Annotated in this window: 50 protein-coding genes (1 of these 50 running past the window's edge); 40 read left to right on the forward strand and 10 right to left on the reverse strand. The window is 54.3% G+C overall.

What is annotated here, in order from left to right:
- Nucleotides 1–138 precede the first annotated feature (138 nt).
- Together J2I46_RS28270 and J2I46_RS28275 are read right to left on the reverse strand one after the other, a co-directional pair.
- Complete coding sequence (locus tag J2I46_RS28270) at nucleotides 139–1,353, reverse strand: DUF5009 domain-containing protein (RefSeq protein ID WP_207332467.1); 1,215 nt, start codon at nucleotides 1,351–1,353, stop codon at nucleotides 139–141.
- A 242-nt stretch (nucleotides 1,354–1,595) separates the two neighbouring features.
- Nucleotides 1,596–2,849 carry an alpha/beta hydrolase family protein gene (locus J2I46_RS28275; RefSeq protein WP_207332468.1) on the reverse strand — a complete coding sequence of 418 codons (1,254 nt, stop codon included), beginning with the start codon at nucleotides 2,847–2,849 and terminating at the stop codon, nucleotides 1,596–1,598.
- A gap of 738 nt (nucleotides 2,850–3,587) precedes the next feature.
- Between J2I46_RS28275 and J2I46_RS28280 the strand changes: the two genes are divergently transcribed.
- From J2I46_RS28280 to J2I46_RS28320, 9 genes are all read left to right on the forward strand, one after another.
- Complete coding sequence (locus tag J2I46_RS28280; RefSeq protein ID WP_207332469.1) at nucleotides 3,588–4,145, forward strand: hypothetical protein; 558 nt, start codon at nucleotides 3,588–3,590, stop codon at nucleotides 4,143–4,145.
- A gap of 30 nt (nucleotides 4,146–4,175) precedes the next feature.
- Nucleotides 4,176–4,835, forward strand: a complete 660-nt coding sequence (locus J2I46_RS28285) for an FISUMP domain-containing protein (protein ID WP_207332470.1) — start codon at nucleotides 4,176–4,178, stop codon at nucleotides 4,833–4,835.
- A 27-nt stretch (nucleotides 4,836–4,862) separates the two neighbouring features.
- On the forward strand, nucleotides 4,863–6,224 hold the full coding sequence (locus J2I46_RS28290; protein ID WP_207332471.1) for a hypothetical protein: 1,362 nt from the start codon (nucleotides 4,863–4,865) through the stop codon (nucleotides 6,222–6,224).
- Nucleotides 6,225–6,426: 202 nt separating this feature from the next.
- A complete protein-coding gene (locus J2I46_RS28295; protein WP_207332472.1) occupies nucleotides 6,427–6,837 on the forward strand; it encodes a DUF4345 domain-containing protein in 411 nt (136 codons plus the stop codon).
- A 290-nt stretch (nucleotides 6,838–7,127) separates the two neighbouring features.
- Entirely contained in the window at nucleotides 7,128–8,267 is a 1,140-nt protein-coding gene (locus J2I46_RS28300; RefSeq protein ID WP_229379997.1) for a sensor histidine kinase, read from the forward strand.
- A 201-nt stretch (nucleotides 8,268–8,468) separates the two neighbouring features.
- Nucleotides 8,469–9,557, forward strand: a complete 1,089-nt coding sequence (locus tag J2I46_RS28305) for a sensor histidine kinase (RefSeq protein ID WP_207332473.1) — start codon at nucleotides 8,469–8,471, stop codon at nucleotides 9,555–9,557.
- A gap of 62 nt (nucleotides 9,558–9,619) precedes the next feature.
- A complete protein-coding gene (locus J2I46_RS28310) occupies nucleotides 9,620–10,729 on the forward strand; it encodes a sensor histidine kinase (protein ID WP_207332474.1) in 1,110 nt (369 codons plus the stop codon).
- Nucleotides 10,726–11,508 carry a LytR/AlgR family response regulator transcription factor gene (locus J2I46_RS28315; RefSeq protein WP_207332475.1) on the forward strand — a complete coding sequence of 261 codons (783 nt, stop codon included), beginning with the start codon at nucleotides 10,726–10,728 and terminating at the stop codon, nucleotides 11,506–11,508. The genes J2I46_RS28310 and J2I46_RS28315 overlap by 4 nt, the downstream gene beginning before the upstream one ends.
- 219 nt (nucleotides 11,509–11,727) lie before the next feature.
- Nucleotides 11,728–12,018 (forward strand): hypothetical protein, encoded by a 291-nt coding sequence (locus J2I46_RS28320; RefSeq protein ID WP_207332476.1) that lies wholly within the window; start codon nucleotides 11,728–11,730, stop codon nucleotides 12,016–12,018.
- Here J2I46_RS28320 and J2I46_RS28325 read toward each other — a convergent pair.
- The 3 genes from J2I46_RS28325 to J2I46_RS28335 form a co-directional block, all read right to left on the reverse strand.
- Entirely contained in the window at nucleotides 11,975–12,349 is a 375-nt protein-coding gene (locus J2I46_RS28325) for a hypothetical protein (RefSeq protein ID WP_207332477.1), read from the reverse strand. The genes J2I46_RS28320 and J2I46_RS28325 overlap by 44 nt on opposite strands.
- A 430-nt stretch (nucleotides 12,350–12,779) precedes the next feature.
- Nucleotides 12,780–14,087, reverse strand: coding sequence for a hypothetical protein (locus tag J2I46_RS28330; protein WP_207332478.1), 1,308 nt, complete (start codon nucleotides 14,085–14,087; stop codon nucleotides 12,780–12,782).
- Nucleotides 14,088–14,159: 72 nt separating this feature from the next.
- Nucleotides 14,160–14,609: a lipoprotein gene (locus J2I46_RS28335; RefSeq protein ID WP_207332479.1), complete on the reverse strand. Its 450-nt coding sequence runs from the start codon at nucleotides 14,607–14,609 to the stop codon at nucleotides 14,160–14,162.
- A 130-nt stretch (nucleotides 14,610–14,739) separates the two neighbouring features.
- Between J2I46_RS28335 and J2I46_RS28340 the strand changes: the two genes are divergently transcribed.
- The 11 genes from J2I46_RS28340 (at nucleotide 14,740) to J2I46_RS28390 (ending at nucleotide 27,892) form a co-directional block, all read left to right on the forward strand.
- A complete protein-coding gene (locus J2I46_RS28340) occupies nucleotides 14,740–14,967 on the forward strand; it encodes an RES family NAD+ phosphorylase (protein WP_207332480.1) in 228 nt (75 codons plus the stop codon).
- A 236-nt stretch (nucleotides 14,968–15,203) separates the two neighbouring features.
- Entirely contained in the window at nucleotides 15,204–15,581 is a 378-nt protein-coding gene (locus J2I46_RS28345; protein ID WP_207332481.1) for a LytR/AlgR family response regulator transcription factor, read from the forward strand.
- A 148-nt stretch (nucleotides 15,582–15,729) separates the two neighbouring features.
- Nucleotides 15,730–15,870 (forward strand): hypothetical protein, encoded by a 141-nt coding sequence (locus tag J2I46_RS28350; RefSeq protein ID WP_207332482.1) that lies wholly within the window; start codon nucleotides 15,730–15,732, stop codon nucleotides 15,868–15,870.
- A 533-nt stretch (nucleotides 15,871–16,403) separates the two neighbouring features.
- Nucleotides 16,404–17,507: a glycosyltransferase gene (locus J2I46_RS28355; protein WP_207332483.1), complete on the forward strand. Its 1,104-nt coding sequence runs from the start codon at nucleotides 16,404–16,406 to the stop codon at nucleotides 17,505–17,507.
- 9 nt (nucleotides 17,508–17,516) lie between these two features.
- Complete coding sequence (locus J2I46_RS28360) at nucleotides 17,517–18,539, forward strand: glycosyltransferase (RefSeq protein WP_207332484.1); 1,023 nt, start codon at nucleotides 17,517–17,519, stop codon at nucleotides 18,537–18,539.
- A complete protein-coding gene (locus tag J2I46_RS28365; protein WP_207332485.1) occupies nucleotides 18,536–19,597 on the forward strand; it encodes a glycosyltransferase in 1,062 nt (353 codons plus the stop codon). The genes J2I46_RS28360 and J2I46_RS28365 overlap by 4 nt, the downstream gene beginning before the upstream one ends.
- A gap of 134 nt (nucleotides 19,598–19,731) precedes the next feature.
- Nucleotides 19,732–20,622, forward strand: coding sequence for a glycosyltransferase (locus tag J2I46_RS28370; protein WP_207332486.1), 891 nt, complete (start codon nucleotides 19,732–19,734; stop codon nucleotides 20,620–20,622).
- On the forward strand, nucleotides 20,615–21,448 hold the full coding sequence (locus tag J2I46_RS28375) for a glycosyltransferase family 2 protein (protein ID WP_207332487.1): 834 nt from the start codon (nucleotides 20,615–20,617) through the stop codon (nucleotides 21,446–21,448). Before J2I46_RS28370 ends, J2I46_RS28375 begins: the two co-directional genes overlap by 8 nt.
- Before the next feature lie 317 nt (nucleotides 21,449–21,765).
- Entirely contained in the window at nucleotides 21,766–25,053 is a 3,288-nt protein-coding gene (locus J2I46_RS28380) for a SusC/RagA family TonB-linked outer membrane protein (RefSeq protein ID WP_207332488.1), read from the forward strand.
- Between the two features lie 62 nt (nucleotides 25,054–25,115).
- Nucleotides 25,116–26,546, forward strand: a complete 1,431-nt coding sequence (locus tag J2I46_RS28385; RefSeq protein ID WP_207332489.1) for a SusD/RagB family nutrient-binding outer membrane lipoprotein — start codon at nucleotides 25,116–25,118, stop codon at nucleotides 26,544–26,546.
- Between the two features lie 5 nt (nucleotides 26,547–26,551).
- Nucleotides 26,552–27,892 carry an MFS transporter gene (locus tag J2I46_RS28390; protein WP_207332490.1) on the forward strand — a complete coding sequence of 447 codons (1,341 nt, stop codon included), beginning with the start codon at nucleotides 26,552–26,554 and terminating at the stop codon, nucleotides 27,890–27,892.
- Between the two features lie 154 nt (nucleotides 27,893–28,046).
- Here J2I46_RS28390 and J2I46_RS28395 read toward each other — a convergent pair whose 3' ends face one another.
- Nucleotides 28,047–28,631 carry a hypothetical protein gene (locus J2I46_RS28395; protein ID WP_207332491.1) on the reverse strand — a complete coding sequence of 195 codons (585 nt, stop codon included), beginning with the start codon at nucleotides 28,629–28,631 and terminating at the stop codon, nucleotides 28,047–28,049.
- Between the two features lie 906 nt (nucleotides 28,632–29,537).
- On the opposite strand from J2I46_RS28395, the gene J2I46_RS28400 reads away from it, so the two are divergent.
- The 5 genes from J2I46_RS28400 to J2I46_RS28420 all read left to right on the forward strand — a co-directional run bounded on the left by J2I46_RS28400 (nucleotide 29,538) and on the right by J2I46_RS28420 (nucleotide 33,108).
- On the forward strand, nucleotides 29,538–30,290 hold the full coding sequence (locus tag J2I46_RS28400; RefSeq protein WP_207332492.1) for a tellurite resistance TerB family protein: 753 nt from the start codon (nucleotides 29,538–29,540) through the stop codon (nucleotides 30,288–30,290).
- Nucleotides 30,291–30,491: 201 nt separating this feature from the next.
- Nucleotides 30,492–30,884, forward strand: coding sequence for a barstar family protein (locus J2I46_RS28405; RefSeq protein WP_207332493.1), 393 nt, complete (start codon nucleotides 30,492–30,494; stop codon nucleotides 30,882–30,884).
- A gap of 321 nt (nucleotides 30,885–31,205) precedes the next feature.
- Nucleotides 31,206–31,655 (forward strand): DinB family protein, encoded by a 450-nt coding sequence (locus tag J2I46_RS28410; RefSeq protein ID WP_207332494.1) that lies wholly within the window; start codon nucleotides 31,206–31,208, stop codon nucleotides 31,653–31,655.
- Between the two features lie 269 nt (nucleotides 31,656–31,924).
- On the forward strand, nucleotides 31,925–32,419 hold the full coding sequence (locus J2I46_RS28415; RefSeq protein WP_207332495.1) for a hypothetical protein: 495 nt from the start codon (nucleotides 31,925–31,927) through the stop codon (nucleotides 32,417–32,419).
- Entirely contained in the window at nucleotides 32,416–33,108 is a 693-nt protein-coding gene (locus tag J2I46_RS28420; protein ID WP_207332496.1) for a carboxylesterase family protein, read from the forward strand. The genes J2I46_RS28415 and J2I46_RS28420 overlap by 4 nt, the downstream gene beginning before the upstream one ends.
- A 65-nt stretch (nucleotides 33,109–33,173) precedes the next feature.
- Here the strand turns inward: J2I46_RS28420 and J2I46_RS32985 are convergent, their stop codons facing one another.
- The 4 genes from J2I46_RS32985 to J2I46_RS28440 form a co-directional block, all read right to left on the reverse strand.
- The gene (locus J2I46_RS32985) at nucleotides 33,174–33,374 is read right to left on the reverse strand and encodes an integrase core domain-containing protein (RefSeq protein WP_229379998.1); all 201 of its coding nucleotides are present in this window, start codon (nucleotides 33,372–33,374) and stop codon (nucleotides 33,174–33,176) included.
- 701 nt (nucleotides 33,375–34,075) lie between these two features.
- The gene (locus J2I46_RS28430; protein ID WP_207332497.1) at nucleotides 34,076–34,243 is read right to left on the reverse strand and encodes a hypothetical protein; all 168 of its coding nucleotides are present in this window, start codon (nucleotides 34,241–34,243) and stop codon (nucleotides 34,076–34,078) included.
- Nucleotides 34,244–34,832: 589 nt separating this feature from the next.
- A complete protein-coding gene (locus J2I46_RS28435; protein ID WP_207332498.1) occupies nucleotides 34,833–37,556 on the reverse strand; it encodes a S8 family peptidase in 2,724 nt (907 codons plus the stop codon).
- Between the two features lie 289 nt (nucleotides 37,557–37,845).
- Entirely contained in the window at nucleotides 37,846–38,244 is a 399-nt protein-coding gene (locus tag J2I46_RS28440) for a DUF4932 domain-containing protein (RefSeq protein WP_207332499.1), read from the reverse strand.
- Nucleotides 38,245–39,156: 912 nt separating this feature from the next.
- On the opposite strand from J2I46_RS28440, the gene J2I46_RS28445 reads away from it, so the two are divergent.
- The 15 genes from J2I46_RS28445 to J2I46_RS28505 all read left to right on the forward strand — a co-directional run.
- A complete protein-coding gene (locus tag J2I46_RS28445) occupies nucleotides 39,157–39,534 on the forward strand; it encodes a MerC domain-containing protein (protein ID WP_207332500.1) in 378 nt (125 codons plus the stop codon).
- Between the two features lie 13 nt (nucleotides 39,535–39,547).
- Nucleotides 39,548–40,768, forward strand: coding sequence for a GTP-binding protein (locus J2I46_RS28450; protein WP_207332501.1), 1,221 nt, complete (start codon nucleotides 39,548–39,550; stop codon nucleotides 40,766–40,768).
- Nucleotides 40,769–40,787: 19 nt separating this feature from the next.
- Nucleotides 40,788–41,723 carry an NAD(P)/FAD-dependent oxidoreductase gene (locus tag J2I46_RS28455; RefSeq protein ID WP_207332502.1) on the forward strand — a complete coding sequence of 312 codons (936 nt, stop codon included), beginning with the start codon at nucleotides 40,788–40,790 and terminating at the stop codon, nucleotides 41,721–41,723.
- Nucleotides 41,724–41,849: 126 nt separating this feature from the next.
- On the forward strand, nucleotides 41,850–42,305 hold the full coding sequence (locus tag J2I46_RS28460; protein ID WP_229379999.1) for a hypothetical protein: 456 nt from the start codon (nucleotides 41,850–41,852) through the stop codon (nucleotides 42,303–42,305).
- 89 nt (nucleotides 42,306–42,394) lie between these two features.
- Nucleotides 42,395–44,863, forward strand: a complete 2,469-nt coding sequence (locus tag J2I46_RS28465) for a TonB-dependent receptor (protein WP_207332503.1) — start codon at nucleotides 42,395–42,397, stop codon at nucleotides 44,861–44,863.
- 6 nt (nucleotides 44,864–44,869) lie between these two features.
- Nucleotides 44,870–46,315 carry an ABC transporter permease gene (locus J2I46_RS28470; protein ID WP_207332504.1) on the forward strand — a complete coding sequence of 482 codons (1,446 nt, stop codon included), beginning with the start codon at nucleotides 44,870–44,872 and terminating at the stop codon, nucleotides 46,313–46,315.
- Nucleotide 46,316: 1 nt separating this feature from the next.
- Nucleotides 46,317–47,669: a DUF3526 domain-containing protein gene (locus J2I46_RS28475; protein WP_207332505.1), complete on the forward strand. Its 1,353-nt coding sequence runs from the start codon at nucleotides 46,317–46,319 to the stop codon at nucleotides 47,667–47,669.
- Nucleotides 47,670–47,684: 15 nt separating this feature from the next.
- Entirely contained in the window at nucleotides 47,685–48,386 is a 702-nt protein-coding gene (locus J2I46_RS28480; RefSeq protein WP_207332506.1) for an ABC transporter ATP-binding protein, read from the forward strand.
- Nucleotides 48,387–49,334: 948 nt separating this feature from the next.
- Nucleotides 49,335–49,466, forward strand: a complete 132-nt coding sequence (locus tag J2I46_RS33585; RefSeq protein ID WP_374758108.1) for a PIN domain-containing protein — start codon at nucleotides 49,335–49,337, stop codon at nucleotides 49,464–49,466.
- Nucleotides 49,467–49,705: 239 nt separating this feature from the next.
- Entirely contained in the window at nucleotides 49,706–51,460 is a 1,755-nt protein-coding gene (locus J2I46_RS28485) for an arylsulfatase (protein ID WP_207332507.1), read from the forward strand.
- An 18-nt stretch (nucleotides 51,461–51,478) separates the two neighbouring features.
- On the forward strand, nucleotides 51,479–51,931 hold the full coding sequence (locus tag J2I46_RS33590; protein WP_374758109.1) for a transposase: 453 nt from the start codon (nucleotides 51,479–51,481) through the stop codon (nucleotides 51,929–51,931).
- Nucleotides 51,916–52,113, forward strand: coding sequence for an IS3 family transposase (locus tag J2I46_RS33595; protein ID WP_374758110.1), 198 nt, complete (start codon nucleotides 51,916–51,918; stop codon nucleotides 52,111–52,113). The genes J2I46_RS33590 and J2I46_RS33595 overlap by 16 nt, the downstream gene beginning before the upstream one ends.
- 608 nt (nucleotides 52,114–52,721) lie before the next feature.
- Nucleotides 52,722–53,267: a hypothetical protein gene (locus J2I46_RS28495; RefSeq protein ID WP_207332509.1), complete on the forward strand. Its 546-nt coding sequence runs from the start codon at nucleotides 52,722–52,724 to the stop codon at nucleotides 53,265–53,267.
- A gap of 112 nt (nucleotides 53,268–53,379) precedes the next feature.
- Complete coding sequence (locus J2I46_RS28500; protein ID WP_207332510.1) at nucleotides 53,380–56,553, forward strand: SusC/RagA family TonB-linked outer membrane protein; 3,174 nt, start codon at nucleotides 53,380–53,382, stop codon at nucleotides 56,551–56,553.
- 24 nt (nucleotides 56,554–56,577) lie between these two features.
- Nucleotides 56,578–57,671, forward strand: partial view of a RagB/SusD family nutrient uptake outer membrane protein gene (locus J2I46_RS28505; RefSeq protein WP_207332511.1) — the 5' portion only. 355 nt of this gene lie beyond the right edge of the window; the window shows 1,094 of its 1,449 coding nt (coding positions 1–1,094); its start codon is at nucleotides 56,578–56,580; its stop codon lies off the right edge, out of view.

A 57,671-nucleotide genomic window follows, 5' to 3' on the forward strand; every position in this document is an offset into this window, starting at 1 on the left:
CCTGGTCCGCGATCGGTAGTGGCCAGGGGTTATTAGCCCTGCTTTGAGGGGGTAAGGGGGAGGACAGGCTACTATAAGCGGTGGCTCATTCTCCCCCCCCCCCTTACCTGTCGAGCCCGAACCCATACTGGCCGGGGGTTATAGCTTCAGGCGCACACCCGCCCTATTCAGCCAGCCCGTGATCCAGGCACACCCGAGTGCAAACAGAAATGATTTGAGCAGGCCAAGGCTTCCCCTCAGCAGGACCGCTGGCAGGGAGAAAGGTAGCAGCGTTACCAGGGCATAGGCCAGGTAGGGCAGCAAATAACACAGCAGCGTATCGGTCCCGGCGGGCTTGATGAGCGAAAACCAGTTGGCCCTGCCGCCCACGTCGCCCAGCCAGTAGAGGCCCGTAAAGGCCAGTAGCGTCAGGGCGCTGCAAAGAAATGACCAGGCGGGCGTAGCTTCCAGTTTGCTCAGTCCACCCAGGGGTCTGGTAAAGATCGATAAGCCGATCAGTCCGGCGGCAATCAGTCCAAAGACCAGGGTCATCCTGGCCGCATCTCCCCTTTGGGCGTAAACCTGAAACAGCCTGGCGATCACCACGCCGCCCACGGCCAGTCCCGCCAGGGTGCCCCCGCCAATGGCGCTGGGCAGCCACCGGATCGCCCCGGGCAGTAAATCAGCCTGATGGGCCAGGCTAATGAGTACAAACCCCAGCCAGCTCAGCACCAGGACGGACAATCGGTTCCTGGCCAGCACCGTCACTAATCCCGCTGCCAGGTACGACCAGCCAATCAGGCCCAAAATGCCCCACCACTGGGGAGCAAACAGGCCCAGTGGTTGCTCGCCGCCCCGGTAAAATAGGGCCAATAACAGCAATACAAGCACGCCCACCGCTTTGGAAGCGCGGGCAAGCCAGGGAGATAACGTTTTAGGGTATGTTGTCCAGATCAGGATAAACGACAGGCAACAAAGTGTATTCCAGCCGCCCCGGGACAAACCCGTTGCCGCCGGGTTGATCGACTCGCCGTTGACCAGAAAAACGCCCATGATCAGCAGGGCCACCGACCGGCTGATGACATGCGCCAGCAGGGCCACCAGCGTAGCGCCCCGCTGGCGGCGGGCGTCCAGGGCGTAAGGCAGCGACAGGCCTACAATGAAGAGGAAAGCCGGAAAGATGGTGTCCGCCAGGCCAATGCCGTCCACGCCCGGCGGCACATGTTCCAGCCAGGCAGGGATGGCTGTTAGGGACCACAGGTCGTTGACAAAAATCATCAGCACCATTGTCAGGCCCCGCAGTAGATCAATGGCCCTTACCCGCCGGGGCACCTCAGTCAGGGGGGTAGGCAAAGCAGGTGAACGGGTTGGCATAGGCAGAAACGTCAGCAAAACGGAAGCCCCTGGCGCTGAGGGCAAACCCGGGGCTTCTCTCGTACTGGTAAGGTCTCGCTCGGTCTTACCTACTGAGACTGGAGCAAAAAGGGCTAATCCGCCTTAATAGCGGGCTAACTACGCGCGGCCGGGGGCCTGGCCTGATGGTGAGCCGGTTTGCAAACGGGTGATTGGACCCTGATCGGTCCCTGTAGGGGGGCGTAGGCTGGCCTTACGCCCCCCTACAGTTTTTTGGCCGTTGCCGAGCCGCCATTGCCAAAGCGTACCTCGACGGCCAGGACTTTACCGGCCGCGTCTTTCCTGAATACCAGGTGAGCGGGCTGGCCAACCACCTCAAATTCTGCTTCACGAACGGGTTTTAAGTCAACCTTTGTGGTTTCACCAGGCGGCGTGATCGCCAGTTTACCGTTTGCAAAGCTCACGCTCAGTTGTTGACCGGGCGCTATCTCGTAGGTGCCCACGTAGGTGGCCAGAGCCTGTGCTGTTACCTCTAAGTTGGATATGGCTGACGAGCTTGCTGGCGGGGTGGTCAACTGAACACTAAAATCGGGACCTGGTTGGTCTTCGGGTCCGGGCGGGGTCGTCCCTACCGTAGCGTGTAGCCAGGTAAGCTGGTCAACGTAGGCCTGGGCATTGAGCTGGTGAGTGGCTTGGTACCACTTTACGGTTGCACTCGCCGGTGCCGCCCGCTGGAACTCTCTGGCGGAGGCTACCGGTACGGCTTCGTCCTGGTAGGCCGATTGCAGCAGCAGCGAGGCCGGGGCCGACCGGCCTACGTAACGAATGGGCTCGATGGGCTGCATGGCGGCCAGCCAGCGGGCCCGTTGCTGGCCTGTGATCGGTAACTGATCACCTGGTTCGCCGTTGCCCGAACTGTAATGAGCCACCAGGCCCCCGTCAGCCACCACCAAAATATAGGTTTTCAGTCGGCGCTCAATGCCCGCCAGCAAGCCGCCTATAGCCCCGCCGTGACTGCGCCCCACGTACCCCAACCGGGTCGAATCGACCTCAGGCAGAGCCCGTAACACGTCAACGGCCCGTTGCAGGTTGATAACGTAATGAACCTGTTCGATACTGTCGGCGGGCGTCAGCTGGATGGGATTCCCACTGCGCAAGGTAAACGGCGCATTGATGGAGAGGACAACCGCGCCATGCCGGGCCAGGTACAGGGCGCGCGGCAGCTGAGCCAGGGCCTTGCCCGGCATGCCGGGCTGTAACAGGAGACCGGCGAAAGGGCCCTTCCCCGGGGGAACCAGCAGCATACCGGTGACCCGCCCCCCTGCGGGGCTATCGTAACTGAGTTGATGAATACGAATGCCCTGCTGGGTCCCGATGAGGGAATCCGTGTAGGATAGAGCTGCCGCCCGGTCGTAGGCAAACAGCTGTAATGGGAGCCGGGTAGATTGAGCCAGCGTAGTCAGGTGAATCCCTACTGCCAGTAGAGACGCCATCAGGAGGCGGTGGTTGCGATGCATGGGCTTACGGGAAGGGTTACGCTCGATTTACTACTGACCAATTCCACGGCGCGCTACTGCCTGAGCAGCTTCGCCGAGTTGCCTGGTTTTATAGCGATTTAGTTGATTAGCCCTCAAAGTTGATCGGCCTGATAGCCCATGGCAAACAAACCGATGATGAGCTGCTGCTTTGGCTACCTGAACTGCTTGGTTACGGCCCTGAAGTGGAAGCCTTACGCCGGTCTGCCAGCGATTTCCCCCATCTTGATCAGCTACCTGAATCGATAGTTGACCCGTCCCCTTCCGCTTAGGCGTCTGTATAGTCCTTGCGATTAACCTGCTTCGAACCAATCCCGGCCAAAGGCTATTCCCCGTCCGGTCGCTGGCATTAGTGCCGCCATCTACCGAATCTGACCGGCCGCGTACCCCACTTGTTGCAGCAAAGTAGTGCCTATCCAAAGGCATTTCGGCAGTGTCCTTCGACCTAGAAGGCCACCCTCATCAATCTCTTTTCAGGGTGCCCAATTGCCAGCGGCAGTATTTCGACCGGGTAGGTGTCAATTGAGTCGACTGGCCAATCAATACGGGTAGTGATTGGCGCAATCCAGTAGGAATAATGCGCAATTGAGGACAAATCAGCTATGCCTGACTAGCCCACTGGCCCAATTTTGAGTCGTCAGAACCAAAAAATCAGGTCTATAAACGCCTGACTTGTCTTGGCCCTGTGTCCCCTTTTCAATCACCTTATACTGTATTCCAATGGCAACGAATCAAGCACGTACTTCCTCTCTTCTCACCCGCACGCTGCGGCACGCGGCCGGATTGCTGACCATCGGCCTGGTGGCCTGTTCCTCGCCCCAGACTACGCCCGCGCCGGGCGGTGGCAACTACGTCAAAGTGACCCTCAACGGCCAGACCAAAACCTACACCAACGTCAAGCTCGATGAGGAGGGCGTCGTCGGTTCGATCCGGCTCTGGACCATTCAGGCCACCGCCAGCGAGGATGACTTTTTATCCGTGTCTATGTGGGGAAGCGGAACGGGAGCCTACCCCTATAAACCGACCGTTACTTCCTTCAATCAGGTCAGCCAGCTTGAATACCGCACCAAAAACGGGATGCTGGCCAGTTACGCCGCCCTGGTGTGCCCCGACAACGCGGGATACTATGCCCCTCAGGGTAGGGTCACCGTCACTCAGTACAGCAACGGCAAAGCCGCCAAAGGTACCTTCAGCGGTGCTCTAATGAGCGATCAGGATGCCGACAATTGCAACAAACAGGGCACGCCCTTCAGCGGTGAATTCTCCATCAGTCAATAAGGCATGAGCCACACCCAATCCTTTCTGACCATGCATACAACTCTGCTCGGCTTTGGCCAGAAAAGCGCCCTGCGTTACCTGCTGCTAGGTGTGATGACCAGTATTAGCCTGTCCTGCACCAGGTCGGCCGGTAGCACTGATCCCAAGCCAGCGCCGCCCCTATCGCCTGATTCGGTTCGCATCAATGGCCATACTTACCCGACCCGGCTTATCGGCTCTCAGCGATGGACAACGATCAACTACCGGGGATCGGGCGGTATGGCCTACGGCACGGGCACGGAGAAGCCCATCTACGGCCGCTATTACACCTACGCCGAAATCAACGCGATTACGTTGCCTGTGGGCTGGCGCTTACCCACGGAGGCCGACTGGGTAACGCTGGTGCAGAGCCAGGGCGTTGTGCTGGAGCAGAACACGGCCAGAAAGCAGGAAGCGGTCAAAAAACTCTTGTCGACCACCAACTGGCGCAGTTTGCCGGGCACCAACGCCTCGGGTTTCGACGCCCACCCGGCGGGCTATAGTACCAATAATTCGCCTCCGCAGGATGGCGATATCGCCGAGTTCTGGGCAACTGGTGGCGTGTCGATGAGTATTCAGGAAAGTAGCCAAAGCAATCACCTGCTACGCTTTTACAGCAACGACAATGATCCATCGGTTCGCTACACGGTCCGCTTTGTCAGTAGCCAGTAAGATCGTTGCTTAACATTATCTCTTTCAATGTCTATTTCATTTATGTTTCTCTCCATCCTACGTAAAACGGGCTACGCCCTGAGCCTGCTGGGCCTGGCTCTCGCCTGTAAACCCGGGGGCGATACGGTTACGCCCCCTGAACCAATTATGCCCGGGGAACCCACCGCCGTAGGCAAACCCCTGGGCGCCGCCATCAGCAAAACCATCGGCCCGGCGGGCGGCACCCTCAGCAGCGCCGACGGCAGCATGACGCTGCGGTTTCCGGCCGGTGCACTCACCCAAGAGACGCTCATCACCGCCCAGCCCGTTGAGAACACGGCGTTTGGTGGGGCGGGTGTGGGCTATGAGTTTAGTCCTCACGGCACCCAGTTCAAAAAACCCGTTACCCTGAGCTGGACCTATAAGGATGAAGACCTGCAGGGTTCGTCTCCCCACGCCCTGGGCATTGCCTACCAGGATGAGAAGGGCATCTGGCAGGGGCGGACTAACCTGGTCGTGATCGCCAATCAGCACCGGGTGGTTGCCCCCTTGTACCACTTTAGCCGCTACTCGTTCTACGAAAACTACTGGCTGGAGCCGCTTGCGAAAAACCTGGCACCAAAACAGACAGTCGAATTGAAGGTGTTCTATCAGAGAAACCACGCCCAGGAAGGGGGGACAGGAGCTGAAGTTGACACAACCGATTACACGATTCCGGGCGATCCAATATCGTCTCATTTAATACCACTCGCTTCAAAAGTACAGCTTCTCAAAGCGGACCAGGTAAAAAACTGGCAGGTCAACGGGCTGGATGTCTTTGGCAAAATAGACTCGCCGACCGGCTTTTTAAGCAATCACGAAGGTAAGTCCGTCCTCTACAAAGCGCCCGCTAAAGCCCCGGAGGCAAATCCAGTGGCCGTCAGCGTCGAGGTCATTACGCCTGGCAAAGGAAAACTACTATTGATCAGTAACCTGACCATCGAGGCGGACAATGAGCTTTATATAGGGGGGACCAAGCAGGATCAGGTCTATGTCGAGGCAGGCGTAACAAAGGGGGCCCTGGTGCTCTACATGACTACCAAACCTCGAGACAACAGCAACCAGGCCGGGGTTTTGATTCAGATTACTGGCATTCAAGGGCCAGGTAGCTACAATCTTACCAAAGAAAACAAGGATATACTCAATGTACGCGGTACTGATCATGACTTGACTGGTTATTCCTGGAGGTATTATTCCGAGATGAAAAACGAGGTATTTGGCCCCGGAAACATAACGATTAGCGACTATAATGTGCAGGATCAAACAGTGGCGGGTTCGTTTTCGGCCACCCTGCATCACTATAACTCGGAAACCAAGAAATACAAATCCTTGCAGGTAGCGGGCAAGTTTCGGACCGGTGGCGGGGGGTAAAAGCGCGCCCATCCCGCACCTGGAAGCTCAGCCGGACCCACTGGTCATCCAGGCTTGATTGAGCTGGCATATCCTGCCAGACCCAATCTCCTTAACCTACGCCAGGAGTTGGTTGCGGCTCACTAACTGTAGATTTATTTACCTGTCATTGCCGTAACGTACCTGTCGACTGCAATGACCAAACCTTACCATTGATTGTACTATGATCCGTTTTTTATCGATCACGCTGATTGGCGTGGTGGCGGCGGGTATCGGGCTGGTAGCTCTGATGGCCTTCATGGACCCGCAAGCCGTAATGAACCTGGTGCAGGTTAAACTGCCCAACACCGATGCTTATAGTTCGATCCGGGGCGTGTACGGTGGAGCCGGGCTAACGATTGTTACCGTGCTACTTTTTCTGGCCATCACCGATGTAAGCAAAGGCCTGCTGCTGACGGCGATCTTATGCGGTTTTTATGCCTTATCACGAATCGCTACCAGTCAGATCGAGGGGCCACTGGGTGCTTTTGGCCGCCAGTGGCTGCTCATTGAGAGCAGCATCGGTATCCTGGCCTTGCTGCTGTGGTGGGCGCGCAGTCAGGAAGAAAAAAATACCCTGCGCTTTGGCTTGTAAGCCAGCCGCTGCGTTGTTGTAAGCAAGCTTTCGGGCAGTCGATCCAAGCGGTCTCTTTAAGCTTTGCCAGATTCCCCGCCCTAGAACGGTCAAACAGCTTAATGGATGGATCGATTGTTCGCTGGCCGGTAGTCGTAGGCGCTGACCGGGTCGTTACAAGCCATTCACGTGTTTACACACTTCAGGCGTTAATCCTGGCAATTGACGCGCTTTCAGCGCGGCAGCCAGCGTGGAATGGCCGATGTTTGGTCGGAGGAAAGGCTAAAGGCTTCGCCCATTTCTCTTGACCCATGACCCAGCGCATCCCTGATTTTTGGCTACGATTGACTGGCATTTGTCTGCTGAGTATTCTGTCAACTACCACTAGTGAGGCTTTCTGGCAGCCTCCCTCCCTGCTGCACCTGATTCTAGTTTTATTCACTACCGGACGCGCTGCCGCTCTATGGCACGTAAACCGGGCTATTACCACTTGGTTTCGGTACGGGACTACCCGACGGAGCAGGTTCAGTGATCGATTTGCCGTATCATTCTTGGCCTGTTACGGCGCAACTACGCTGCTACTATGGGGGGTTGATTTACTGTGGTTGGCGGGTAAGGAAAATGCGATGATCCATTCCCTTCTCGATAACAAGCATATTTACTTGAATTTCGGCAGTTTAAGGGTTGAAATGAATACGTTCACCGTAGAGCTGTTCCATGCCTTTTTCTACACCGTTTGCTGTTTAACTATCTACGAGCTATTTTTTTACCGGCTAGACTCCTCGCGCTTCCAGAGCGAGCTGGCCCGCTCAGAGCAGGAGCGCGAGAAGCTGCAGGTAGCCAACCTGCAAAGTCAGTTCGATGTGCTCAAACAGCAGGTCAACCCCCATTTTCTGTTCAATGCCCTCAACTCACTTTCCGCGCTCATCAGCGAAGATCCCCAGCGGGCGGAGCTGTTCGTGGATAAGCTCAGTGGCGTCTACCGGTACATCCTGCGGGCCAACAGTGAGCTACTCACTACGCTGGCAGCCGAACTGGACTTTATAGACGATTATTTTCATCTGCTCCAAACCCGTCACGACGCTGGGCTTAGCCTGCGGATTGCCGTCGACCAGGCGCGATATAACTGCCGGCTCCCCCCGCTAACGCTGCAACTACTGGTCGAGAATGCGGTCAAGCATAATGTGGTGTCGTCTAAACGACCGCTCGCCATCCATATTTGTACGGATGAGATGGGGCAGTTGCTAGTGGCCAATAACCGGCAACCCAAAACGACCCGTGCCCTTTCCAACGGCGTGGGGCTGAATAACATCGTAGCCAAGTATCAGATACTGAATCTTCCTCCGCCGCTCATCGAAGAGACAGCGAGCCAATTTGCTGTCCGGCTTTCGTTGCTGGCCGACGCAACCTCGCCACCTGAGGAGCAAGCTTACCAAGCTGACTATCAGTAAGACACTGGCCAGATCTGAATGGCGTATAGTACGTATACATACGGAATACCCCCCTAATTCATTCTTATCCCTTTTACAGTTTGTCCGCCGCTTTCGACAGTTCATCCCTTAGCTCAAGCAGACTGTAGCTCACTTGCATGGGTTGATACTGACCACTTCCTAACTTTGTGAATACGTGCTTTCTGCCGCCCGACTGCATATATGTCTCGTTTGCTTCCCTTCAAACTGCCCCGCCCGTTGTTCAACCGCCCCGAGGCGTGGTTCCATTTGCTCTGGCTTCCGGTTGTTTATCCGGTCGCCGGTGGGCTGCTGTTCGGCGAGCGGTATTTTCGGCAATTTGACGTGTTTATCGTCGGTACGCTAACGATGCTGGGAATACATGCCGTTGATCTGTTGCTGTTAACGGTACTGGTCAGGGGCATTATTGCCTACTATACCGATGCGCAGCATATCCAGCGGCGTAACCTGATGGCCCTGGGAGTAGGTACACTACTGGCCTCCCTGATGTCGGTGGGGACTGTGTGGATCTGTAGCCGGGTGCCCATACTGGGTACCCCTTTCTCTGCTAGTCTGGCGCTGTACTTGGCTGGCGTGGGGGGCATTAGTGCCCTGCTGATGGGCTACGTGCTAATTGTGACGGATACATACGGACGCTGGCAGGCCATACAGACGGAAAAAGAAGAGCTGCTGCAGCTGGCCATGCAACAGCAACTCGACGCGCTGAAGGGGCAGATAAACCCCCACTTTTTGTTTAACTCGCTTAACTCGATCTCCTCCTTGATTGCGCAAGAACCCCAGAAGGCCGAGGCGTTTGTTGACGAGCTGGCCAAAGTGTACCGCTACATGTTGCAGGCGCACACCCGGATCTGGGTCCCGCTGGGCCAGGAGATTCAGTTTGCCCGCTCTTACGCCCAGCTACTGATGGTCCGCTATGGTCCCGCCCTGCTCATCCAATTTGACGTAGCTGAGAACCAGGAGCTGCTGGGCGTTCCCCCGCTGACGTTTCGCAATTTGTTGGACGATATTCTCTACCACCAGGTTGCCCAGGCCACCAAACCCTTGCAAGTCAAGATTGAAACAGGGGGCCAGAACCAGCTTTTGATCCGCTACAATCGTCAGCCGCGCCGTCTGCGGGTACAGGCTCCAAGCGCCGGGTTTGACCAGGTTGTCAATGTATACTACCTGATGGGCATCTGCCCACCTCAGCGGGAAACCGGTCAGCATGACGAGCGGATCTGGCTACCACTGATTCCACTTCCGGCCACCACTAGCTCCACCAGTATCACTTGACGGCTGGTCTTGACCTGCGCCTGCTATCGCTCCATCGGAGGGTATCTATCAACTGATTTACCATGATCCTGACTCACCTTTTACCTGAGCGCCTTCACGCCTACCGGCCCGCCAGACAACTTGGCTGGCCGGCGTTACTACTGCTTTTCTGGATAACTTCGACGATAAGCTATGTTCTGCTGGGACCAGGTTACCTGAGTCACTGGTCTATTTTCGCGGGGGTTACGCTGAGTAGTCTCAGCGTGGGCCTGGGCTGCTACCTCCTGCTCGCTCTGGTTAGACGCTATATCGTTAGGCGGTACCCTGATCTAAGCCAAACATTTCCCCGCGTAACGCTGCTGCTGTTGAGCTACATGCTCATTACCACGAGCTTTCTTTCGGTGACTCTGTGGGGATATCTACACTGGCGCTGGTTCGCCTACGTCTATCAACCGGGCAGTGCCACGCGTTTGTTGTTACTGAATTTGATTATTAATCTGCTGGCGGTAGGCGTCTTTGAGAGCAGTTACTCGCTGGGAAGGTGGCGGGCCAGCACGGTTGAGAAAGAGCAACTAAAGAAAATTAACCTGCAAAGCCAGTACGAAAGCCTCAAGCAGCAGGTGAACCCACACTTTCTGTTCAACACGCTTAATTCGCTCTCCTCCCTGATTGCTGACGAACCCGAACGGGCTGAAGAATTCGTGGACGAAATGGCAAAGGTGTACCGGTATCTGCTGCAAACTAACCGGCAAACCGATGGGGCGGGTGAGCTGACCACGCTAGCTACTGAGATGAGTTTTATCCGGTCCTATTTCCACCTTCTCAAGACGCGCTACGGTCCGGGCATCCGGCTTGAGGTAGCACTCGACGAGTCCGATCTGGACTACCTGCTTCCCCCGATAACGCTGCAAATGCTGGTCGAAAACGCAGTTAAGCATAATGTCATCCACGTCCACAAACCGCTGATTATCGAGATCAGGTCTGCCCCGGGTGGCCGATTGTTGATACAAAACAACCTCCAGCGGAAGACAACCCGTGGGCTGAGCAATCAGGTAGGGTTGAGCAATATAACGGCCAAATACAGGCTACTGGCCGGGCATCGTCCCAATCTGGATCCTGCTGGTTTTACCGTAGCCCAAACTGACGCCTATTTTACCGTAATTCTCCCGCTTATAAATCCCGACGCATCATGAACGTACTGATTGTAGAAGACGAAGAGCTAGCCGTTCGCAAACTCCGCAAATTGATAGACGCGGTCGAGCCCGCCCTGCAGGTGCAAGGCGTTACCGGCAGCATTGAGGAATCCGTCGGCTGGCTACAACAGCATCCGGCCCCCGACTTGATTTTTATGGACATCGAACTGGCCGATGGGCAGAGCTTCGAGATTTTTGAGCAGGTAGAGGTCCGCAGCCGGGTGATTTTCACGACCTCCTACGATGAATACGCCCTGCAGGCTTTCCGGGTTAACAGCATCGATTACCTGCTCAAGCCGATCCAGAAGGAAGACTTGCAGCGAAGTCTGAAAAAGCTCCGCGATCTGACGGCGCAGGAGCCAGCCCCCATCCAGCCCCTAACGCTGAGCATCGAAAAGCTGCTGCGGGAGCTGCAGGGTCCGGGCGCCCCGGCCAACGAGTACCGCAAGCGGTTTTTGGTCAAACAGGGGCAAAAACTCCTATCGGTGGAGACCGGCGAGATTCTGTATTTCTATACCGACGAGCGGTTCAGTTTTTTCAAAACGCGAAGCGGCCAGAGGTTTCTGGTTGATTATACGCTCGATGAGCTGGCCGATTCGCTGGATCCGGCCAGTTTCTTCAGGGTGAACCGGGGCCTGATCATTACCCACCAGGCCGTTGAGCAGATCCAGCCCTATTTCGGTAACCGTCTGGCCTTGACGCTCAAACCGGTATTCGATAAAGAAGCCCTTGTGAGCCGCGAGAAGGTTAGCGACTTTAAGGTCTGGATGGGAAAATAAAGCCCCCCGTACGTCTCCTCAACAGCACGGTTAAAACTACTGGTGAATCAACTGGTCCGCCTGGCGGCCCCGTTGGGACCATGGCTGCCCTTTGATCAGGGCGAGAAAAGGCGTGGCCAGCTGCTTTGTAGAATAGGAAATAATTCTCTACTCCAAAGGCAAAAGTTCCTAATTTGACGCTATACGTAAAACCTACCGCTCTGGCGCGGTTAGGGAACATTGACCCAAATTGCACGCCTCAGGCAGGTATCCAGCCACTTCAACGATGGGGAGATCCTGCCCTTCCTCTTCACTAAGGAGGTAAACTGGCAGCATGTCAACGCCAGCAGAAACCTGACCGAGTTCAACGATCAGGTCATCTCCGACTGGCTCAACGTAAGCGTCAAGACGTTTGGGGAATACAAAAAGCATCAGAACGCCTTTAAAGAAAACGTCAAAGAGCAGGTCCTGCTGCTGCTATTACTAATTAAGCATCGGCTGCTGTGGGGAAAGTGTAAAACAGGCCGGTAAGCCAGCGGCCGCAAATCAGCAGCAGCAGGCCCGTCGTTCCCGTCCACAGGGTAACCAGCAGGGGCATGCCCAGCAGGCCCGCAGCGCTACCAATACCGTGGGCAAGCAGGCGGTTGAGTCCCTGGAAGGCCAGGGCCCATTCCAGCAGCAGGGATAGGATTGCCAGTGCCCAAAACACGCCTTGCCGGTTGCTTATTGGCAGGGCGTGGTAGGCTCGCAACAGGGGCGGAATGGCCAGCACTGCCGACAGCGCCAGACCCAGGCAATGGCCCAACCAGGGTCGACTAATTAACTGCTTAAGCAGAGCCAGTTCATCGCCTCCGCCCAGCAAGCTGGTCTACAGGCGGGCCTGCATAGCCGTGCCCAGCACCAGCGAGAAGCCAACCGACCGCAGGCGGCTATCGCCTCGCCCCAGCCAGTAAAAGCCCAGCCAGGGCGTAGCTAAACAAAGGGCCCATCGGCAGGGCCAGAACCTGCACCTGGTGCCCCGGGCAGGCGAGCACCCAAGCGTTAAAATCGCGCCGTCCCCACGCCCCGCACAGCAGGCGGCCCGTGCCCGTGTGCGCCTGTTCGTGCAGTTCATGCAGGACAAAGAATAGGGCTGAAAAAGCCGCCAGCTAACGAGTTGCCATACGTCTCTTCATTGGTCTAGCGGGTCTCCTGGTTTTAGTTCCTGCCTAGGGCTTGTTAACAAATGGGCCATCTGTTACCTAGTGCAAATTGGTAGAGAACAGATGGCTGATAGGATTGGTCGGGGCTGCTTACCCGTCGGTCAGGGTGAGCTTGAACTTGGCGCTAAACTGGCGCTTAGAAATCTCACAGTCTTCTTTATTGTAAAGTGTGAGGGTCAACGAGCCACTCACCGTGCGCCCATCCAGCTCGACGCTATCGATGCGTACCCCGCCCGGGGAATCAAGCACCTCCTGGGCATCGCAGGGATCAACGTAGCTGACCCAGCTCCCGTTTAGCCCTTCGCTGAGAGAAGCTTCGGCCGTCCCGTCCAGTCCTGTGGCATAATACTTATAGGGAATCGTAGTCGATGCCCTGATTTTCTGGCTACGAATGCGCAGCCAGAAAGGGCGATTAGCATCACCGATGGCAGCCGAGATCACAATGCCCAGCCCGTCGATGAATCCAGCAGCCGTGCAGTTGGGGTACACCTGACCATCTAAGGTAGCCTCAAAGAGGTTACCGCCATCGATCTGAATCGTCTTCAGCATCACGGCTTTGCCCGCCGCTCCCTTACGCGGACGATACTTTGGGGGCAAAAAATTATAAACCTCTACGGAAACCAGGGTCGAGCTGGTGGCCGCGTGGCCGGGCGCGGTGTAGGTCGCCTGCGACTGGCTGGCCGCTACCTGGAGGCTACCTACTCCGCTTACTTTCCAGTTCTTTATGTTTTGGGGGTCTGCCAGCACCGTGGGCTGGGTCAGCGCTACTTCCCCGCTCAGCTCATCCACCGGAACGTTCCAGCCGGTAAAATAACCTGTTAGGGTAAGGTTACTTGAGGCGCCTGGCAGAACCACTTCGGGCTGGGCCTCCAGCTCAAAGCGGGCAAAGGCCCCCCAGTCGCTAAAATGCGTAGTGGTTATTGTCAGCGTGCGGGTCGCTTCGTCGAGCTCGGTATCCATCAGGGCCTTCCAGATGCCGTCATGTCCCTGGTAGGCCATAAAGAGCAGTTGAGCAGCGGTGCTCTCCAGGTCTTGCTGCTGATAGTGATACTGAAGCTCCACGGGCCGGGCAAAGGTTTGCCCCTCGGGAAGTAGTCGGTAGGCCTGTTCTCCCACCAGACCGGGCAGGGTGGCGGTAATGGGCTGCACGCTGAAGGTTGTAGCGCTGGCGACGGCCCCCGCCGGAATGCGCAGACTCAAGGTGCCGTCGCCGGAGGTCAGACTGCCCCCTTCGGGGCCAATCGTTTTCTGGACAGCTGGCCCCACTGGCTTGCCTTTCTCATAGACGACGCCTGGCTCAGTAGGTGGGCTTACGGGAGGGGTAACGGGGTCAGCTAGCTTTTGGCAGGCCAATAGGCTGCTGAGCGCCAGCAGGGAAATGAATCGAAGGTATCGCATTGTCGACAACAGGAGTGTGGTGGAGAGGCGGCATAAGCAGTATCCGCCGGAAGGCATCACGGGCGCGGCTTCTTAGCGCTTGGCCACAAAAGCCATAGTAATCGTTTTGCTGGTGGTAGGATCCGTCTGGGCTACGTTGAAAATGAGCATCGCGCCGTCTACATCGGCAATGCGCAGGGTGCCAGAAAAAAGCCCGTATTCCGAGCCGACCTGTTTAACCTCTACGTTCTCGATACGCTCCCTGTAATCCTGCACGCCGGTGGCTTTTATGACCAGCTCCAGGTTCAAGGTTGCCCCGGCTACCTTAACCAGCGTAACCGTGCCCGAAACGCTTTGCCCATTACCACTTACGGGCAGGGTTGGCAGGTCAAGTTCGGTTTGGCCATCCGTGAAGCGAAACGAGTTAAGCTGGTAACTACCGGCGAATTTGTCGGCCAGCGCAGGGATGGGCTTAATATCAGTCTCTTTTTTGCAGGCGGTCAGGGTGAGCACAAAGACCAGGAAGAGTATCATCTTTTTCATTGTATCGGCCGCGTAAAATGCGCTTGAGGTTAATTGTTAGGCAAACCTACCAGCCCGATCCCCTTCCCTAAAGCCTGGTTTGTACGAGTTGAATTATTTGCCGCCTGAACTGGCAAAAGAGGATAGCTAATTGACCCATCGTAGAGTTGCCCCCCTGACACGGGTGGCGGACTACCCCGCCCTGCAGCGATTAGGCTCGGCCTGGTATGTGGCCCAGGAGACGCTGGTGCTCAAGGTGCCCTCGGCCGTTATCCCCTATGAGTACAACTATTTGAACAACACTGAGCATCCTGACTTTGACCAGCACGTTCAGCCAGTGCACACCGAGGACTATTTCTGGGATGATCGGCTGCTTTAAGCGACCATATTCCCCCTAAAGTCCAAATGAACAGCCAGCGTCCGCTTACGGCAGCTACACAACTCAGTCAGCTGATTTGCCAATTGACGATCCGTTTTGCCGGTTTCGGCAGATGCGGCCACCCAACTGCGTGGAGGGGACTCTACTTTTGCCCCAGTTCCCTAAAGGATAAACCTACAATCGTTATGCTTACTGTTTGCCGCGTGCCAACTACGGCTCCGCTTCCCTTTCGATCAATGGCAAACTCACCTGCGGTCATGTGCCTTAAACTGCCCTATGGTAACCAACTCATCAGGCTGGCACTGACTGATATTGTCCGCCTGGAAGGGGCGGGAAATTACACCTATATCCATACTCGTGATCAGCGCCGCTACCTGTCATCCAAGACGCTCAAGCGCCTGGAACCCATGTTACCAGGTTCTACTTTTTGCCGTATCCACAAGTCAAGCATTGTTAATCTGGAGTACCTCACCAAAATTACATTCGATAACCCGCCTCATCTCTTTCTGATTAGTGGTGAGCCGATTGCTATAGCGCGGCGGCGGCTACCAGCCACGCGCCGATTAGTCAAACAGCATCGGCACCGGGCTGCTCAGGGCGCGCTAATGGGCTGAGTAGAACAGGTATAGTCCCTGCGCTGGCCAGCGGTAAGCCAGGTCTGGCAATTAGCGGACCGCTCACCGGTGGGCGCTTTGGGTCTGATCGCCGGGGAAACATTGGCTTCTCCATTAGGTTTACCTTGTAAATAACCAGTTAAGACCTATGGCAGATCAAAACCCAGAGCCCTCAACCACTGAGGTGACCAAGACCACTGTTACCAAGACTACTACCCAGGAAGGATCTGATTCACCCCAGACCGAGGAGACCGAAACCGTTGAAAAGGGAGACGCCGCCGATCAGTAGAGTAGATGCTCGTTAGCACTATGCCTGGCCCAAGAGTCAGGCTTTTTTTTGGCCGCTTAGGTGCTAAATGGAGTTAAACTTGGCTCTAGTTATCTATATAACATAGTAGGAACGGCGAATAGTCTATGTCACCCGGACGACAAGGCTGGTTTATTACAATTCCGGCGTAGCTACCCGTTGTAGCGTAAAAGAGAAGGAGCGAAAGCTATGCCCAACCAAGTTTTTGACCCACTGATCAGGCCGGTTTTGACAGGTTCGACAACACCTACCTAACGGGTATATTGACCTGAAAGAGAGAAGGGGCGTACCTACGACTAGCAGGCGAGAGGACAACAATAAGATTGAGCCACCATGATGTAGTATAGCGGCTATCACGCCACACCTACCGGCAGTAAAACGCTATAGTTGGAGTGGGCTATTTTGCTACGCCTCCGCTACCTGGTCCACGCCAACACAATAAGACATTCAATCAACTGAATCTGTTTACTTTTAACTCGTACAAGCTAGGTGAAGCCTGCAGTGCTGTTTTTATTATGAATATTTTACTTGTGTCAGGGCCTGGTATATCACTGAAAGAACCTTACAACAGTGGTATAGAAGCATTTATCGTCTCCTTGGCCAACCAACTTGTTGATGAAGGGCATGGAGTAGCAGTTGTGGCGGAGGGGGCGGAAGTAGGCGCTAAATTTAGACTCGTAAACCCCTTCACTGCCTTTGCCTCAGAAAAACCTGATTTTTTTGAACGGTTCAACCAGAAGCGTCAGTTCAAAAAGCTGGATGTCGATTCATATGATGTCATTCATTACAACATGTTTTATCCGCATCTGGTAGAGGCAGGATTGCATTTCAATAAAACTTCGTTTTTAACGCTGCACTCACCGGCTGACAAAAAACGAATAGCAGCGTATAAAAAACTTTCTCGGCGTAGCGACATAACATTTGTAGCGGTATCGGAAAGAATCAAACATCAGTGGGATCAAGCGCTCGCTATAGATATACCGCTCATCAACAACGGTATAGACATGAATCTCTGGCCTGCCAGCGGCTCAAGAAGCCGTGAGTACCTGCTATGGTCGGCACGAATCAACGAAGAAAAGAATGTTGAATCTGCCATTTTTGTAGCAAAACAGATGCAACTGCCGCTGAAGATCGCCGGCCGAATTGCTGACCAGCCCTATTTTGAGAAAAAGGTTAAACCCCATCTCAACAAGCAAATTGAGTATGTTGGGCATCTGACGCAACGTGAGTTGAGCAGCCTGGCCAAAAAAGCGGTTGCTTATCTGGCAACGGCAACCTGGCAAGAGCCGTTTGGGCTGGCTGCTTTGGAGATGCTGGCGAGCGGCGTGCCAGTCGTCGGTTTTGATACGGCTGTTCCGCCCAACTGGGCGCATGAAAGTGTAGCCACAACGACGTCGCTCCGGTGGCAAGACCTGGTAGAGTTGGTTAAAAAGAGTGAGGCTATTAGTCCGAGTAGCTGCAACGAATTTGCAGCCAATATGAATAGCCAAAAAATGACTTCGAACTACGTAAAGTTGTATAGAGGCGTACTGCAGCGGCAAGGAACGGGTGAAAACGCCGTTTTTGCAGACGACCGTGCAGTACAGATAGCTTCCAAGCAACCGCCAATAGTAGAGTAGCTTTGGTCTATGAAAATTGCTGTTATAGCCAAAACCAGACTGCCGATCGCTGAGCCATTTCGAGGCGGTCTAGAAGCGTTCATCCACGCATTATGTAAAGAGTACATACGTCTGGGTCACAAAATTATTTTGTATGCACATGCGGATAGTGACCCAGAGCTGAATGTGAAGGGCTTTTACGGTGATCAGTACCGGGAAAATAAGCTATTCGAGCTATACGAAACCGATGAATACCTATCCATACTTGAGGACATTGAACAACATGACTTTGATGTCGTTCATAATAATTCGACCCACGAACTACCCATACTATGGGGTGTGAAGGCGCTAATGCCGGTGGTCACGACAATCCATACGCCGCCGATCAGCAAATTAAAAGCAGCGATCAAGATTTGCTCGGGTTCCGACAATCTTCATTTCATTATGCCTTCAAAATCATTTGACGCTACGTGGCAGCCATACATGAATAATGGCTCAAGTGTCATTTATAACGGTGTTGACCTGGCTGAGTGGCCGCTAGTCCGCAAAAGTCGAGATTATCTGTTTTGGTTTGGCCGGATGGTGCATGCTAAAGGATTGGATATCGTCATAGACGCGGCCCACGAACTACATATGCCCTTAAAGTTTGCCGGACCGCTCGATGATAGGCGGTATTTTGATGAACAGATCAGGCCTCGCATGACGGAGAAGGATACGTACCTGGGTCATTTGAAACAAGCTGACATACGCCTGCATCTGGCAGGTGCAGCCGCGATGGTAAATGCTGTCCGCTGGGAAGAACCATTCGGCCTAACTAACATAGAAGCTATGTCGTCAGGAGTGCCGATAGCCGGGTTTGACCGGGGTGCTTTTTCAGAATTGATAGATGGCGAAAGTGGCGTAGTTGCGGCGCAAAAAAACGTAAAATCGCTCGCCACGGCAATCGCAGCTGCGATACCACTTGAGAGTGACAACGTAAGGCGTCACGCAGAAACATTTTCGTTGCGAACGATGGCTGAACGTTATATAGCGTATTTCGAGAAAGTACGATGAAGATACTCCTGGTGGCCGGCCCGTTCATCTCGCTGCGCGAGCCTTATAATGGAGGCACGGAAGCATTCATCGTTGAGCTTGCCAACGAATTAGTGCGCCTGGGGCATACTGTCGATGTACTGGCAAAGGATGCCGATGAGACAAATCTGTTTCAGGTGATTGAATTTCACGAGAGCCCGTTGAGTATGAAAGATGACTCCTACCGGGCCTGTCCGGAATGGCTCGGTCAGCAGCATTACCAGACGCTGCAGTATGGCCTGTTAGACGTTAGTCGCTACGAGGTCATCCACTATAATTCATTTATACCCGAAATCTATGCAGTCGGCGCACTCTTCAAAACGCCAAGCGTACTAACGCTGCATCTGCCGCCAACCGAAAAATTTGTTCTGATGTATAAATTTTTCATGAAGCACGCGCCTGTCTTACCAATCGGTATTTCGCACCGAATGAGCCAGCAGTGGAAGGCAGCACTGGGTAGTGACGTAGCGGTAATCTTAAATGGAATAGCACTCCATAAGTGGAAGCTACGCGCGCGAAATACGGACAGGTATTTATTATGGAGCGGGCGAATTGCAAAAGAAAAGAACGTTGAAGCCGCTATCCATCTGGCCAATCATTTAAAACAGCCGCTCAAGATTGTCGGCGCCCTGTTTGACAAGCCTTATTTTCAGGACCACATTCAGCCGCAGCTAAACGAACGTATCGAATATATTGCTCACCTGACCCAGCCGCAGTTAAGTAATCTGGCGGCAGGCGCTTCGGCGTATCTGGCAACTGCTACCTGGGAAGAACCTTTCGGCTTGAGCACCCTGGAGATGCTGGCAAGCGGTTTGCCCGTTGTAGGCTTTAATTCCGCCATACCACCGGACCTGCGCAGCGGAGCCGTATCAATCGCCGTTGATTCACAGGACTGGCGGGATCTGATAGAGCCCTTAGCCATCGCCAGAAAGTCGGAACCGGAAGCGTGCAGGGATTTTGCCGCCTCGTTCGATCTGAAAAAAACGGCCGCCGCTTACGTAAGCGTCTATGAACGCCTAGTCAAAGAGGCCAGGGAATGAAGAAGCCATCGATATTTTATTTTGTCCATGCGCACGGGTATGGCCACCGGGCAACATTCAATATGTTGTACCCTGCCTTATCCATCTTTTTTAAGGTGATAGCCCTAACGACGAACAACGAAATAACGGAGTATTTGCGCAAAAAGCCTGGCCTCGACGTACTGGAACTCCCGCCAAAGTATCCAGCTGGCTACGACATACCAGTGCATACGTTTTCAAAAGCGTTCGAAGTGACGCCGTACGCGCTTGAGCCCGCAGGGAGAGCAAAAGCGCTGGCTGGAGCAATAGAGCGCTACCAGCCAAAAGCTTTCTACTGCGATGGTGTTCCGGAGTTGGCTATCATGGCTCGGGGCATGGGTGTCCCCGTTGTTCTGGTTCATTTGCCCGGCAACGTGACGACCGATCCGACGCAGGTCTTCGCGCATGAACTGGCGGATCATATCGTTGCTCATTTTCCAGCTTCACTGGAACAGGCAAACTACCAATTCGCCTCCAAGACATACTACAGTGGGTATATGTCTCAGTATGCTGGCCGTGAGTCGTTGCGAAACAATCATTCGAATAGCACTAACGTAACAATTCTTTTAGGGTATGATAATTACGAGGCATTGGTGCTTGAAAGGATCACCAACGATCAAACCACCCAGTTTACCATTATCGGTAATAAGCGGGCTTATAAGTTAGGTAAAAATTGTCTGATGCTGGGCCCGGTAAAAGACATCAGCGAAGCGATTGCTGGCCAGGTGGTGATTGCTGCAGCCGGTCAAAACACTATTGCTGAGCTTTTGTCGCTTAACAAACGGCTAATCCTTCTTCCGGAGCCCAGACCCTATGACGAGCAGGCCGTACATGCAACTGCGTTAGCTGATCAACAGATTACGCTGCTGGCGGAGGAAACATTCAGCGTTGAGCAGTGGCAGAACGTTCTGCAAAAAGCGAACCTCTTTACACCTTCCTACGAAGGTCTGGTGAATGCGTCAGCCCCCGAAGCGGTGGCGCAGAAAATGAGAAACTGGTATGCCTGAATTCAGTATTGTCACCATCGTTAAGGGAAGACGAAAGCAACTAGCCAACCTTCTTTATTCCATAAGTGCATCGACGAGTCTTCCCTATGATATGCAGGTCATTTGCATGGACGATCCGGACGGTATTTCCATTCCTGAAGGCTTGCCTGTGAGCATCCATGCAATGCAGGATACGCATGAGCTGCCACTAGCTGCCGCCCGGAATAGGGGAATTGCCGCCGCGAAAACGGGGAACGTCATTTTTATAGATGTAGACTGCATCGTGTCGCCAACCCTGTTTGCCAACATGCTGCCGGGTTTGGCACCCGACACTATAATTGCTGCTTATCCTCTGTATCTGCCGATGGTGCCGGACACGGGGAAGTATGGTGAGTTGAAGCACAAAGCGGTGGGGCATCCCGCCCGAGAGCGCATACCGGTCGGCCAGCCGGTTGACCATCTGCAATTCTGGTCTTTACTATTCGCTATTCAAAAGCAAACGTTTGACACAATTGGTGGCTTCGACGAATCTTTTACCGGATATGGGGCAGAAGATACCGATTTTGCCATGATGTTTCACCGGGCGGGCATCAAGCAGCTATTTGTAAGCGATTACGTATTACACCAGTACCACGATAAATATGATCCACCGCTAAATTATTTTGATTCGATTATTGCGAACGCCTCACGCTACCAGCAAAAATGGCAAGTTTTGCCCATGCAGCGCTGGTTGACCGCATTTGAAGGCATGGGCCTGATAGAAATCGATCAAGCAGGCAAGATCATCGTCAGGCAGAAACCTACTGATAGCCAGTTGGAAAGCAGTGTTTCGCCCCATCCGTATTAGTGCGGCCACCTGGGGTGATCATCTTACGGTGCAGCTATCCGCTACCTTGTTCAAACGCCCTATTTCGCTTCTGTCCTTAACCGGTTCGTACGCGCGTAAAGGGCTGATCAGTATGGCCCGCGCGTCTGCCACCTCAAGGTATCGCAGCCTCGTTATCTGGCAAAACGACCAATCAACGCAGATAATGGTGTCCGGGCTTTAGGGCCGATAACTTGATCTGCTGCATTAATCAAGGTTAAGAAATAACGTTTATTCAGCCAATCAACTTATCCGTTGGGCATGTTGAGCTATCTTCGTGTTTATCTTTTCTTGATCTGATGAACAAAACACTACTGACTTTATTAGTAATGGTTTTGCCTTCTTCACTGCTTTGTGCCCAGAACCGTGAAGTAAAAGGTATTGTCACCACCGACGAAAATACGGGTGGACTTACAGGAGCAACGATCCTGGTGAAAGGGGCCACCACCATTGGCACAGTCACCGACACAAAAGGGGAATTTCGACTAACTATCCCCGCCTCAGCCACAGCCCTGATTTTCTCTGCCGTCGGGATGCAGACTCAGGAAGAGCCGATCGGCACTCGTACCACCCTTACTATCAGGCTCCAGGCTGATACCCGCCTACTGAATGAGGTGGTTATCACGGCCATCGGAACAAAGGCCCAGCGCGACCAGTACGCTTCCTCCATTACAACAGTAGCTGGCAAGGATATTGCCAAAACAGGCGAAACGAGTTTGCTGACGGGGTTAAGCGGTAAGGCGGCGGGTGTTCTCATTACCCGAAATGGAGGTGATCCCGGCGCGGGGGCCTACATCCAGATTCGGGGGCAGAACACCATCAACGGTAACATTCAACCCCTGTTCATTGTCGACGGCATGCCGGTCAGCAATGCCAGCGATAACATCGGCACGGCAGCGGGCAATGGCATTGTGCAGCAGTCGCGCATTAATGACATCAACCCCGAAGACATACAGAGCCTGGAGGTATTAAAAGGGGCATCAGCGGCAGCCCTGTGGGGAGCGCGAGCGGCCAATGGCGTCGTTGTCATTACCACCAAAAAAGGGCGCGATACTAATGGGAAAGTGGCGATCACCTTTAAATCGGCCCTTTCCATCGATCAGGTAAACAAGATGCCGGGGCTACAACGTACCTACGGCCAGGGATCTGGCGGGCTCTATCAACAGGGCAACCGGAATACATTTGGCGACTTGATTGCCGACCGGACGGGCGCCGCTGACACCTACATCAGCGACCCGGCAGCAGCTGGTTATCAGGGATATGTCACGTTTCCAGACGGCACCCGGCGCTACGCTATCGCCTCAGGAACGGCGGCTAATCCGCACGGGGGTAAAAATGCCCGCGACACATACGATCACACCACCGATGCGTTTCAAACGGGACACTTTACCGATAACAGCCTCAGTATCAGCGGCGGCAATGGGCGAACGAATTTTATGGTCAGCTACGGCAACCTCCGTCAGGAAGGGGTTATCAAAGCCTACAGCAATTACCAGCGCAACACTGCCCGCCTGAACGTGTCGAGTCAGTTTACTGAGTGGTTTAGGGCGTCGGCCAACGTGGGCTACACCAGCACGTATTCGTCCCGAGTGCAGGAAGGCGATAATGTCGACGGTATTATGCTGGGGGCACTGCGTACCCCGCCCGATTTTGACAACGGTTATTTCACAGGTACGTTCACTAACCCCGCCGGGCAGGTGTTCAACAACGCGCACGTGTCATACCGTAACCCGCTGGGCAAAGATCTGAGCACGATCTATTCCAACCCACTCTGGAACATCAATAATAACCGCAACACCAGCGACGTCGACCGGCTGACCGGCAACGTGGAGCTTGACCTTACACCTGCGTCCTGGCTGAGCATTACGGGTCGCACGGGCATCGACAATTTTACCGATAACCGCCTGGAACGCTTTGCCCGCAACTCGGCTCTGCAACCGACTGGCTACCTGTCGAAAAACTGGATTACGGAGAAGCAGTTCAACACCGATCTCTTTGCCACCGCCAGCAAAACGGTCAATACCAACCTGAGCGGGTCGCTGCTGCTGGGCCTCAATTACAACAGCCGCAGCCGGGCAACACTCTCCGACGCCATCACCAACCTGATTGTGCCAACGGCCCCCGACATTCTGACCAACGCGCTTAATTCGAACCTGACGGCGGGCAACTATAATTCGCTGATACGTACCTACGCTTACTACGCACAGGCAGACGTGCAGGCCTATGACCAGGTGTTTCTGACCCTGACCGGGCGTAACGAAAGCGCGTCGAGCTTCGGTTCGCGCACCGCATCAAGTTTCTTCTTCCCCTCGGCAGCGCTGGCCTGGCAGTTCAGCCGGTTAAAGGAACTGGAGAATAGCTCGTGGCTTAGCTTCGGCAAAATTCGGCTTACCTGGGGGCAGGTTGGTATTCAGCCGCAGCCTTACCTCAACTTCACCACCTTCGGCCCGGCCGGTTATGCCGATATGTTTACGCGGGGCCTTACTGGAACGAGTGCACTCTACGGCGGTGGCTACATTCGCAACACCACGGCGGGCAATGATTTCCTGCGCCCCGAACGTAAAACTGAAGCGGAAATCGGATTTGATCTGCGTTTCCTCAAAAATCGGTTCAGCCTATCGGCTACGGCCTACAGCAATTACACCCGCGATGTCATCTTATCATTGAACGTACCTGCCGAAACGGGTTACACCATCCGCAACACCAACGCTGCGGAACTGGCCAACAAAGGGCTTGAAATAGAAGCAAGCGCCAGCCTGTTGCCTCCGGGCGATTTTAGCTGGACTCTGTCGGCCAATTATTCCATGAACCGCAATAAGGTGGTGTCATTGGCGGGCGCGTCGGTGTATACGCTACCCGACAGCTACATGCAGAATTCGTCGCTGATACCGGGCCAGCCGTTTGGCATTTTCTATTCAACCGATTTCCGCAAAGACGAGACCGGCAAGTACCTTCTCGATGCCAACGGCTTTCCACAGGCGGGCATCAGCAATGAGATCATTGGCGATCCTAACCCTAACTGGCGGGGCGGCCTGGGGAGCACCCTTGGCTACAAAGGGCTGTCGCTCTACGTATTGTTCGACCGGGTGGCGGGGAACGACTTCTTCAACGGCACCCGTGGGTCGCTCTACAACTTTGGCGTTCACGCCGATCAGGGATCCACAGCCATTGCCCCGGCGGGTGGGCTACGAGATGTAAACGGGACACTCATTGCGGCAGGTACGTCCTTTCAGGGGCAGATTCGGGACTTTGGAGCCGGTCCCGTTGCCATCAATCAGGCCTGGTGGCAGGGACGCGGATCAGCATCCAACTCGGCTTCCTACAAGCAGTTCGTAGAAGACGCCAGCGTGACGCGGCTGCGCGAAATCACACTCACGTACAGCCTGCGCAGCGTTGGTTTTCGGCGGCTCACGCGGCTTTCAAGCATTGATTTCAGCCTAACGGGACGTAACCTGGTGCTGTGGACAAAATACACAGGCACTGATCCTGAGGTAAACATCACGGGCGCAGGTCTGTCGCGCGGGCAGGACTGGTTCACCAACCCGAATACAAAGTCACTTCTCTTTTCGGTCAAAATCTCGTATTAAAAGCTGCCCCCACACGGCCTTTTCTCTGACGGGGAAGATGCCGGAGGTAGGCGTTTACGGTTATGAAAAAACTTGTTTCTTATAAAGTCTGTATCGCGTTGCTGGCCGTTCTATTGCTGAGCGGTTGCCGACGCCTGTTTGACGAGCCCACGATTCAGAGCAACCCCAATGCCGTGACCGATGTCGATGTGTCGACGTTGCTGGCAGGTACGTTGCTGGGAGTCGCATTCCTGCATGAAGACACCGACGTGCGCATTGCTTCTATGTGGGCGGGTGAGCTGAACGGCCTCTCAAGGGCACATCAGGGGTTTGCGCAGTACATTGTCTCTTCGCAGAGTTTTGCCTGGAGTCCGCTCTATCCGGTGGCGGGGCAGGCCCGGCTTATTCAGATCAAAGCCGATGCCGTGGGCGACCGGTGGACAAAGGGCGTAGGCCAGGTACTCGAGGCGCTGGTCATTGCCAAAGCCACTGATCTCTACGGAGATATTCCCTACAGCCAGGCCTTCGACGATGTGACTTACCCCACGCCGGTATTCGACAAACAGGCGGATGTGTATGCGGCCCTGCACACAACGCTCGACAACGCCATTCAGAACCTGACAGCCCCATCGGGACTGGCCTTTACAGCGCAGGACTTTATCTACAAAGGAGACGTTGCGAAATGGCGGGCGGCAGCCAACACGTTGAAAGCACGTCTCTATTTACACACCGGCGACTATGCCAAAGCCGTAGCCAGTGCCAGCTCGGGCATCAGCAGTACGGCGGGCGATGCGCTGGTGCCACATGGTACGAGTCTGGGCGTCGATATCAACCAGAATTACGATTTTTTCCGGGTCAACCGGGCTGGGGATACGGGCTTCGATGGGGCCTATCTGCCCGTGTTGCTGCAGTCGCGCATCCGGTCGGCTAACACCAAGACCGATGAAACGGCGCTGTATAACCACTTCATCAAGGTGGGCATCACGGCTACTGGTGCGCTGGACCCCAACACAACGGACGGTGCCTTCACGGCCAACGCGCCGCACCCCATGCTGACGTACTACGAAAATCAGCTCATTCTGGCCGAAGCACAGGCCCGGTTAGGCGCAACAGACAAGGCACTGGAAGCGCTCAACACCCTCAGAGCTGCCCTGGCAACGGGCTACGTCAACGGTAAAACCATCGCCGCTACGGGCCGTAAATACGAGGCCTATACCCTGACTGATTTCGATCCCACCGGACTGGCTAACCCCACCAGGTTGGGAAGCGTGCAAACAGCTCTTCTGTACGAAATCATTAGTCAACGGTTTATTCTGCTGCTGATGCAGTACGAGGCGTTTAATGATTACCGGCGGCTGGCCAAGGCGACGCCGGTTGTGCAGTTGCCTATTCCCTTATACGCGGGAACCCAGCGACCCCAACGGTTTATCTATCCGCAGGGGGAAATCAATACCAACCCCAACGTACCCAGGCCGTTACCCGATCAGTTCACCAAACTACCTGTGTATCAATAACCTCAATGACCAGCTATACCCGGTTACCCGCCCTGGCAAATAGTACGTTCTGGCGCTACTTCGCCTTTACGGCGCTATATTTCGCAGAAGGCTTGCAAATGGGGCTGTTGTTTGTCGGCATTCCTGCCTGGATGGCACAGAACGCTAAAACGCCCACAGAGATCGGGCAGTTTGCCACGGCCTGTGCCCTGCCCTGGACGTTCAAATTCGTGGTAGCCCCGCTTATGGACCGATACACCTACCTGCCTATGGGGCGCAAACGCCCCTGGGTACTGTTTGGACAGTTTGGTTTGGTGGCTAGTCTGATCGTCATGGCCTACGTACCTGATCCGCTTGGCAATTTACAGCTGTTTGCCGGGGCCGCCTTTCTGGTGTCTACGTTTGGAGCTCTTCAGGATGCCGCCGTTGATGGTATGGCCGTCGATGTGATCCCCGGTGACCAGCAGGCGCGTGCCAACGGGTTTATGGGGGGTGCCCGCATGATCGGCAGTTCGCTGGCGCTGGCCGGTGGCAGCTGGCTATTGAATCAGTATAGCTTCACCGTAGCTGCCCTTGCCGTAGCCTTTACCGTTGGTCTGCTCACGGTGGTACCCATCTTACTACGAGAGGCCGAGAGCGAGAAGTTTTTTCCCTGGACGGATGGCATTGCCTCTCCCGAATCCCGGAACCTACAGGTCAGCAACTGGAGGACGATTGTCCGGTCGCTGTTTAGTCTGTTCAGGCTGAAAAACTCGCTGCTTGTCTCGCTGTTAATGTTTATCACGATGGGGTCATACAATTACTTCGAAACCCTGCTGCCGATCTTTGCGGTTAACGTCTCGGGCTGGACCAACGTCTCCTACTCGCAGGCCTTTGCCTCGGCCGATCTGATTGGGGGTATTAGCGGCATTCTGCTGGGCGGCGTATTGATTGAGCGATTCGGGAAAAAGCGCATGATCGGCCTTTACTTCCTCGGAATCATGGGCATCGCCACCGCCTTTGCCCTGCTGACAGACTACTGGACTGACCGCGTCTTTGTCCACGGCTTTATCATCGTCTACCGATGGCTGAATGCGTTTGCCAAGATTGGCGTTTACGCTATCGCCATGGAATGCTGTTCCAGGAAAGTATCGGCCAGTCAGTTCACATTCTACATGACAATCGGGGCCGTAGGATCGATGGTCGGAGCGACGCTGATTGGACCGGTGAAGGAGCACGTTAGCTGGGGCATTGCGTTCGCTGCGTTTGTGGCTCTGATCGCCGTTTCCTGGCTTATTCTCCAGTCACTGAATATTCGCCAGCAGGTCGAACAGATAACCAGATTGGAAAAAGCCGACAACACAGAAGAGAAACTGCTTTTGAATTGACAAGACTAGGCTGCTAATGGACGTTCAAAAGCAGTTTATAGGGGTATATTACTATGCCATTTTATGTATTTCGAAGCCGCCACCAGGCGCACCTTAGCGCGCTGGAGTGTAAAAGAGAATGCCAAGCAGTTGAACATACCGTACGAAACACTGACTATGGAGACGCTTCTAAAAACGTACAATCTTGGCGATTGAGATTGCCCCATACGCTGGGCTGAGTTTTACTGGCGTACGGCCAGTTCATAGCCCGGATATCCTTCTTTGCCTCATCGACGACGTACATGTAGGTTACATCGTCGTCTTTACTTCGTTGGTAGCCGCCAATGTATTTTGTCTGCCGTTTATCGGCCCAGCCTACGTGGAAAAAGCCCGGGGCGCGCACCATTGGTTTCTGATCTCTGGCCGACCAATGGCCTACTGAATAATCCTGCGAGAAGAAAAGATTGGTTATGTAGCTATTGAAATTCATCCACGGGCTACAAGTGGCATACTTACCGGTTTTCAGGTCGACGATAAAATCTGGACCGCCGGTCACCATAACCTCACCGTTTATGAACATGCCTTGGTGATGGCCGAACACGCCAGCAAAGGTGACCTGATTGGGGTTACTTACTTTGCCCGTCTTCAGGTCAAAATCAGCCACGCCGATATCCTGGTTAAAGATGTAGACGGCTCTCTTCCAGTCCATTGATAGCTCAAACTTAACGTCCTTGTAGGGCGAAGTGGCAGGCATGTTCATGGGCAGTTCGTACACTGGCAGCCCGCTCGCCGTGTGGGCTACAAGGAGATCGTGCTGGTTAAAGCGTGCTGGTTAAAGCGGGTGTAGAGCTGCTGGTATTTTGGGCGAGAAATACGTGTTGGAGGCCGTTGGCCACCAGGCCACCTCCTTACACGTACGTACATCCAAGACAATCCATCCGCCCTGGTAGTTGGTCACGTTGGTAAGGAACTCGGTTCCTCTACTCAGCGAATAGTAGGGTTTGGCGTTCTCGTCCCGCTCGTCCAGTCACCTGTCTACCAACAAGTAATATGGATAGTCTTCTGGCTTGAGGGGCCCCTGCTTGGGGGCTGGCTGGCCTGGGCAGCGGTTTCTTTGTTTAGGCCTGGGCCTGAGGGGATAGGATCCAACAAGTAAGAATCAAACACGCTATGGCTGTCCTCATGAGGCGTCAAGTGCGGGAAAAGGTGAACGTTGTTGTCTTCGCCCCGAATCTAGGGGCTAGCTGGCTAAAACAAAACGGTCTGCCCGGTAAGGCTGCACTTTTATTTACAAAAACTAATATGTTAATGCATTCATATGTCGGTCAGCGTCAATCAGGTAGTCAATGTTCTACGTTTAGTAACGTAATTGCCAGCCTGGGCGAGCCGCCAGGGTACGTCAGGCGATAGCCGTGTCTGACTGGCAGGCTTTCCTGGTCTATAGTCTGGCAGGGTACGAAAAATGTATGGCTATCGCCTGACGCTGCCAGCGCAGCTGGCCTAAAGACAGCAGGCGTAATCAGAGAGCAACCACTCGGCTTTACAGTACTACTGTTCCGGCTGGATAAGAATTTGTGAGCTGCGTAAGCGCAGCCTGCTTCCTTTTAGTTATCCCTCAGGCCCCTTACCCCAGGTCAGGGCCCTCTCAACCCCAATAAAATCCAGTATGGAACAACAAACCACGTTACTGACCGATTATTCGTTACCTGAAAAAAGTGCCTATCTGAGTGCTTTGGCTACCATGGCGGCGGCTGATGGCACGGCCTCCAGCGAAGAGCTTGAGTTTCTTAGCCTGCTGGGGCAAGCCGCCGAATTACCCCAGGAGAATCAGGAGGAAGTCCTGCAAATTGCCCGCAATCCCTCCCAGGTAAGTTTGCAGGCGTGTTTGGATCAACTCAAGGGCAGCCAGCTCCGCTTTTCCTTTATCACCGATATCATCAGCTTTGCCAAGGCCGACGGGCAGTATTCCCCTCAAGAGCAGCAGCGAATTCAGGAGATGGCCGCTTACCTGGATATCAACCCTGAGCAGTTCCGCAGCCTGGATGAGTTTGTCGACAGCGCCGGAGCCGCCCAGCAGCAGGGGCAGGATCCCTCCTCCCCCTCGTTTCTCCAGCAAAGCGGGTTTGCCGACCGCTTCACAAACCTGAACATCTCCCCGGGCATGATCCAGGGAGTACTGGGCATGCTGGCCCCTATGGTTCTCTCACGGCTGTTCGGTGGCCGCCGGGGCGGCTTTGGCGGTGGTCTGCTGGGAAGCCTTTTAGGCGGTGGCATGTCGTCGGGCCGGGGCGGCGGGCTGGGCTCCTTGATCTCTGTGCTGGGCGGACTGGGGGGACGGCCCCACTACGGCGGGATGGGCTCGGGCGGCCTGGGTAATCTGCTGGGCGGTATCTTAGGTGGTGGCCGCCGGGGATGGTAGGTAGAAGGTCAGGTAATTCTATAGCTTAGCCAAGGCTGCTAGCGACGGGCATGTAGCCCGGCTTTTCTGTTTATGGCGTTTTACAAACGGACGTTGATAAAACGCCATAACTCTTAGTTAGCTCTACTTATGAGCAAGTAGATGGCGGACTATTCAAGAGCGCACCCTACAAATGTATCGCAAACTCAGGTATATTGACTTATGGTCAAACAGATTGCCATTGACGGAAACCGGATCAACGACATCGCCTCCTTCTATCAGGAGATCAACCGGGTATTTATGGTCGGCGAAAGCTGGATGATTGGTCCTAGTCTCGACGCGTTCAATGATTTACTTTTTGGTGGCTATGGAGCCCTGCAAGGAGCCCAATCGGTTGATCTGCTCTGGCACAATATGGACCATAGCCGCAAAGCGCTAGGCTATCAGACGACCCGTGAGTACTACTTAGATAAGCTTAGCCCTGGCTCGCCCTACAACAAAAAACTGTTTGAGGAAAAGTTGGTAGCACTGGAGAGTGGCAGGGGCGAAACGTATTTTGACGCTATCATGACCATCATTGCCGACCATCCAACTGTTAGGGTGATTGGTCAGTAAACGTACCAGTGTTCGTCACCTTTTCACCTGACAGTTGATCCTTTCCCTGAAGCCACAAATACTTCGCTTCATATGAACGCTTCTAAGTGAGACGTACGAATCTTCATGTACCTGGTTCGTAAAACGCTCGTATACGTGGGCCCTACCCTCCCCCCCGGCCAGTGTAGCGGCTTTAGTCTGCTGTGCTTAGATACACAAGTACTAAAAATGCCACTTCTACACGATTAGAACGTTCTGAGTAGCCTGTTACTACTCTTCCCTTTTAATCACCTAAAGACGAGTAGCTTTGCCCTGATAGTCACCCCTACCTTGATACGAACGATGCAGAAAATAGTACTATTAGATATGTTAGCCCAAAACCGAACAACCTGTTCCTTTGCGTTCGATCAAGTTACAGAAGAGAACGTACATCTTCGACTCAATGAAGAAACGGCTTCTATCGGGTTCATTTATCGGCATGTGGGTGAAATGATGAATTTGTTTGGCTTGTTCTTCAATCTGCCCGTAGAGCCTCAGAATACTACCCTAGGCCAAATCGATACGGGACAAGGCCAAAATAGGAGTGTTAGTCAAGCGTTAGTTGCAGCTGGCTACGCCATGTTTGAGGCTTATGTCAAAACGACCGATGATGAGGCTTGGCATGATCCTATCGAGACGCCTTTTTTTGGCACTGTTTCCCGAGCGCGCTTATTTAGTCATGTGCTGTTTCACAATGCCCATCATGCCGGACAGATCTCGTTAACCTTAAGCCGAGGTAAGAAAATGCAATAGTCGTATGCGACGGATAGTGTGGGACATAGATTTAAAAACCTTGTCTCAATAAAACGCACTCGCCACCAGATTTAATGGGCTTTTCATTAGCTACGTTAGTCGATCTGGTATAGAGTAATAAAGCGAGCGATAGCTAATGGCACAGCAGCCAGTTCGTAGGGGCGAGCAACCAGCCATGACCGCTATACCCGCTCGTGCTCTATTCGTTTATCAAGGCAGTCCTGGTAAAGCCGTTGGTGTAACGACTTTGTGGGTCAACACCTGGCTTTATGACAAAACCCTTCTATCAAACCCTTTGCGCCAGCTTAGGGCTTTCCCTGGCTGCTGGCTTGTTTCAAAGCTGGCTCCATTTTCAGCGGGGCGTCGATCTATACGGGCTAGCCTCGTTTCAGAGTTGGTTTGTAATAGGCAACTTCATTGCCCTCATCACAGCTAGTTTGCTGCTAACCTATTACGACCACAAACACTTTAAAGCGGCTTTTTGGGCTGGGTTGGTAGCGACCCTCATCTCCCTGGCGACGTTTTTTTATCTGCTGCTGGCAAGCCTATACCCGCTGCTGGGTCAGTATCTCCGGGTGGCTACCGGGATGGGTACGTTCGCTTTTCTGGTGTACGGGGTCACCTTGGCTACGTCTGGGGCGAGGAGTAGACCCTGGCTTAGATGGGCAGGTTATGTTGTGGCCATCCTGTACGGGATTCAGTTGGCAGCCCTGGTGTGGTTTAACGATATCCCCCCTTATCCCCCTCCGCCACCCTGGATTTGATTCAGCAGTACCTGGCCCTGGCTGACCGGCTCGTTCCGCTTCTCCTACTGGGTAATTTCATCGATGAATTAACTCGCGTTTCCAGCGATACGGAGCCTGTCAACTTACCCACTAATCTACTGGTGGCCAGAGCAACGGTTGCGATCCTGGCCATTTGTAGCTCGGTACTCGCCATTCAGTTAACGGGAGACAATTATAACTATACTCATGTGTCTCCCCGGGAGAGGGCCCTGGCGCAGCCTTTTGCGGAGGGGCGCTATATCGGTTCCCAGGGCGATACGTTGCGCTACCGGATCATGAAGCCGCTTCATTACGATCCCCGGAAACGCTACCCACTGGTGGTTGGTCTACCTTATACCTGCTGGTCAGACAATACCCGCCAGATCGATGCTTGTCCTATCGCCAAATGGTTAGCCACGGATGAAAACAGGCGACAGTATGCTGCTTTTGTCTTTGTGCCCCGCTGTCCACCGCATACCGGCTGGGGCGGCGTGGCCAATACCCCTTCTGTAGCCCCCCTGGCCATTGAGGCCATTCGTTCGCTGGACAAGACGTTTTCGATTGATGCCCAACGGCGTTACGTGTCAGGCGTATCTCGGGGCGGGTATGGGTGTATTACCCTGGTTTTACTTGACAGATTTACATTCATTTTTATGCTGAAAACATTGACTCCATCAATTGCACTTTAGCCTTTTGACGATGTTTCGATACCCGCCATTTCTTGACCAACTCGCCCTCCATTCGATGCGCTTGATTAGGGACGGTCCGCCGCTGCGGTAAAATAAGCGCAACTTCGATGCGGTCGTAACTGATTGTAATTCTCAATCGCTCGCTGAACCCCTTCTTCGGCAGCCGCGTAACTGATAAAGCCACGGTTCTGCAACATATCCCCTTTTATTGTCCGGTTGACGCCTTCAGCCAAGGCATTTTCATAAGGGTCGCCCTGTTCGGTCATGCTGATAGCAATGTTGTTTTTTCGCAGCAGACCAGTATACGCATGACAGCCGTATTGAACGCCGCAGCGGCGGACCGTCCCGGTCTGAGTGGTGGATTAGCTCTTCGCTAACCTTATTTGCTTTCAAAGCCATCTTCAAGGCGGTTAAAGGACCTTCCATTTCCAAAGTAGGATGTAGTGCCCAACCCGGACGCGGGACCGCCACAATCTTTCGAGAATAGGCATCGGTCATCAGACCGCAGCGGCGGACCGCTCAGATAAGCGAACCCACGGGGCAAAGGCAAGTACGTGATATGGCTTACCCATAACTCATTAGGCGCATCTACTTTTTTCTCTTTCACCAGAGTAGGCTACTTGCGAAAAGGGTGATTCGACCAAGTAGTCCGCGCCCGTCGAGTTCTACGCCTTACTAATAAGCCATTCTCCCTGAGTAACTTAGCCAATTTATCCCGACCCAGTTTAATCCCATGCCGCTGACGAAAGTCGGCTAATTGGTGGTGCAGGATCTCCGCGCCAACCGAGGGCAGGTCAAGGCGTAACCGGCGTACTTCGGCTAACACCATTGCACTTTTAAGATCCGCTTTCTGAGATCGTTTCTGCTTCTCATACCAAGCCTGACGGCTTACCCCGCAGCGGCGGACCGTCAAACAGCCCGCAGAGTGTTTCCATGCTCACCAGTGGGTGATGCAGGCTGAGTTGATTTACTGGTTGGGTGGTCCGCCACCGCGGCCAGGCTTTTTTCGGATCGGGATCTTGAGTTCTTTTTCGGCAGCGTTAATCATGATCTCCAGCGCTTCCCGTTTGAGTAGTTTCTGGGTATCGGCTAACTGCTTTTTAAGCAGCGCCACTTCGTCAGTTTTACTTTTCATGAGTCGGGCCTGTTTGGGAGGGGGATAATAAGGTCGGAGTCGATAGCGCTGGTAGGCTCGATTCCAGATCCGAAGTGAATTTGGGGAAATATTGAGCTCAACCAAAATCTGTTTTTCGCTCACCAGTTCGAGTCGATAGAGCTCGACCATGTGCCAGCGGAAGGCACTAGCTCTGTACTTTTTCTTGAGGTCGATAAACCTACTCACCTTCATAACCTTACACGGTTTGTGTCAGGCTATTTCAGTGTAATACACGTATTCTTACCACATTCATTACGTTTAACAAGGTCGTATCTTTTTAAAGACAAGGATACGCTGGTTGTTATCCGAGAAATAGAACGCATTTAACCTTTTGTATCTGCTTTACCTTTTCGCCCTTTTTTCCGATACTCCAACGGATTTTGTCCTACTTATTTTTTAGAGATGACGGTAAAGTGGATGGCGCACTAGTCTATCTACAGACATTCAATTGAAAGGGGTAGCCGTTCGATTAACTGACCACCCGTAGAGCGTAAACAACGAAGCTCCGCTACTGGTAGCGGAGCTTCGTTGTTTACGCTCTACGGGTGGTCAGCCTAGGCTTGGACTCCTAGTGCAAAATCATCGGCTTCGACGTGCTGCGGGTGCCGGTGTTCACTTTGAACACGTACGTTCCCTTGGCTAATTCATGGCCGTCGAACTTGACCTGATGCGTACCCGGCTCGTGCCAGCCGTTAGCCAGCGTTTTTACTTTCTGACCCATAATATTGTAGACCTCAACCGTGGTGTTGCCCTGCTCCAGTACGTTGTAGCGAATGGTAGTCGACTGCACAAACGGGTTAGGATAGGCCATTGCGTCTTCGGTCATGGCTGGCTCGGCTGCCCGGCGGGCCGACGACGGCTGAGTGACGGCGTCCCACTTCGGAAAGGTGCGGGTCACGATGACGGCAAACTCGGCGCGGCTTACCGTAGCCTTCGGTCGGAACTCGGCCCGAATGAGGGGAGCCAGGTCATACTGCCCCTGGGTGACACTGTAGAACGCATTGATCAGGTTCAGATCAAGCGCCACGCTGACGTACCCTTCCATCCCCGCCGGAATCTGCGCAGCGTCGTCAATGGCAACGGTTTTACCGTTTACCTGCACTGTAACGGGCTTCCCTTTCCGATCGAGCGCCTGCTGCTGCAGTCCCAGGCCCTGCACCAGTGCATACACCACCGTCAGGCGGTCAACTTCACTGTTGGGGTTGAACCGGCCCGCATATACGCCCGACATCGCCGGACCCTGCACCTGCGTCATATCACGCAGGGCACCGCCTTTGGCCGAGATCGACTCGGCAATCAGCGCCTCGTTGCCTTCCACGTCAAAGTACGTTTTTGTGCCGTTCGTGGGTACGTACTGCCGAAAGGCCTGCCCCATCATCAGGTAATCGGCAAAGTGGATGCGCTTGAGGATCTCGTTGGGCCGAAACTCGCCATTAATACCGTCCATCAGGCGTTTGCTGATGGCCAGATTGATCGATTCCTGCGCCGGATGCCCGTTGATGTCATTCAGGCCGCTGGTGCCAGCTGCCGTCTGCTGCGAGAGATTAATCGTCAGGTTTTCGGGGAACGCAACGCCCCGCAGCCCCTCGACTTTCAGTGTCCAAGTACCCGCCACCGGGCTGGCCACGGCGACGCTGCGGTCGCCTGCGATGGCGAAGGTAACAGGGATACCCGCCCGGTACTGGGCCCCGTTTGGATCAACCAGCGTAATGGTGACCGGATTGCCCGTTTCGCCGAGCAGGCCCGTAGCGGTCATCTGGGCTTCGAGGCTGCCCACGCCGGGGGCTACCGTAAATGTGGTCTGGTTGCTGGCCGCCGTGGCCGGATTGTAGTTGACCGTCACCGATTGCCGCTTGATGACGCTGTTGACGCTGCTGCTGAAGGTGCGGCTACTGTTGACCGTGCCACCGAACGCCGTACTCCGGAACGCCTGATCGACGGCAGCATAGGCGTTTATGTAACCGGCCCCTACTTCCCAGGATTCGCGGCTGGGCATGTTGGTGGCCGTGCGCTCAATAAGCTGCTTCACCTGGGCGGGCGACAGCGATGGTTTGGCTTCCAGTATCAGGGCGATAACGCCCGCTACGTGCGGAGTCGCCATCGAGGTTCCGCTCATGTACGTGTAAAACGGCAACTCGGCGGGAGCCAGCGTCTGGTCTTTATCGGCCAGCCCCAGCGCCGCTACCGGCCCAATTACACGCGTCGAAATGATATCGACGCCGGGGGCTACGATGGTCGGTTCATTCTTGAACGTCCAGGATTCGCCGTCGATGGTGAACGTACCTTTTTCACCTTTCACGCCCCGCGACGAGAAGCTGGCCAGTTTGCCGAACTTGTCGCCTGCGCCCACCGAGATTGTCCAGGGGGCCACAGCGTAGGGGTTGTGCGTATTCGAGCCGGGACCTGAATTACCAGCCGCAAAGACTACGACCATCCCCCGGTCATAGCATTTCTTGGTAATAATCGACAGCGGGTGATTGGGGTTAAATGTACCACTCGACCCGAACGAATTGCTGATTACCCGAATGTTGTACTGGTACTGATGCGTCAGGGCGTAGTCGAAGCCACCCATGGCGTCCAGCACCAGCAGCGCCCCGCCCGAGCCGTAGCCCAGCAGCGACGCACCGGGGGCCACCCCTTCGAACTTACCGCTCGATCTAGCCCCGTTGCCACCCACCGTACCGGCGCAATGCGTGCCGTGGCCCGAGTTGTTGTCGGTGTTGGGTACGCCCTCAACGTAGGTAACGGGCAGCATCGAGTTCACCGAGTTCAGGTTGGTTGTGCCCAGCGTGTTCTGTACCAGGTGCGTACCCAGCTTAATGTCGTCGTGCGTGCCGTCTACGCCGCTGTCATTGATGAGCACCCCGATGCCCCGGCCTGATACGGGCGTGCCGTTATTACGGGCGGTCACGTCCTTGTCGGCCCGCAACCGTTTTACGCCGGTCAGGTGGGTAGCGTCGTTGTTAAAGTAAACCAGTTTTTTGTTCAGGAAAATCGACTTCACTTCGGGGCGTTTGGCCAGCTCGTCGATCTGCGCGGCAGTCGCCAGTACGCCCGCTATGGGCATGGCCTGCAAGGTGATGCCCTTGGTAATTCCGACCAGTTGCAGCAGCCCGACGTGGGCGGGTTGCGGTGCCCCATCCCCGTAAAACGTAACGACGGCCTGAACCAGAGGCATTGTTTTCAGGGCGTCTGTCAACTCAGGATCAACGGTGGCCTGAGCAAAGGAGAGTCGCGTACCCAGGCTGAGCAGGGCGGCAACCACTAATTTGTTAATGGAGTTGTTGAACATAGAACAGTAAGTTGGACAAGTGGACCGGTGAGCCTGCTACTGAGCGCAGACGCATTAACCCGGTTTTAACCCAACCTACGGAAAGCACTCAATGTCGGATTGCATAAATTTGGCTTACCTGCCAATAAATTATACTCAACCAATCAATATAATCAACTAAAGCGAAGACTATTTGGCCAATAAGCAGTCAATCAAAATAATATTATACCTAGTAATCGCGCTTGAACTATCCTTTGTTTGCCGGGAAACGACGGGTGTAACCGGTTCAAAACACGCCAAACCGGCGCGGCTAATTGGTCCGCTTTTGGCCAGCCCACTTGGTAAGTAGCACCGGAAAGTAGGCCTCAAACGTCGGGTAACGCCTCGTCTGCACGTAGTCAGCCACAATAAGTTCCGCCAGCGCATCGGTGTAGACAAAACCACCCTTCTGCTCCCGCAGCAGCTGCTGGACGGCCTGGGCGGGCAGGTGCACCCGGTGCAGGGCCAGCGAGATAGCGCGCACCAGCGATTCATCCACAAAATGGGGCCAGTCAGTGATGTTCTGCCGGGTGAGCACCTCACTGGCGGGCACTAAGTGCACCAGCGAGTCGATCTGGGCGCGGTACCGACTCAGCAGTGGATTGATGTAGATGTGGCTTCCCTCGTGCCAGACCAGGTTATTGAGGTCCGCCTCGAAGAACAGCTCCATGAAAGGGCTCGCCGCGCGGTTCCAGTAGCCTTGCTGGTAGACCAGGTGGGGCTGAAAGCCGGGGCCAGGATCCTGGTCCTGATGGCGTGCGCGCCTGATCCGTTTACTAGACCCGCTGCTGGTAGAGGCGCTGGCCTGATCGAACACTTAGTTGGTCTACCTTTTTAAGCTGGCTTATCACAGGACTGGCTGGCTTGTTAAGCCGGAGAAGCCATTTTACAAACGAGCGACCAATGCCGTACGGTTGTGAAATCGTCTCACGAACTCAAGGGTAACGCTGAACAAGAACGTTGATCTGTGGAATGGCCATCTGAAACGCTTGACTGAAGCAAACCAGCGCAGCCGAGCAAGGCAAGGTAGTTGCCCGGAAAACGGGCGTTTAAACCACGCATAATAGTGGGTATGATTAAATAAATAGTCTGTGCTCGATCCATCGATTGGGGGCATGCTTCAAAGTTCTGATCTCAGTTGGGGAGAATCATTATAGTGAACCTCATAGGCTCGAAGTGCCACCATACAACTAATCCCAGCAATAGGGTATACTAAAGAATCATTTGATTACCCAGCAAACTTCCTCAACAACTGCATCTCAAGGCCAATTTGACTCTTTTCCTCACCAGGTAGTCAAGCGGTATTGTACTGTCGAAATCACTTGCTTGCCATCGGTTAAGGGTAGGCTTTTTTACGGCATCAAGCCAACAGGATAGGCGTTAGCACAAATCACAACTTCCATCCGAAAGCTTGTCTAATTCCTAGTGCAGTTAGTGCAAAAGCAATGATCACTTGTGCAACACTATTACCGATAAGGCCGAGCCACCTTGTTGATTTCTGAAAATTTACGATATTTGCAACGTTGTTGCATTTAGCACACATAACTGGTTCCTCACCTTAACCAGGAGACCCTTGCAGGCGATGAAAACTTCTATACTCAGGCAAAAAGCAGATTATGTTGGCATTACCGGCTCAATACTATGCATCATTCATTGCCTCATCACGCCTGTTCTGGTGATGACCTCTACGTTACTGAACCACGAATCGCTGAGGATCGGATTTCTAAGCCTGGATTATCTCTTCATAGCCATCAACATTGTGGCTGTCTGGTCGGCCACGCGCCATACGTCTCGCCCGATCCGGTTTGCTCTGTGGAGTTTGTTGACTCTGTTTGCCGCTGGCTTAGTACTGGAAGACCTTGACCCGCGCTTCGAGTATATGGCCTACGGGGCATCTGTCGGGTTAGTGATAGCCCACCTTGCCAATATTTACCACTGCCGTAATCACCACGCTCACTAACAGTCTTTGACCAATGAAACTGCCCAAAAAACTACCCGTAACTGTGCTCAGCGGCTTTCTGGGCGCGGGGAAAACAACATTGCTCAATCATATTCTGCACAACAAAGCCGGTCTGAAAGTAGCCGTGATTGTCAACGACCTAAGTGAGGTAAACGTAGACGCGCAACTGGTGAAAGACCAGAACATGCTGTCAAGAACTGAAGAGAAACTGGTCGAGATGAGCAACGGCTGTATTTGCTGCACCCTGCGCGAAGACCTGATGCTGGAAGTGGAAAAGCTGGCGCTGGAAAATCGCTTCGATTACCTGCTGATCGAGTCATCCGGCATTTCGGAACCATTACCCGTAGCCCAGACCTTCAGCTTTGTCGACGACGAAAAGGGCATCGACCTTTCCCGGTTCTCCCGGCTCGATACGCTGGTGACGGTAGTCGACGCGTTTAACTTTCCCGCCGACTTTGGCTCAACCGACAACGTGTTTGACCGTGAGCTCAATAGTGACCCGGCCGACACGCGCACGATCGTAAACCTGCTGACCGAGCAGATCGAGTTTGCCAACGTCATCATCATCAACAAAACCGATCTGCTGAGCCGTCACCGGGTGGGTGAACTGAAAGCCATTTTGCACAAGCTGAATCCAAAAGCGCGGCTCATCGAATCTACGTTCTCGAAGGTCGACCCGGCTCAGATTCTTAATACCCATTTGTTTGATTTTGAGGAAGCCTCACAATCGGCGGGCTGGATTCAGGAACTCCAGAACCACGCCAACGGCATTGCCCACACGCCCGAAACGGAAGAATATGGCATTACTTCGTTTGTTTTCCGCGACCGTCGGCCGTTTCATCCGGTTCGGTTCTGGCGGTACCTACGCGAACACTTTCCGGCGGGCATCATTCGCAGCAAGGGCCTGTTCTGGCTGGCTTCGCGCCCCAACGATGCCCTGAACTTCAGTCAGGCCGGGGGGAGCCTGCGGGCCGAGCGGGCGGGTGTTTGGTGGGCGTCTATGCCTTTCGGGCAACGTACCCAGTATGCTTCCTTTCAGGAGAATCAGAAAAGCATAGAATCGCGCTGGCACAAACGCTACGGCGACCGGCAAAATGAGCTGGTCATTATTGGGCAGGACCTGCAACAGGCGCAAATTCTGGCCGAGTTACAGGACTGTCTGTGTACGGATATGGAACTAGCGCATATGGACAACAAAGGCCCTTTTAAAGACCCCTTCCCCGTCTGGGAATAAATAGTGATTCTAAAACAGCATGAACGTGAACCAACCATATGATGTCATCATTGTGGGTGGCAGCAATGCCGGGCTTAGTGCAGCCATGCTGCTTGGTCGCTCCTTACGCCGGGTGCTCGTGATCGACGCAGGCAAACCCTGCAATCGCCAAACGCTTCATTCGCATGGTTTCCTGACCCGCAATGCCGAAACGCCGACTCAGCTTCTGGCCGTCGCCCGCAAGCAGGTGAGCTACTACCCAAGCATTCAGTTTTGGAGCGATACCGTGGTTTCTGCCACGCAAACGCCCAACGGATTTACAGTTACAACAGCTGATGGCGTCGTTTTTTCGTCCCGGAAACTACTACTGGCAACGGGGGTGGCCGACATCATGCCCAACCTGCCGGGCTTCGCCGAGTGCTGGGGCCGTTCAGTGTTGCACTGCCACTACTGCCACGGCTACGAAGTGCATAGTCAGCCGCTGGGTGTACTGGCCAATGGCGAAATGGGCTACGAAATGGCCACCCTGATTCAACACTGGACGAATCAGCTGACCCTGTACACCAACGGCCCATCGACGCTGACTGATGCGCAACGGCAAACGCTGGTTCAGCTCCAGATTCCCCTGATAGAAACTCCCCTCAAAGCCATTGAACACGATGCGGGTCAGTTAACAGCGCTGCTCTTCACCGACCAAACGCGGGCGTATCCAATAGCGATTTTCTCGCGTGTTCTCTTCGGGCACCATACCAACATTGCCGCCCAGTTAGGGTGCGTATTAACCGAAACTAACTTCGTTCAGGCGACTGAATTTGGCGAGACCAACGTACCTGGCCTAGTTGCCGCCGGTGATATCACCACGCCGTTCCGGCAGGTGGCAGTAGCTGTTGCCAACGGTTCTAAAGCCGCCGCCTGGATCAATCGGGAATTGCTCACCGAAGACCTGAAGCGACGCGTTCAGGTTACAGGGGCCTGACCAACAGGTACGTTCGATATTAACTGACAAACAGCCTATGACGAATCTAAGATAAATCACCTAATTCAATCAATATTTGCAACGTAGTTGCATAAGCGTTAATTTACCTGAAAATTCATCCAGGCTATGCCCATTACCTATTCCGCTTACGCACTCGTACTGACCGGCTTGCTATTGGCCTGTTCGTCGACCGACAAAAAAGACCCGGCGCTGGAAGAAGCGGCGCGTTACCACGAACAGGCCACAGCCATTCAGGCCGACATTGAGCCAAAGATCGAGCAGATAGACTCGCTGAAAACGGTGATGATGGTCGCTAAAATGCCCGCTACGGAAGCCAGAATGGCTACGCTCGACAGCCTAAAATCAGCTTTTGAAGAATGGGAGGCGAATCTGGTTGAAGTGCCGGGGATGCCGCATAACCACACTCACCGCACCGGCGGACCGCATCACGGTAAACACAAACACGCGGACGCTACCCTGAAAGACTTACCCGCTGACCAGATGCGCGACCTGCAACGCGAAACGCTTAACGCCATCAAACAGATCCAGTCCCGTCTGGAAACCGTAACGAAACCAATTTAATCAAACACCCTAGCTGGCCAACTGCTCCTGCACGAAAATCGTGTGGCCGGGAAAGCTATGGCCGTTTTAATCACCATAATATTCAAAAAATGAAACACCTCTTTACCCTCTTTTTTGCGCTGGCCATGTATACGCTCCAGGCGCAAACCATCACCGGCCTTGTTATCGACGCCCAATCGGGTACGCCCGTGCCGGGGGCGACCGTGAAGTTCCTTGGCACAAATACAGGCACGGCCACCGATAGCCTGGGAAAATTCACCCTCGATGCTACCCCTACAGGTACGTTGCAAGTCTCGTTTATCGGGTTCAGAACCACGACGGTGAAGGCACGGGAGCGATTTTTTACGATTGAACTCATGCCCGAAGTCGCCCAGCTTCAGACCGTGGAAGTCGTGGGGCGCGTAGCGAAAGATTACAACAGCGACTACTCCTTTTCGGCCACCAAAACAGCTACGCTAAACAAAGACATTCCACAGTCGATTGGCACGGTCACTAAAGAACTGATGGCCGACCGGCAAGCCTTTCAGCTGGCCGATGCGGTGAAAATTGTGAGTGGCGTAACGCCCTCAAGCTTCTACAATCAGTACGCCATTCGGGGCATCAGCCAGAACGAAGAAGGCCAGATTATCAACGGCATGCGCACCCGGCAGTATTATTTTTTGCAGCCGCTGACCACCAACGTCGAGCGGGTCGAGGTGCTCAAAGGTCCGGCTAGTGCGTCGTTTTCGTCGGCCGATCCGGGTGGCAGTATCAATCTGGTAACCAAAAAACCGCTGACCGTCGACCGGAAAGAGGTGAGCCTGAGCGCGGGTAGCTTCAGCACCATGCGCGGTACGCTCGATTTTACGGGCCCACTCAACGCGAGCAAAACCCTGCTCTACCGCGTCAACGGAACCTATCAGGAAGCCCGCAGCTACCGCGATCTGGTGCGCAACAATGCCTTGCTGTTCTCGCCCTCGTTCTCCTACATTCCCAACCCAAAAACGGCCCTCAACGCCGAGCTGATCCTGAGCCGGGCCAACGGTAATCTTGACCGGGGACAACCCATTTTTGGAGCGGTAGCGGGCGTAACAACCCTGAACAGCACGCCTATCAGCCTGAATCTGGGGGCCGGCAATGACTTTTTCGCCTCGAAAGAACTGATCATCACCGGTAACCTGGCCCATAAATTCACCGACCGCATCAGCGTCAACGTGTCATACATGAAGCAGTCCTGGGAAGAAGATTTGCAGGAACACCGCACCACCAATGCCTTCGCCAGCGACATGACGGGTAAACCGGTTACCTCGCTGGCCGCCATGCAGTTTGTGCAGCGAAAGCAGTACTGGAACGTCGACAACCTGAATGCCTACGTTAATGTCAACTTTAATACCGGTGGGGCAACCCACAACCTGCTGGTCGGCTACGACCTCTCGGACTGGCAAAAGCTGAAAGGGGGCGGGCAAAATGCCGCCCGGGGGTTCCTACTGAAAGATGGCTCGGTAGCCGGTTCGTTCGTACTGGCCAACGCAGCTAACTACCAGACCATTACCGCTAGCGGCGTCACCTTGCCGCGCCCCAACGTGACCTACTTCGACCTGAATAACCCCAACTATACAATTCGTAATATCAACGATTACGTGATCAATGCTCGGACACCGCTCCCGGCTGCACTCACTACCACCCAGGCCGTTTACGCCCAGGAGCAATTCCGCTGGAACAAGATTCGGCTGCTGTTGGGGCTGCGTTACGAGTCGTTCCAAGACATCACCAATTACCAGTCGCCCGGCGAAACGTCGTTTACCAAAACCGCCCTGCTGCCCCGTTTGGGCCTGACTTATTCGCTCACGCCTAACCTGAACCTCTACGGCACATACCTGGAAGGTTTTCAGGGACAGTCGAATACGGTGACGCTGCTCCCCAACACGAGCAGCTTTTTCAATACAGCCAAATCGGCCAACCTGTTCGAGCCCTTGCGCAGCGACCTAAAAGAAATCGGGGCCAAAGCTCAATTTTTCGGCGGGCGCATCAGCCTGAACGCGGCTGTCTACGAGATCAATCAGCTCAACCTACTGCTCAACGCCAACCTGCCCACTTTCCCCGATTCGCTGGTGACGCGCGGGGCTGAGCGCAGCCGGGGCTTCGAGATGGACGTGGCCGGGTATCTGCTGCCCAACTGGCAAATCAATGCGTCGTACAGCTACATCGACGCCATCATTGTCAGCGACAACGAGGCGAGTCTGGTTGGGGCGCGGAAGCAGAACACGCCCCGCCACAGCAGTAATCTCTGGATGCGCTACAACTTCGCACCCAACTCGGCGCTGAGCGATTTGGGCATCGGGTTTGGCGTGCAGCATAGCGGCAGCAAGATTCCCTGGTTCTCGCGTGCGTTCGACGTGCCCGCCTACACCCTCCTGGACATGGCGCTCTACTATACCCCCGCCAAAAGCAGTGTGCAGGTGGCTCTGAATATCAACAACCTGACCAACCAGACATATTGGGTCGGTGCCCAAAACTACCTTCGATTGTTCCCCGGTGCGCCCCGCAACACGATGCTGACCCTGACGTATCGATTTTAAGTGACCATGCTACGAACTCAACGACTGATTGCCCGGCAGGTCTGGGCAACGGCTTTTAAAAATCGGGCCGTTTTTGGCCTACTGATCGGGATCGGTCTGTTGCTCGCCTACGCAGCCGTGACGGGCTGGGTAAGCTTTCGGCAGCAGAACGAGACGGGCCGACGGTACCAGCAACAGGCCCGGCAGGACTGGCTTTCTAACCCCGACAAGCACCCGCACCGTATGGCGCACTACGGCCATTTTGCGTTCCGGCCCAAAGCCCCACTGAGTATGTTCGATTTCGGGATGGAGAGCTTTTTGGGCAACACTATTTTTCTGGAAGCCCACAAGCAAAACAGCGTCAACTTTTCGGAAGCAGGCTTCTCCACGGGCCTGCTCCGGTTTGGCGAGATCAGTATGGCGATGGTGCTGCAACTGCTGCTGCCCCTGCTGCTGTTTTTCGTGGGCTTCGGAACGGTAGCCACCGACCGCGAAACGGGTACGTTGAAGCTGCTACTGAGTCAAGGCGTCAGTTGGCAGCGACTGCTGGTGGGTAAAAGCCTGGGATTACTGGCCGTGATGCTGAGCCTCTACGGCCCGGCGATGGTGGTCACCGGTTTGCTGTGGTTTGGATTACAGAGTGGGCAAGTCAGCGCCGATCAGACCATCCGGCTGCTACTGCTGATGGTTGCTTATTTCCTGTACCTGAACCTGTTCTGTGTCATCGCCGTACTGGTGTCGGCCCGCAGCAAAACGGCTAAAACCGCCCTGGTGTCGCTGATTGGCCTTTGGCTGATGCTCACCCTAGTGTTGCCCAGAGCCTCCCAGGCTCTGGGGTCGTACCTGTACCCGGCCCCGTCGAAGGCGAAGTTTCTGGCCGATATTCAGGCCGATGTGCTGAAAGAAGGCGACAGCCACAACCCGGGCGACCCGCATTATAAAGGGCTCAGAGATTCACTCCTCACGGCCTATGGGGTCGATTCGGTGCAGAAGCTGCCGTTCAACTACAGCGGGTTTGTGATGACCGAGGGCGAGAGAATAAGCGCCCGTCTTTACAATGACCATTTTGGGCGCTTGCTGACGATTTACAACCAGCAAAACCGCTTCTCGAAAGCGATGGCAATTGTGAACCCCTACCTGGCCGTCCGCAACTTGTCGATGGCCCTGTCGGGAACGGACTTTGCCAGTTACGTCGATTTTCAACGGCAGGCCGAGCAATACCGCTACGATATGGCCCAGAAGCTCAATGGCTTACAGATCGAACTGATCAGTAATAAGAAGCCGGGGCCAACTGATAAACCGTATCAAATCGATAGGCACCACTGGGAGGAAATCCCCGACTTTACGTACCTGTCGCCCGGCGTCGCGCGCGTGTTTGAGCACGAAGCCATCTCGCTGCTGGCATTTGCTTTCTGGGCGGGGCTGCTGGGACTCATAGCCTGGCGATTCACCAAAACCTTAACCGCTATTTGATATGATCCGACTTGCGTTCATCCAGTTTATTCGTTCAGGCGGCATTCGCATCGGGCTAGTTTTTTTGCTGGCAATCGGTGTCACCTCCCTGTTTGTGGGGAAACAATTCGCGCAGCGGCAGCAGCAAGGCATTGCCGACGTGATCCAGTTTCAGCAAACCGACTTTCCCCGTCAAGCGGCTCAGCACCGCGATGATATGGGGCTGTTGCTGTATTACCTTAAATTCTCAGTCATCAATGAAGCCCGCCCCCTGACGGCCCTGGCTATCGGGCAGCGCGACGTGAATGGGTCGGTGCAGAGCGTAACTATTCGGGGGCTGGAGGGCCAAAAATACGATGCCGATCTGACCAACCCTGCCAATCTGCTCTTGGGCAATGTCGATTTCAGTTTCGTACTGGTCTATCTGTTTCCCCTGCTGATTATTGCTTTCACGTACTCGATTATTTCGAACGAAAAAGAAAACGGCACCTGGTCGATCGTCGCCGTTCAAAGTCGACACCTGCTGGGGTTTGTTGGTGGGCTTTTTTTACTCCGGCTGGCGGTGGTCATGGCCATGCTGTTGCTCCTTATCGCACTGGCTATCGCCCTGTTAGATATTCCGCTGGATGGTTCATTGAGGCTTTTCCTGGGTACGTCGGTGGGCTACATACTGCTCTGGTTTAGCATTTGTTTTTGGGTCGCTTCGTTGCAACGCCGGTCCAGCACCAACGCCATTTTGCTGCTCGGTATCTGGCTGGGGCTGCTCATTGTGTTACCGGCGGGCGTCAACAACTACATTACCGTCCGCTATCCCGTACCTGAAGCCCAAGCTACCACCCTGGCCCAGCGCAAAGGCTACCACGAAAAATGGGATACCGACAAAACGGAAACGGTCGAGAAGTTTTATGCCCATTACCCGCAGTTCAGGCAGGTGCCGACCGCCCAAATGCCTACCGACTGGCGATGGTATTACGCCATGCAACAACTGGGCGACGATGAATCGGCCGGACAGGCGCGCGAACTGCGACAAAAACTGGAGCAACGCGAAAGGGCCAGCCGGACTATCGCTCAGTTCATACCAAGCCTGCACACCCAACTTCAGCTCGGCGAGCTGGCCCGGTCGGGATTGGGCAATCAGCTTCGGTTCATGGACTACACCGGTCAGTTTCACGAGAAAATGCGGCTCTATTTCTACCCCAAAATCTTTACGAATGCCCCGGTTCTGACCGAGAAATGGACAGCTTTCCAGGTCGACACCTTTACCGATGAGGCACCGATTCATCCGCTATCGACTTTAGGGCCATTGATGCTGTTCATCGCGCTGGTTGCGGGTCTGGGGTGGTTCCGGTTCCGCCAAACGATCTATCACCTATAAACACCGAAACATCCTATGTTACAAGCTATTAACTTAACCAAGCAGTACGTTCCGGGTCAGCCACCTTCGCTCGATACCCTGAACCTGAGCGTTCAGCCGGGAGAAATCTATTGTTTGCTCGGCCAGAACGGGGCGGGTAAAACCACCACCATCAATCTATTCCTGGGCTTCCTGCAACCCACCTCGGGTCAGGCACTGATCAACAGGCTCAACGTGGCCGACCATCCGCAGGAGACTAAGAAGTTTCTGGCCTACCTACCTGAAACGGTCATGCTATACTCCAACCTGACGGGAACGGAAAACCTCGATTTTTTTTCCCAGCTGGCCGGTTTTCGCCACACGTCCGACGAACTGCACAGCCTGTTGAGCCGCGCCGGACTGCAAACCGACGCCCACAACAGACGGGTGGGTACGTATTCGAAAGGGATGCGCCAGAAAGTAGGTATCGCCATTGCCCTGGCCAAACAAGCCAAAGCCCTGCTGCTCGACGAACCCACGAGCGGCCTCGACCCCAAAGCCAGCAACGAGTTTTCGGACATTCTGATGGGCCTGGCCCAGGGCGGCACGGCTATTTTGATGGCGACCCACGACATTTTCCGGGCGCGCGAAGTGGGGACTCGCATCGGCATCATGCGGGCGGGTCATCTGGTAGAATCCCTGGAAGCTCGTGACCTAACGGCCAACGAACTCGAAGCCATTTACCTACAAACCGTGTGAACGATTTTATAGGTATGATCAGTTAATTTACACCTCTTAAACGGACGTTTAACGTATGTAAAGTGAAGGGGAATCAGCTATTCCGACTAGTTTGTACAGACCTGTTGGAATACTAAGTGACCTGGCTATTTCCAGACATAGATGGTCAATATTAGTATATCTACCAGAAATGACGCGTACAGAATAGTAGATCTTCATATTAATCTGCCCCAAACCATTATTGACACGTGAATTAGTCTGTAAAGAAAGCTACCTCTCTTTTACGAAAGAAGGCAGTAATGAGTTGGGGATTAGCTCGCAACTGAGTTAACTGAACGATCACCGCTTTAGTCAGTTGCTCCAAGTTGATAAAGACTTGGTTTTTTAGGCTTCGCTTCAGGTGGCTCCATAGCAATTCGACCGGATTCAACCGCGGCGGCGGACCGCTCTGGACTATAGGCTGGTAAGCGTTCTAAATGGACTCTACCCGCCCGCTGGCTGAGCCAGTCTTTGACCATTTGACTACGATGAATGGCTGCCCCATCCGCAACGGCGGCCCGGCCAAATCACCAACAAGTTTCGTTTGCGGTAGCGGCTACACAAGCGATCCAAAAACCAGACGATGTCTTGGCTAGTGAAGGACCGGTCTTGGCCACCCAGGTAGATCCGTCCATTGGGGGCAATGGCTGCAATCAGGCTCGGGTGAGTGCGTCCTGCTTGCTCCATTATAAGTGGGGTTTAGCCTTTCGGTACCCATGTATTGGCTAGCAAGGGCAGTAAGTAACAAGCAGACTCATCAAGGCAATGACACGGCCCTCTGCCCTAGCTTTTTTTAAGCGCGGGTAAGTGCTCCTGTTGCCACTCTTGGTTTAGAAAGCCGCGTAGGGAACACGACGGATTGACTTGGTCATATTTGGACATTTTGCAGATAGGTGCTTGACGATTCAGGTTACACTACCTGTCCAGTTTTTGGGGACCACTATACACCGAGATCCATTCGATCGCTTATTACTGGCCACAGCCCAAGCCGAGCAACTAACGCTGATTTCGGATGATAGAAAGTTCGAGCGCTATGCTAGCTTCGTTACCTTGATTCGCTAGCCCAATTCTTAGGATCCTTTTCAAAATGCCAGGCTTTAGACTGCCTGACCAATTAAGTCAGCTGTTATCTTACATTCGACTTGGTGGCAATCCCCTTAGGACTAGTAAAAGTCTCTATCCTAAACGATATAAATAAGCCAACCGTAAGGCAAAAATGGGCGTCTAAAGTAAGTCTTAATTACGAAATTGCCCGCAGAGTCGTTGTGAATAGACTTGAATCAACCAACTACTAGTTAGCGATGAAAACTCCTCTTTGGATAGCTATGACTGCGCTGGTCATCGGTGCATGGATAGCAAGGGGGCCAGCTCCCGTCCCCAGGCCCAACGTAGTGTTCATCTTAACAGACGACCAGGGCTGGGGCGACCTAAGCCTTCATGGGAACCACTTGGTAGAAACGCCCAATCTCGACCGGCTCGCCCGCAACGGAGCCCAGTTCGAGCACTTTTTCGTCAGCCCGCTCTGTGCTCCCACCCGTGCCAGCCTGCTTACGGGCCGCTACCACCTGCGTACAGGTACGGTTTCGGTTACTCAGGGGTGGGAACGCATGCGTAGTACGGAACTCACCCTGGCCGAGGTATTCCGCCAGAACGGCTATGCCACAGGCTGTTTTGGCAAATGGCACAATGGCGAACATGCCCCCGAAGATCCCAACGGGCAGGGCTTTGATGAATTCCTGGGCTTTTGTGCAGGCCACTGGAATAATTACTTCGATACCGACTTGCAGCACAATGACCGGATGGTCGCCACCCAAGGATTTATCACTGATGTACTGACCGATGCGGCGTTAAACTTTATCAGTACGCACAAAACCCAGCCTTTTTTCTGTTATGTGCCGTTTAATGCCCCCCACAGCCCCCACCAGGTAGCTGACCGGTATTTTGATAAGTACAAAGCCAAGGGCCTGGACGATGAGCTAGCCAGTATCTATGGCATGGTTGAGAACGTAGATGATAACGTGGGGCGGCTATTGGCGAGGCTGGACCAGCTAAGTTTAGCTCAAAACACAATTGTGGTATTTGCGACCGATAATGGCCCCAATGGCCACCGCTTCAATGGGGCGATGAAGGGAATTAAAGGGGCGGTCGACGAAGGGGGTGTGCGAGTGCCGCTATTCGTGCGATGGCCAGGAAAGATACGCCCCCAAAGCCGGATTCGACCTAATACAGCTCACATCGATCTGCTACCGACGCTAGTCAGCTTGTGTGGGCTGCGCTTTGTGGCCACCAACCCCATCGATGGCCGCAGCCTGGCGGACCTGTTGCTGGGCCGGACCGATACGCTGGCTGATCGGATGCTGTTCACGCACGTTGGCGGAATGAGCCAGAGTGGCCTCCCGGCCGAGCCAGGGGCTGTTCGCACGGCGCAGTACCGTTTGGTGCGACAAAAGGAGCAGCTCCACTTGTACGATATGCTTCGCGATCCGTCGCAGTTAACAGATCTGGCCACTGAACAACCCCAACAGGTGCGAACGCTACAAGTCGCCTACGATGGCTGGTTCCGGGACGTATCTCAATCCTTAAGCTCTTCCAGGCCGGTGCCAGTGGCGAGTCGACGGGTCTTATTGCAGGCACCGGAAGCTCATTTTTCGGGTCAGGTACGTTACAAACAGGGCAGCGGCTGGGCTAATGACTGGCTCATTAACTGGCAGTCACCCGCCGATTCAATTTGGTGGGATGTGGCCGTAGAACGGCCAGGGGTCTATCAATTTAGTCTACAATACACTGCCCGGAATGCCGCGCTTGGAACGACCCTGCTTCTTACGGCCGCAAACGAGCGGCTACACCAAACGTTACGAACCAGTTACGACCCACCCCTCAAACTCAGCCCCGACCGAATTCCCCGTAAAGAAGTCTATGAAAAGCCCTGGGCTTGGCTGAGGATGGGCAAGCTTAAGCTACCCAAGGGCCATCACCGAATTCTGTTGCGGGCAGGATCGGTCCCGAATAGGCAGGTGGCGGAGGTCAAAGCGCTCTTGCTGATCGACCCAGAGTAGTCTGATTCTTTAGGCTTAGTGGACTGGTGGTGGACTTGCTACATTTGCCTGGAGACGGATTTTAAGCACTTTGGGGGAAGTCCGCAAGTTCCCCTGAAGATTAGACGTCTTTTTGACGAGGCCTTCAAGCGGATGGCTGTCGAGTTGTCCCACCCCAAAGGTTCCGTGCAGGAAGCTGCCCAGGAGCTCGGCATTGACTCCAGTCGGGTCACTAAATGGCGACAAAGCCACAAAAGCCCTGGTCAGTTTGCAACTGCGGCCACCGGGCTAAGCGAGGAGCAGAAACTGATCCGACGAGTACAGAACGAACTGAAAGACGATCAGCTTGAGCGCGATATACCCCGGCAGTCGGCCTCTTCGCCAGGGGAGACCGCAGCGGCGGACCGGGGAAATTTTCCGATTTATTGCGGAACATGCCAATCAGTTTCCTACCGTCCGCCGCTGCGGTTGAGAAAATGTGTAAGGCACTGAAAGTCAGTAGCAGTGGGTACTATTACTGGCGTAAGCATCCGATTGGCATTAGGCAACTAAAACAAGCTCAGTTGCTGGACGACATTCGACCGCTACATGCCCAGAGCGAGTCTCGGTACGGTAGCCCCCGGATCGCTGATGAATTGCGGGAGCGGGGCGTGAAGACATCACCGAGCTGTTGATACGAGCGTGGCCGCGTGGCGTATGGTTCTCAAGAACAGACGGATGGAGGGCGAACGTCTCTTTCTTCGCTCCGGCGCCCCGGTCGGATCGCGGCATCCAGTACGCTTGCACTGCATTTCGGGATCAGTTGAAGGGCTTGCCCGTCGTGCAGAGCATGAGCCGCAAAGGCAACTGCTGGGGCAATGCCCTGGCCGGGAGCTTTTTCAAGACGTTCAAAAGTGAACTGGTAAACCATGCTGATTTTCCGGAGCGTAGCCCGGTTGGCCACCTTTGAGTATATCGGGGGCTGACGGTCCGCCGCTGCGGTATAATCGTCGGCGGAAACATTCAGGCCTGAAGTATCAGCCCCCCAGTCAACAAGAATCCTATTTTCACACCGCCCCGATGGCTGCCTGAGACAAATCTCCAGTATAGTGTTACAAGTCCACTACTATTTATTTAAGTTAAACACATAACTTGCCTGGTACTCGCACCCCTTGTGGGTACTTAACGCCATAGTCAAGCACACCTGATGTCGCCTGGCCGAAGGCAGGTTCTTTATCGTTTCTGTTTAGTTTGGCCATTGGCGTACCAGTTGACATCTCTACTCAGAACCTGTCTACCAGTCATGAAACGTCTACTTAGTATCACCTTCCTGACCCTATTGTTTTGCCATGCGCTGGCAACGGTGTGGGTATCGGTAGGGGTATGGTGGCAAGAGCAGCACGACCTGACTCAAAGTCTCAGGGTTTACTCGTCCGTGGATAGCATTGTCGAGTTTCAGGTTGTGCTAGGCAAAGGGCAGATAGAGGAACTGGCAAAGCGAGCCAGTCAGGAGGAGTTTGCTTATCATGGCAAAGTATACGACGTGGTAAGCGTCGAATTCCGGGGAGATACCCTCTACATTGCCGGGCTGGAAGACAGAGGAGCAGGGTTGTGGCACCAGGACCTGCTTTCGTTTATCAAGCAGACCCTCAGCAGGCATACGCCAAATGATACCCAAAAGAAAGCCGAAATGCTCCTGAAACTGCTGCTGAAAGAATATCACCTTACCAGTCGATTTACGCTTACCCCTCACTTACTCACTTGGCTTGTCGTTGTTCGCATTGCCGACGCGCCTGCCGGGCTATTCACCCGCGCGCTGGCGGTGATAGCGCCCCCGCCACGGGGCTGAAACGCCTGTTTTCTGCCAGTTGCCGGGTTGTTACTGTACTAATCGTTCAGATGAAGCAGTACGTCTCCGCCTACGCAGAAGTTTCTACTAATCCTTTCACTCGATCAATTTCATGAACATAAATCTACCGAAGACCCTCGGTCTTCAGCTTCTTATTGCCCTGTCAATGCTGTTCACGCTTCCCGCTATGGCGCAGACCGGTCTAAAAGGAGCGATACTGGATGACCGAACAGGCGCACCGTTGAGTGGTGTACCGGTGAAGGTCAAATACACAAAAACGGTTGCCGTTACCGACCAAAAAGGGGAGTTCGACTTGCCAATCGATACGCGCAAATCAGTGGTTATCCAGGTTAATACCATTGGTTATGAACCCGTCGGGTTACCGGTTCAATCAGCCGCCTTTCTGACCATCCGGCTCAAGCAGAGCGTGACGGCCTTGCAGGAGGTGGTTATTTCCAGCGGCTACACGTTGCAGCCAAAATCGGAAGCGTCGGGGGCGGTCTCGAGTATTTCGGCGAAGCAGTTGAGTAATCGACCGGCGGTCAGTTTCGATCAGTTGCTGGGCGGGCAGGCCACTGGTATCGACATCATTCAGCCGAGCAACATCCTCAACAACACGCCCGTGATGCGCGTGCGGGGCATCAACACCATCACCTCGGGGCTGTTTCCGCTCGTCGTCGTGGATGGGGTTACGGTATTCGTCGGGTCCATCGGCGGGCTGGTCGGCAACAACCCGCTGTCCGACATCAACCCCAATGATATTCAGTCGATTGATGTGCTGAAAGATGCCTCGGCGGCCGCCATCTACGGTTCGCGGGCCGCCAACGGGGTCATGGTCATTACGACTAAAAAAGGAAGCCGCACCGGCAAGCCGAAGGTCAACTACGACACCTGGGTGAGCCGCAGCACGCCCTACAATTTGCCCAAACTACTGAGTGCTGAAGACTACATGACGATTAAAAACGAGGCACTCACCAACGCGGGCCGAACGGCGGGCTACTTCCCCAGCTACAACCCGGACGGTAGCTTGATCAACACGAACTGGTACGACGTGGCGTTCCGGCCCGGCATCTCGCACAACCATAACCTGAGCATTTCGGGCGGCAACGAAGCCACGACCTACTACTTCTCGGCGGGCTACACCAACCAGAACGCATACATTAAAAACAATACGTTCGAGCGGATGGCGGCCCGGCTGAACATTGACCATCAGGTGGGGAAAACCGTGAAGGTCGGCGCGAACATCACGGTCAGCAACGGTAAAAACGTGGGCACGAATACGGGTGCCATTCCCAGTAATTCGATGGCGTCCTCGTCGTACAACACGGAGTACATTACCAATGAGCCACTGGCCCGGATGACCTACGTGTTACCGCCCAACGTACCTGTGTATCGCCCAGACGGCTCGTACAGCATTCAGAACGGCATTTCGGTTGGCTACGGGGCCAACGTACCGGGTACGGTCGGTACCATCAATGCCTATAATTTGGCGATGGTGCAGGCGCTCGACTTGAATTCTTCGGAGAATAATACGGTCATCGGCAACGTATTCGGGGAGTGGGAACTGCTGCCCAACCTGACCTTCCGCACGAGCTACGGCCTGAATAACCTCGGCGTGACCAACAAGTCGTTCTTCAACCCGGTACACGGCGGTGGGGCCTCCTCGAACGGGATTGCCCGGAACACCGAGACGCGACTGTACCGCACCGATTGGGTCAATACGTTCCTGTATACGAAAACGATCAACGAAAGGCACAACCTGTCGGTGTTGCTGGGTCAGGAGGTCATCAAAACCACGACCGACGGCTGGGGAGCCGCCCAAAGCAACGTTACGGATCCCTCGTACACGAATTTTCAGGGTGGGTATGTAAACATCTCCCCGTATGGTAATGTGTATTCGCAAAATGCGCTGCTGTCGTATTTCGGTAACGTCAATTACGACTACCGCAAACGCTATTTGCTGAGTGTCAACCTGCGCCGGGATGGACTGTCGGCCCTGGCCGATGGGAACAAGTGGGGTAACTTTGGTGGTGGCTCGGTCGGCTGGGCCATTTCGGAAGAGGGTTTCTATAAAAACGCCGGGCTGTCGCGCTGGGTAGACAACCTGAAAATCCGGGCTAGTTACGGCGTTGTCGGCAACAGCGAAATCGGCGATTATCCGGCGGTGGGTACGTACGTCTCGAACACTTACGGGGGCGTACCGACACTGGCGTATGCCCAGGCCGCCAACCCCGATCTGCGCTGGGAAACCAGCCGAAAAGTGGACGTCGGGCTGAATTTGTCGCTACTGGCCAACCGGATCAATGTCGAGTTCGATTACTACCGAAATCAGGTCGATGGGTTGATTTTGAAAGCACCGCAGGCCCTGTCGGCGGGGTTGCCGGGCAACTACATCAACGCCAACGTCGGGAGCCTGTACAACGAGGGAATCGAGCTGGGTGTCAATGCGCTGGTGACGAACTACAAAGATTTCAAGTGGAACAGCAGCTTGAATGTATCGACGCTGAAGAACCGGGTTACGTCGCTGGTCAACGATGTGTTTGTCCCGTCGGTATTCGGGGTGCAGAACATGACCCGTGTGGGCTATTCCGTCGGGTCGATCTTTGCCGTTCCCTGCGTTGGAGTCAACCCGGCTAACGGGCTGATGGTGTTCACGAACGCAGCCGGTCGCGATGTGCAGTACAATCACGTTGGCTCGCCCCGGTGGACCTACGTATCCGACGGCAGCGCGGCCCCGGCCATTGATAATTACCAGGATGGGGTAATGCAGGGGCCTTCATTACCCACGATTTTTGGCGGGTTCAACAACACGTTCCAATATAAAAACTTCGACTTGACGCTGCTGCTGACCTTCGTGGGCGGCAATAAACTTTACAACGGAACCCGCGCCACCAACAGCGATCAGCGGTATTTCAACAACGGGGAGTTTATCAAAGACCGCTGGACCACGCCGGGGCAGATAACGGAGATTCAGAAGCTGTACTACGGGGATAACGTGTCGGCGGGGTTCTCATTTGCGGCCACCTCAAAGGTGGAAGACGGCTCGTACATTAAACTGCGGACGCTCTCACTCGGCTATCACGTACCGGTCAAGAATACGTTTCTGAACGGCCGGGTGTCGTCGGCCTATCTCTACGCGCAGGGCGGTAACCTATTCACCCTCACCCGCTACCGGGGGTCCGACCCGGAGGTGTCTATCAATGGCAACTCCATCAATTCCGGTAAAGATCAGAACGTACCGCCCAACGCGCAGGTCCTGACGCTCGGCTTAAACGTTGGTTTTTAATTGCTCCCAAACCATAAGACAATCATGACAATCCGGTATATAGTTAGTTCATTTCTTTTGCTGGCCACCACGCTGCTTTCCTGTCAGGATTCGGTGCTGGACACGCGCCCCCAGACAGCGATTGCGGAAGCCGATGCCTACAGTACGTCGGGGAAGCTACTGGCGCAGGTCAATAACCTGTACGGCCAGGTACAGGCCCCTACGTTCTACGGCGGGCGCTTCATTATTTTCAATGAGCAACGCGCCGACGAATTCGGGCAGAATGATGGGAATGCGGCCACTGGCTCGGCTATCTGGAACCAGAACGTGGCGTCTACAAGCGAGTACATCAACAACGTCTGGTCGGCGGGGTACACGGCCATCAACGCGGCCAATATCCTGATGGGTAGATTAGCCGGTACGACCCTGGTGCCGGATTCGGTAGCCCGGCAGTATGTTGCCGAAGCGAAATTTGTGCGGGCACTTTCCTACCTCAGCCTGGTGCAGACCTACGCCAAACCGTATAACCTCGACAAAAACGCGCCCGGTCTGCCCCTCCGCCTGACAGCCATCACCACGGCGGGCAACAACGATTTGGCCCGGAGCAGCGTTGGCGACGTGTATGGCCAAATCCTGAACGACCTGAACGAAGCTGAGCGCGATTTGCCGACCAGCTACCCGACCGCCCTGCTGAATGCCTCGCGGGCCAAGAAAAGCACGGCGATTGCGCTGAAAACGAGGGTGTATCTGCATCAGAATGATTTCCGAAACGTCGTCATCGAAGCGGCCAAACTCGTCCCGGACGCGGCTCCTTACCAGTACACGGCCGGTACGTTGACCCACCGGCTGGAATCGAGCATCGCCACGGTATTCGGGGGGAGTTACGTGGGTCCCGAAGCCATCTTTACCATTCCGTTCGCCAACAGCACTACCGAGACGCCACCCACGCAGAGTGCGCTGGCGTTCAACTACGTGACCCAGCCCATTCTATTCCTGACCACGGCGGGTATTTCGGCCCATCCGGCCCTGAATACCACCGCTGATGCCCGCGCCGGCCTGATCGGCACCAATGCCGCGAAGCAGAAAATCCTGCGCAAATTCACCACCACCACCGCCCCCTTCCGCGACTACGTACCCGT

This window comes from Fibrella forsythiae (assembly GCF_017353175.1).
Taxonomy (GTDB): domain Bacteria; phylum Bacteroidota; class Bacteroidia; order Cytophagales; family Spirosomataceae; genus Fibrella; species Fibrella forsythiae.

What these genes read in the sequence shown, in the direction of transcription:
- J2I46_RS28405 (WP_207332493.1), top strand. Translation starts at nt 30,492, where the DNA reads ATGGTCAAACAGATTGCCATTGACGGAAACCGGATCAACGACATCGCC.
- J2I46_RS28485 (WP_207332507.1), top strand. Translation starts at nt 49,706, where the DNA reads ATGAAAACTCCTCTTTGGATAGCTATGACTGCGCTGGTCATCGGTGCA.
- J2I46_RS28295 (WP_207332472.1), top strand. Translation starts at nt 6,427, where the DNA reads ATGATCCGTTTTTTATCGATCACGCTGATTGGCGTGGTGGCGGCGGGT.
- J2I46_RS28330 (WP_207332478.1), bottom strand. Translation starts at nt 14,087, where the DNA reads ATGCGATACCTTCGATTCATTTCCCTGCTGGCGCTCAGCAGCCTATTG.
- J2I46_RS28475 (WP_207332505.1), top strand. Translation starts at nt 46,317, where the DNA reads ATGATCCGACTTGCGTTCATCCAGTTTATTCGTTCAGGCGGCATTCGC.
- J2I46_RS28410 (WP_207332494.1), top strand. Translation starts at nt 31,206, where the DNA reads ATGCAGAAAATAGTACTATTAGATATGTTAGCCCAAAACCGAACAACC.
- J2I46_RS28315 (WP_207332475.1), top strand. Translation starts at nt 10,726, where the DNA reads ATGAACGTACTGATTGTAGAAGACGAAGAGCTAGCCGTTCGCAAACTC.
- J2I46_RS28270 (WP_207332467.1), bottom strand. Translation starts at nt 1,353, where the DNA reads ATGCCAACCCGTTCACCTGCTTTGCCTACCCCCCTGACTGAGGTGCCC.
- J2I46_RS28465 (WP_207332503.1), top strand. Translation starts at nt 42,395, where the DNA reads ATGAAACACCTCTTTACCCTCTTTTTTGCGCTGGCCATGTATACGCTC.
- J2I46_RS32985 (WP_229379998.1), bottom strand. Translation starts at nt 33,374, where the DNA reads ATGACCGAACAGGGCGACCCTTATGAAAATGCCTTGGCTGAAGGCGTC.
- J2I46_RS28360 (WP_207332484.1), top strand. Translation starts at nt 17,517, where the DNA reads ATGAAAATTGCTGTTATAGCCAAAACCAGACTGCCGATCGCTGAGCCA.
- J2I46_RS28430 (WP_207332497.1), bottom strand. Translation starts at nt 34,243, where the DNA reads ATGAAAAGTAAAACTGACGAAGTGGCGCTGCTTAAAAAGCAGTTAGCC.
- J2I46_RS28310 (WP_207332474.1), top strand. Translation starts at nt 9,620, where the DNA reads ATGATCCTGACTCACCTTTTACCTGAGCGCCTTCACGCCTACCGGCCC.
- J2I46_RS28440 (WP_207332499.1), bottom strand. Translation starts at nt 38,244, where the DNA reads ATGGAGCTGTTCTTCGAGGCGGACCTCAATAACCTGGTCTGGCACGAG.
- J2I46_RS28280 (WP_207332469.1), top strand. Translation starts at nt 3,588, where the DNA reads ATGGCAACGAATCAAGCACGTACTTCCTCTCTTCTCACCCGCACGCTG.
- J2I46_RS28460 (WP_229379999.1), top strand. Translation starts at nt 41,850, where the DNA reads ATGCCCATTACCTATTCCGCTTACGCACTCGTACTGACCGGCTTGCTA.
- J2I46_RS28390 (WP_207332490.1), top strand. Translation starts at nt 26,552, where the DNA reads ATGACCAGCTATACCCGGTTACCCGCCCTGGCAAATAGTACGTTCTGG.
- J2I46_RS28300 (WP_229379997.1), top strand. Translation starts at nt 7,128, where the DNA reads ATGACCCAGCGCATCCCTGATTTTTGGCTACGATTGACTGGCATTTGT.
- J2I46_RS33595 (WP_374758110.1), top strand. Translation starts at nt 51,916, where the DNA reads ATGTGTAAGGCACTGAAAGTCAGTAGCAGTGGGTACTATTACTGGCGT.
- J2I46_RS28470 (WP_207332504.1), top strand. Translation starts at nt 44,870, where the DNA reads ATGCTACGAACTCAACGACTGATTGCCCGGCAGGTCTGGGCAACGGCT.
- J2I46_RS28455 (WP_207332502.1), top strand. Translation starts at nt 40,788, where the DNA reads ATGAACGTGAACCAACCATATGATGTCATCATTGTGGGTGGCAGCAAT.
- J2I46_RS28350 (WP_207332482.1), top strand. Translation starts at nt 15,730, where the DNA reads ATGGCAGATCAAAACCCAGAGCCCTCAACCACTGAGGTGACCAAGACC.
- J2I46_RS28480 (WP_207332506.1), top strand. Translation starts at nt 47,685, where the DNA reads ATGTTACAAGCTATTAACTTAACCAAGCAGTACGTTCCGGGTCAGCCA.
- J2I46_RS28495 (WP_207332509.1), top strand. Translation starts at nt 52,722, where the DNA reads ATGAAACGTCTACTTAGTATCACCTTCCTGACCCTATTGTTTTGCCAT.
- J2I46_RS28445 (WP_207332500.1), top strand. Translation starts at nt 39,157, where the DNA reads ATGAAAACTTCTATACTCAGGCAAAAAGCAGATTATGTTGGCATTACC.
- J2I46_RS28345 (WP_207332481.1), top strand. Translation starts at nt 15,204, where the DNA reads ATGGCAAACTCACCTGCGGTCATGTGCCTTAAACTGCCCTATGGTAAC.
- J2I46_RS28335 (WP_207332479.1), bottom strand. Translation starts at nt 14,609, where the DNA reads ATGAAAAAGATGATACTCTTCCTGGTCTTTGTGCTCACCCTGACCGCC.
- J2I46_RS28395 (WP_207332491.1), bottom strand. Translation starts at nt 28,631, where the DNA reads ATGAACATGCCTGCCACTTCGCCCTACAAGGACGTTAAGTTTGAGCTA.
- J2I46_RS28305 (WP_207332473.1), top strand. Translation starts at nt 8,469, where the DNA reads ATGTCTCGTTTGCTTCCCTTCAAACTGCCCCGCCCGTTGTTCAACCGC.
- J2I46_RS28380 (WP_207332488.1), top strand. Translation starts at nt 21,766, where the DNA reads ATGAACAAAACACTACTGACTTTATTAGTAATGGTTTTGCCTTCTTCA.
- J2I46_RS28385 (WP_207332489.1), top strand. Translation starts at nt 25,116, where the DNA reads ATGAAAAAACTTGTTTCTTATAAAGTCTGTATCGCGTTGCTGGCCGTT.
- J2I46_RS28355 (WP_207332483.1), top strand. Translation starts at nt 16,404, where the DNA reads ATGAATATTTTACTTGTGTCAGGGCCTGGTATATCACTGAAAGAACCT.
- J2I46_RS28450 (WP_207332501.1), top strand. Translation starts at nt 39,548, where the DNA reads ATGAAACTGCCCAAAAAACTACCCGTAACTGTGCTCAGCGGCTTTCTG.
- J2I46_RS28365 (WP_207332485.1), top strand. Translation starts at nt 18,536, where the DNA reads ATGAAGATACTCCTGGTGGCCGGCCCGTTCATCTCGCTGCGCGAGCCT.
- J2I46_RS28290 (WP_207332471.1), top strand. Translation starts at nt 4,863, where the DNA reads ATGTCTATTTCATTTATGTTTCTCTCCATCCTACGTAAAACGGGCTAC.
- J2I46_RS28285 (WP_207332470.1), top strand. Translation starts at nt 4,176, where the DNA reads ATGCATACAACTCTGCTCGGCTTTGGCCAGAAAAGCGCCCTGCGTTAC.
- J2I46_RS28400 (WP_207332492.1), top strand. Translation starts at nt 29,538, where the DNA reads ATGGAACAACAAACCACGTTACTGACCGATTATTCGTTACCTGAAAAA.
- J2I46_RS28435 (WP_207332498.1), bottom strand. Translation starts at nt 37,556, where the DNA reads ATGTTCAACAACTCCATTAACAAATTAGTGGTTGCCGCCCTGCTCAGC.
- J2I46_RS28415 (WP_207332495.1), top strand. Translation starts at nt 31,925, where the DNA reads ATGACAAAACCCTTCTATCAAACCCTTTGCGCCAGCTTAGGGCTTTCC.
- J2I46_RS28275 (WP_207332468.1), bottom strand. Translation starts at nt 2,849, where the DNA reads ATGCATCGCAACCACCGCCTCCTGATGGCGTCTCTACTGGCAGTAGGG.
- J2I46_RS28375 (WP_207332487.1), top strand. Translation starts at nt 20,615, where the DNA reads ATGCCTGAATTCAGTATTGTCACCATCGTTAAGGGAAGACGAAAGCAA.
- J2I46_RS28500 (WP_207332510.1), top strand. Translation starts at nt 53,380, where the DNA reads ATGAACATAAATCTACCGAAGACCCTCGGTCTTCAGCTTCTTATTGCC.